This window comes from Meiothermus granaticius NBRC 107808 (assembly GCF_003574355.1).
In the GTDB taxonomy this organism is placed as follows: domain Bacteria; phylum Deinococcota; class Deinococci; order Deinococcales; family Thermaceae; genus Meiothermus; species Meiothermus granaticius.
Window position 1 is genome coordinate 1 of the sequence record NZ_QWLB01000017.1, and the last position, 55,859, is coordinate 55,859.

Below are 55,859 nucleotides of genomic sequence, written 5' to 3' on the forward strand. Positions count from 1 at the left end.
GGCTGGGGCTCTGGGGGGCCGCATGGCGCTTTGGCCGGAGAGATAGATAATGGGCTGGATGCGCACACTGGTCGTTGTTCTGTTTGCTGGGCTGGCCCTGGCCCAGCCCACGCTAAGGCTCGAGGAGGGCTGGGTGCGGCGGGTGCCAGGGAACATCACTGCGGCGTATATGGTGCTTTACAACCCCACCGACCAGCCCCTGAAGATTGTGGGGGCCAGCACCCCCATTGCCACCCGGGTCGAGTTCCACCAGACCACCCAGGCCGGTCAAGAAGACCACCTCGATCTTTCGGCCATGCGGCGGGTAGAGGCCCTGACCGTACCGGCCAGGGGCCGCCTCAAGATTCTGCCCGGTGGCTACCACCTGATGCTCTACGGTTTGCGTGAAAAGAACCCCCAACCCCTGGCCGAAGGGCAGAAGGTGCCCATTACCTTACGGCTCGAGGGCGGGGCCAGCCTGACCTTCACCCTGACCGCGCAGATGCGCTAGGGTCAGATCCCGAGGTCTCGCCGGCGGAAACGCAGCAGGCCCAGGACCAGCAGCAGGAGGATAAGGCCCAGCAGGACAGCAATATAGCCCCAATCAAAGCCGTTGCGCAGGGGCTCGTAGCCCACGGCCCAGTAGAAGGGGGAGAACTTCTGGCTTTGGGCCAGGTCCTGGCTCAGCGGCGTGAGGGCATTCCAGAGGTAGGCCGTTACGGCCAGCAGGGAGGCTAGGCCCAGGGCCAGGGCCAGCCCACCGAACAGCAGCCCCAGCAGAAAGCTGCCGCTCACGGCGGCGAGCTGATGGTCCAGGGGCAGAGGCACACCAACCGCCTTCAACCCGAGCCAGATGCTCACAAACAGCAGTAGGCTCGAGAACAGCAGCGCCGCCCCCAGTAGGCCGAGCTTTTCTAGGAAAAGCCGGGTGCGCCCTACGGGGTGAGCGGCGATCAGCTCGAGCTGCCCGCGCTCCTCCTCACCCGCCAGGGTTGCCGATCCAATCCCCACCCCCTGGATGATCAGGAGCAGCGGCACCATCAGTGCGAAGAGCCGCCCCTGCAAGAAACCCTCAGGGGTGAGCATGTCGACCTGGTCGCTGACCCCGAAGGCCGCCAGCATCCCCTTGGGCATGGACTGCAAGAGTTGCTGCAACTCCTGGCTGTTCTGCTGCATCGAGGGCAGGAACATCACCGAGATCAGGGAGAGGGCCGCCAGGCCTAAGCCGAAGCCCAGCAGATTGCCCCGGCCCATGCGCAGGTTCTGTGCGAGGATGTGCATACAAACTCCTTTTGGATGACCCTCAGGCCGCGCTGCGGGTGTCGTAGTCGGTGAGGAAGATCTCCTCGAGGCTGGGTTCTTGGGAGATGAAATCGCGCACCCGGTGTTGGGCCGCGGCTTTGATCAGGGGGTCCAGGCTGCCCTGCACGGTGGCCTCGAGCCAGTCCCCGTCAAAGCGGAGGTCCTTCAGGCCAGGCACCTGGGCCCAGTCCCCAGGGGTGACCGCCTCATCGAAGCGGATGCGCACCCGCCGCAGCGAGCGCTCGGTCAGCTCGCCAATGGTGCTCACTGCGACCAGCCTCCCTTCACGGATAATTCCCACCCGATCGCAAAGGGCCTGCACCTCGCCCATCATGTGGGAGGAGAGAAACACGCTGGCCCCCTGCTCTTGAACCTCCCGCACCAGCTTCTGGAACTCGACCTGCAGCAGCGGGTCCAGCCCCGCGGTGGGTTCGTCGAGGATCAGCAGCTCGGGACGGTGCATGAAAGCCTGCACCAGCCCGACCTTTTGCCGGCTGCCTTTGGAGAGGGTGCGCAGTTTGTGGCTGGGGTCGAGATCGAAGCGCTCGAGCAGCTGCTGGAGATACGCCGGGTCCAGGCTGCCCCGCAGCCGACCCAAATAGCGCAGCAGCTCCCACCCGGTGAGGCCCTCGTAGAAGCTGAGCTCCCCGGGTAGGTAGCCGAGGCGTCGGCGCAGCCCGACATTGCCCCATACCGCTTGCTCTAGAACCCAAACCTGGCCACTGCTGGGCCGGATCAGGTCCAGCAGCATGCGGATGGTGGTGGTCTTGCCCGCCCCGTTGGGGCCGAGGAAGCCGAACACCTCGCCCGCTTTCACCTCGAGGTCGAGCTCCACCACCCCCCTGCGCTGGCCGTAATACTTGCTGAGTTTTTCCGTGCGAATAACCCTCATGCAGCCCTCCTTTAAGCCCTCCGCTGCAGGGCCTCGAGCCGCTGGATCAGCTCGGCCAGTTCCCCCTCGAAGAAGGTGTACAGATCGCGCATCTCCTGCAAGCGCAGCCTCTGCTCGGGCGGGGCGGTCTCCATGAGCTTTAGGCCTTTGTCGGCCAGGGCCCGGAAGGCGCTCAGGCCGGCCAAGCGGGTTTTCATCAGCTCGGTCCAGGCGCCGGGGCGGATGCGGTAGAAGTCCTGTCGGCTGCCTCGCCTCGATACCCGCTCGATCAGGGAAAACTGGGCGAGCATGCGGGTCATGGTGCTGATCGAGGCTTTGCTCGCCCCCAGTTCGGTGGCCAGCTGCGCCGCGCTCTGCTCCGGTGGATCGCAGACCATCAGCCAGCCCAGGATGCGCCCAGCCGTACGGGGCAGCCCGGCGGATTCATACCTCAGGGCAAACTCCTCCACGTATTGGTGCAGGCCCTCGGACACAGCTCGAGCCTACTTTGTTCGGTAGATTCAGTCAACACTGAACAAACTAAACTTAAGATCGACAGCTTTTTGGGGTATGTGGGGGGTATCGCTGGGGCCGGTCAGGCCTGGGTTGGGGGGCTTTGCTTAAAATACCCCGTAGGGATATAATAGCCCCCGGCTATGAAGATGCCCCCACCTCGACTCATTCGCGACCGCTCCCCTTCGAGCGATCGCGCGGTTCCCCTTTGGCGGCAGAAGCTTCAAGGGTGGCTGTCTTGCCGGCTCCGCGGCTTCTCCCCGTGCACCCTGATGCCCTGGCTGGCCCTGGCGCTGCTCCTAGGGATGGTGTGGGGCCGATGAGACTGACCCCGGATGCCCTGTTGCTGGGCCCCCTGGCCCTGAGCTGGCCGAATCTGGCCCTCCTTCTGGGCTTGCTGGTATTTACCGGGTTGGCTGCGCGCCGGGGGGTGGAGGGCAAGGCCTGGTGGGTACTGCTGGTTGCGGTGCTGGCGGCTCGAGGGGGCTACGCCGTGGAACACCTGTCCACCTGGCCCAGTGCCTTGGCTGCCCTGCTCGGGGTCCTGGACCTCCGCAGCGGGGGCTGGAACTGGTGGGTGGGGTTCCCCGCCGGGGCCATAGCAGCGCTCTTCTTGCTCAAGCGGGAAGCAACGCGCCTGCTGGTTCCGGGGGTGGCCTCGCTGGCCGTGGCCTTCTTGCCGCTAGGGGTGCAGTATGGTCTTACCCGTCCGGCCCCATCGGCCAGCAAACCTGCCCTCGAGACCCAGGTGCTGCAGTACCTCGAGCCCGGCCAGACCCGCCCCAGCGAGGTGCGCTTTGCAGACCTGCCCAAGCCCATGCTGGTGAACCTCTGGGCCAGCTGGTGCCCTCCCTGCCGAGCCGAGATGCCCCTCCTGGCCGAGTACCAGCAGAAGGGCTACCCCATCGTGCTCCTGAACGCGGGGGAAGACCCCGGGACGGTGCAGGGCTTCCTGCAACAGACCGGGCTTTCGGCGCGGGTTTTTCTGGACAACGCAGGGCTCCAGCAGGCCTTTCAGGTCAGCGGGCTGCCCACCACCTTGCTGATCGGTTCGGATGGGCAGATCAAAGCCCGCCACCTGGGGCCGGTGAATCGGGCCCAGCTCGAGCAGCTTCTGGGCCAACTCCGCCAGCCCTGAGGGGCCGGGTTACGCCGTTGGCCCAGCCAGCCAGCGCTGATACCAGGCAAAGGTTCGCCTCACCCCGTCCTCGAGCGAAACCTGAGGAGCGAACCCGGTCAGGCGGCGCAGCTTGGTGATGTCCGGGCAGCGGCGGTTGACCGCTCCGGCCGGGGCTGGCTGAGGGGCCAGGGTCGGGTGAAACTCGGCTACCCGCAGCACCAGTTCGGTCAGGTCGCGGATATTGGTCTCCTGGGCGTCGTTGCCGATGTGAACGATCTGGTTGTCCGCCACGGGGCGCTCCATCAGCAGGCTCATGGCCAAGGTGGCGTCGTCGATGTAGCAGAAGGCCCGGGACTGGTCGGTGCCGTAGACCTTGAAGGGGTTCTCCCGGCGCATGGCCCGCAGGGCTAGCTCGGGGATGACGTGATCGGCGCCCATCCGCGGGCCGTAGACGTTATGAAAGCGCCCGATCACATAGCGGAAGCCTCGAGCCTTGGCGGCGTGGATGGTGGCCACCTCGCCCAGCAACTTGCTGGCCCCGTAGGTGAACCGCGGCGAGGTCACATCCTGGATGACCAAGGGCACATCCTCGGCGGTGGGGATCTGGGCGATCCCGGCCATGAAGGCCCCGGCGTAGGCTTCGCTGGTGCTGGCAAAGAAGAGCTTGGCCGTGGGGGGCATCCACTCGAGGGTGTTCATCACCACCTGGGTATTGACCCGCACCACCTTCCAGGGATCCTTCTCCACGTTGCGAACCCCGACCACCGCGGCCAGCAGGTACACCTGGTCATAGGCCTGGCCCAGCGCCTCGAAGGCCTTGGGGTCGGTCAGGTCGGCGGTATGGAAGCGAACGTTGGGCCGGGCCAGAAGGGCCTCGAGCTCGGTGTCGAGCCGACCACGGGAGAAGTCGTCCACCAACACCAGCTCATCTCCGGCCTCAGCCAGGCGATGCGAGAGGTGAAACCCGATAAACCCGGCCCCCCCGAGGATCAAGATTTTGCTCATGGCCGCCCCCTAAGCCACCAGTTCCGGCTCGGACTGGGCCACATACCCTAGCCCGGCATACCGCAGCCCGGCGGCCTGTACGGCCTTACCGTCCAGGATGCGCCAGGAGTCATAGATGAGTCCAGGGCGGCGCAGCCGGGGCAGCAAGGAGGAGAGCTCGAGCTGGGCGTAGCTGGGGTGGTTGGTGATCAGCAGCACCGCGTCCGCGCCCTCAAAGGCCTCCTCGACCGACATCGGGAGGCCGCCATACTGCTGGATGACCTCGCTGCGAACCAGGTAGTCGTGGCCCCGCACCTCGAGGCCTGCCGCCCGGAACAGCGGCATCATCTCGGCGATGGGGGTGCCGCGCATATCGTCGGTGGGGGGCCAGCCCTTGTAGGCCCAGCCCAGCACCGCCAGCCGAGCCCCCTCGGTACTCCCGCGCAGTTCGCGAATCATCGCCACCAACTGCTCGGCCACATGCACCGGTAGGTACTCGTTGAGGGCCCGGGCTTGGCCCACCAGGAAGGGCTCATACCCCACTGAACGGGCCGCGCTGATCAGGATATAGGGGTCTTTGGACAGACACCCTCCACCCACGTAGCCGGGCTTGGCCAGGTCGGGGCGGGGGTAGTCCAGGTTGGTGGCCCGGATCACCTCGAGGGGGTCGAGGTGCCAGCGCTCGGCCAGCAGGGCGATCTCGTTGCCAAACGAGTAGATCAGGTCGGTGTGGCAGTTGTTGGCCAGCTTGACCAGCTCGGCGGTCTCGAGCTGGGAGACCGGGACCAGTTGCCGGGCCAGCCGCCCGAAGAAGGCCAAGCCCAGCTCGAGGCTCCGCCGGTCCAGCCCCCCCACCACCTGAGGCAGCTCTTCCAGCTCCCGCAGGGCCTGGCCCTGAATGGTGCGCTCCGGGGCCATGATCAGCCGCACATTGCCCTGACCCCAGGCCGCCTCGAGCTCCGGCAGCACGATGGCCCGGCTGGCCCCGACCGGTACGGTGCTCCGCACCACCACCAGCGTGTCCGGGCTGCAGCGCTGCGCCACGTGCTGGGCGGCCTTGCGCAGGTTCTCCAGATAGGGGGTATGGGTATCCATCTGCACCGGGGTGGACACACAGATAATGGCTACATCCACCCCCTCAGCCGGCAGCTCAGCCCCGGCGAAGAGGGTCTGCCCGGTGAGGTTTTGGTAGACCTCGTCAATCCCCGGCTCGAAGATATGCGGCTTGCCCGCGGCCAGAGATTCCAGCACCCGGGGCTGGGTATCCACCCCGTAGACCTTGAAGCCCCGCCGGGCCAGCGCGGCGGCCAGGGTGAGCCCCACATAGCCCATCCCGATCACGCCGACCCGCTGAAATTCGCCTGAATGCTCCCCTGAGTTCATCGTTTCCCTCCTCGAGCCCGAACCGAATGGTGCTCAAAGCCTATACCCAGCAATGTCCGCCGATACCCCAGAAATTGTAGCCGCGCCCCGGGGTCAAGTCTATCCTCCCCGGAAGGGCAAAATAATGCCCTCCAGGACAGCAGCACCTGTTTGAAAGGCTGAAAGGGAACCGACAATTCGAGGCGTTATAGCCTCCAAGGCTTATGGCCAGGGTGAAAACCGCAATTTGCCTTCAAACCGTTGCCAACTCACCCCACGGTTTAACGAGTAAGTAACGGATTAGTAACGCATTAGGATCGTGTATTGGTGCTAAATTGACCCTTGGAACCGCCAGCACAATCCGCCGATTCGCCCAGATACCGCACGATTTTTTGATCTCAATCGCACCTAGCCGCAGTTGACATTGAGGAGGAAGTGATGGGTTCACTCGAGGGCAAGCGTACATTCCTGCTGGGCATCCTGGTCTTGGGGTTGGTAGGGTGTTCCGGGCTTCAGCAAACCCCCCGCTCCAACCCCAGCAACAACCAAAACACCGGGCAGGTCATCCCTGGCCAGCCCGCCCTGCCCCAGCCGCAAATTCCTGGCCCCCTGCCGCAAAAGGAGGGTCCGGTTCCGCTCAAGATGGGGGTGCGGCCCCTGGGCCTAGGCGATCAGGTACAGCTCAGGTTCTTGGTAATCGCCAACGATGCCAACGATTTCGGCCTGCCCACCTGGAAGGCCATTTTGGACCAGGTAGGGGCTCCCTACGATGTGTTGCTGGCCCGGGAAACCCCGCTCACCCCGGATCTCCTGGTAGACAGCGACGGTTCGGGGAAGTACAGCGCGGTTCTGCTCACCAACAACTCGCTGCTTTACCAGGACGACTCGGGCAACTTCCTGAGCGCTTTTGATGGAACCGAGTGGAATGTGCTGTGGGACTACGAGCGCAACTACAAGGTGCGCCAGGTCTCGCTGTATACCTCCTATGGCACCTTCCCCGAGGACTATTGCCTGCGGGCGGTGAGCGAGGGGGGGGTCAGCGGCACGCCCCTGAACGCCAGCCTGACCGCCGCGGGGGCCAAGGTGTTTGGCGAGCTCAAGGCCAACGTTCTCATCCCCATCACCTACTCCTACGTCTACCGGGACAGCCTGGCCCCGGGGTGTACCGCTACCGCGCTGCTGACCTCCGGGGGCAGCATCCTCGGGGTGCTCAGCCCCTCCAGCGATGGCCGGGAGCGGCTGGCCTTGACCTTTACCACCAACCAGTACCTGCTACAGGCCAACCTGCTGACCTACAGCCTGATCCGCTGGGCCAGCAAGGGGGTGTTTTTGGGGGAGCGCAAGCACTACCTGCACGTGGACGTGGATGACTGGTTCAACAGCGCGGACGAGCGAAACCCCGATGGAACCTACGTTCCGGATGGATTCCGCATGTCCGCCTCGGACGCCTTCAGCACCTATCAGCTCCAGCGCTCCCTGGTCACCAAGTACAAAGCGGTGCTGCCCTCGTTCATGCTCAACCTGGCCTACAACGGCGAAGGAGCGGATCTAACCGCCCCGGCCAACGGGGTTTCAGGGGCTACCGGCTGCAACCTGACCCTGGCCAGCCCCGATCCCCTCACCAGCACCAGCCGCTGCTTGCGCAACGATTTCCGCTGGATCAACCACACCTTTAGCCACCCCAAGATGCAGAATTACCCAGGGGATCCCACCTGCCCGAGCATCACCGCGGCCCAGGTCCGCACCGAGATTCGGCAGAACGTCACGGTGGCCACCTCCCTGGGGCTCAACCTCACCAACCGCACCGTGCTCAAGACCGGGGAATACTCCGGCCTGGGGGTCTACAACCCCGACTGCCACAACGACCTTGACCCCCCCACCGATTTCGGCCTCATGGCCTCGAACCCCGATTTGCTGAACGAGGCGGCCCTCTATGGGGTCAAGTATCTGCACGGGAACATGTCGTTTCGGAGCCATCAGCCCGACTGCTTCAACTGCGGGATCTACCACCCCATGAAGCCCAGCCTGCTGGTGGTTCCGGATTGGCCGACCAACATCGCTTACCTGGCCACCACCCCGGATGAGGAGACCAGCATCTACAACTGCTTCTTTGGTCCCAACGGAACCTGTGCAGGAGGGCAGTTCCGCTACTGGCCGCAGGACCTGACCTACCCCCAGATCATTGACGCCGAGACCACCCTGGCGCTGAACCATCTGGCCAGCGGCTCGGTGTACTCGCACACCTTCCACATCGCCAACCTGCGCCAGTACAGCTCGAGCCCCAGCCGGAACCTGCTGTTTGACTGGCTGGATGCGCTGGTGGGCAAGTACGCCACCTATTTCAAGGCCAGCCTGAAGGACCTGGCCTGGCCCAGCCTGGGAGCCTATGTGGCCAATCGTACCAGCCACTTCAGCACCCTCCCGGCCACCAAGGCGGTCTGGGACCGGGCCCTGGGCCGGGTCACGGTCAGCTCGACTGCGGCCGGGACGCTATACCTGAGCGGGGCTACCGCAACCGGGCCGGGGATCTCGAGCGAGACCTACAACGGCAACACCATCTCCAGGCTGTCCCTGGCTGCGGGTCAGACCGTTACCCTGACCCCGGCGGCCTATGTGGCGACCCTCAGCGGCGACCTCGGGGATGTAAACCTGCAGGCCCTGCCCGACCCCCCCGACTCGCCTCCTTCGGACGGGGAGTAGCCCAAGCCTTGCCTTTGGTATCGGCCAGGACCTCATCAAGTTAGGCCTGATCCATGAAGATCGCACTTGTCACCGAGGGAACCTACCCCTACTACACCGGAGGGGTGAGCGTGTGGTGCCATCAGCTCATCGAGGGGATGCCGGATCACCAGTTTCAGGTGGTGGCGGTGAGCGTGAATGGCCTCGAGCGGAGCATCTGGAAGCCCCCGCCCAACCTGCTGGAGGTCACCAACCTGCCCCTCTGGGGTTTTGAACCGGTGCCGCGCCCCCGCCGGGGTGAGTCTCCTCCGGCCTGGTTCGAACAGGTGCACCTGACCTTCCTGCGCAGCTTGGTTCGACCGGATCAGGTGCTGGAGCACCGCCCGGTGGGGATCTACAACCCCTTTCTAAACTCCCTGCACGCCCTGTTCCGCTATGCCCAGGAGGCCGATCTGGCCGCTGCCCTGCTTTCCAACGCCTCTGTGGAGCGGCTGATGGACCTCTGGCACAGCAGCGAGATGGACGAGGACCTCGAGGCCCCTGGGGCCAAGGCTAAGCCCATCCTGACCCTGGCCGATGCCCTGATGGTCTCGGATTTCCTCGAGCACCTGCTGCGCCCCCTGTCCCATCCCCCGCTGAGGGTGGATCTGGTCCATTCCGCCATGAGCGGGCTGAGCACCATGATCGGGATGGCGGCCAAGTGGACCTACTCCACCCCCTTTGTGCTCTCCGAGCACGGCATCTACCTGCGCGAGCGTTACCTGAGCTACCTGCACGACCCCTTGCCCTATGGGGTGAAGATGCTGCTGCTGAACTTTTTCCGCCTGCTCAACAGCGCGGCCTATCAGGTGGCGGACATCATCGCCCCTCACTCGCGCTACAACCGCCGCTGGCAGCTCCACAACGGAGCCCGGGCGGCCCAGCTTCGCACCATGTACAACGGTGTAGACCCCCAGGAGTTCCTGCCTACGGAGGAGGAGCCCCAGGATCCCACCATCGTTTTCATGGGGCGGATTGACCCCCTCAAAGACCTCCACACCCTCATCCGCAGCTTTGCCCTGGTGCGAGAGAAGCTTCCCAAGGCCCGCCTGCGGATCTTCGGCCCGGTACCGGTGGGCAATGAGGCCTATTACCAGAGCTGTTTGAACCTGATCGCGGAGCTGGGCCTGGGAGAGGCGGTGCGCTTTGAGGGCCGGGTGCAGCACCCGGCCGAGGCCTACCGGGCCGGTCAGGTGGTGGTGCTCAGCAGCATCTCCGAGGGCTTTCCCTACACCGTTATCGAGGCCATGGCCTGCGGTCGGGCTACGGTCTCGACCAATGTGGGGGGGGTATCGGAGGGGGTGGGGGAGGCCGGTATCGTGGTGCCCCCGCGGGACATTCAGGCCATCGCCACGGCTTGTGCGGAGCTGCTGGGCAATCCTGAGCTACGCCGGCAACTGGGGGCGCAGGCCCGGGAGCGGGTGCTCGAGCGGTTCACCTTGGAGCGCTCGATCGAGGCGTACCGTGAGGCCTACGAAGAGGCCTTGGTGGGCCCTGGCCTGCCCGAGGAGGATCTCCTGATCGAACCGGCCCCGGCTCGGCTCGAGGGGGTGCGGATCCCGTGAGCCAGCGCAGCGAGTTTCACCCGACCTCGCCCCCCTCTACCTCGGCCTACACGGGGCCGGAGCGCCGCGCCCAGAGCCCGCTGCAGCGCCTGGCCCGGCAGTTTGACGCAGCCTGTACCGGTGCGGTGGATTCACTGCAGGTTGCCGCCGCCCTGGAAAGCGGGGGCATTACCGATCGCATCGCCCGGGATGAGTACGGCTTCCCGGATGTATTCAGTCTGGCCGAGGAGCTCTACCGCAGGGTTCCTCGCCGACTCAAGCCCAAAATGGCCCGGGACGGCTCGAGCGGGCGCTGGCGTACCCTGCGCGAGCTGTCCCATGGGCCGCTGTTTGTGCTGCCGGCCCTGGCCTATCCGGCCCTCTCCCTCACCCTGGGGGTCTGGGGCTTGCTGGTCGGGCTGGTGCTCAGCACGGCGGTGGGCTGGGCCTGGGGGCTGGCGCTGAGCTGGCTGGCCTACCGCCAGATTGGCCGAGGGCTGCGGGAGGAAGCCGCCCGGCTGCTGGCCCGGCTATCCCTGTTGGGCGTACTGGTGGTTGCAGCGCTGGCCCTGCCCCTGGTTCACCTCCTGGGGGTGAACCCCCAGGTGGTATTCCTGGCCACCGGCCAGATGGCCTACCAGATGGCGGCCTCGGTGCTCTTGATCTACGGCCTCGAGCTCTGGCTGTTGCTGGGTCTGCTGCCTGGGGTGCTGGTGAACGGCTGGTATCTGCTGGTGGGGCTGCCCCAGGCCAGCCGCGAGCTTGCGCTTGGGGCTACGCTCAGCGCGCTCTTTTTAGTGCTGATGGCGGCGGGGTATGCCCTGGCAAAAACCCCCCGCTCGAGCCGGTACACCCCCACCCTCAAACCGGGGGATTTCCGGGCGGCCCTGCCCTTCCTGCTGTATGGCGCCCTTTCGGCTGCTCTGGTTCTCCTGGGTACCGCCCGCTACATGCTCTCCGGCCTCGACCGCAGCCTGAGCCTTTTGCCGCTGATACTGTGCATGGGGGTACTGGAGTGGCAGGCCCGGCGCTTCCGCGAGGGTTCGGTGGAGATCTTGCGCAGGACCCGCCGAATGTCGGAGTTTGTTCTGGGGGAGCGGAGGGTATTGCTGCAGACCTTAGGGACCGCCCTACTGGCGGTGGGGCTGGCCTCGGTTGCGGCAGGCTTGGGCTTGGCCTGGCTGGGTCAGCTGACTCCCGAAGGGGTGACCATGCTGATGGCCCACCTGGCCTTGGCCGGGGCCTTTTTCATCAACTTCCTCTTGTTGGCGCGGGGACGTACGGCCTGGGTGCTCCTCAGCGTGGGGGGTGGGCTGCTGCTGTACGGCTCCCTCATTTGGTTGTTTCCGCCCGCCCTCAGCTATCTCCTCAGCACCCTGGCGCTCTTTGGCGCGGTGCTGTGGGGGCTGCGGGTCAGCCTCGGTGAGGTGGCGCAGTACCGCTAGGGGGTGAGGGCATGGTTTTGGCTGGTCGCTTCCCTTTCATTCGGGGCCCTGAGGGGCTTGGGGGAAGCGTTGGCAATCGAGGTCAGCACTCAAGGAGGTTATTATGCACGCGGTAATTTTGGCGGGCGGGAAAGGGGTTCGACTGCGGCCCTATACCACTGCATTCCCCAAACCCCTGGTTCCCATTGGTAACGAATACGCCATCCTCGACATTGTGCTGCGGCAGCTGCGCCAACACGGCTTCGGTACGGTGACCCTGGCCATCGGTCACCTGGGCTCCCTAATTCGGGCCTTTGTGGGGGATGGCTCCAAGTGGGGCCTCGAGGTCACCTACGCGGAAGAGACCACCCCACTGGGCACCATCGGGCCGCTTCTAGGGTTCCTCGACTACCTCCCCGAGCATTTCCTGGTGATGAACGGCGATGTGCTCACCGATCTCAACTACGCCGACTTCATGCGCAGCCATATGCGCAGCGGGGATCCGCTGACCGTGGCCACCTATCGGCGTGATGTCAAGATTGATTTTGGGGTGCTCGAGACCCACGATCGGCACATCGTGCAGTTCACCGAGAAGCCGACCCTCTCCTACGCGGTGAGCATGGGGATCTACGCCCTCAGCCGCAAAACCCTCGAGCCCTATACCCCCGGTCAGCCCTTCGGCTTCGACCAGTTGGTGCTGGATCTGCTGGCTCAGGGCAAACAGCCTGCGGCTTTTGAGTTTGGCGGCTACTGGCTGGATATTGGACGTCCGGACGACTACGACGAGGCCAACCGGGTGTTCGACCAACTGCGCCCCCGCCTGCTGCCCGACCAGCTCATCCAGGTCGCCAGCGACTGAGCCATGGCCAGGGTGCTATTGCTGGGGGCTTCCGGGTTTCTCGGGCGCCACATCCACCAGGCCCTGCGGGGGGACCCACGGGTCGAGACGGTGATCTGTCTGGGCCGCCGAAACCGTCCGGTGGGGGCGGAGGCCTGGATTCAGCACGACCTGATCTCTGGCTCTGCCGCAGAGCTCGAGGCCATCCTGCGGGAGACCCGGCCCGATGCGGTGGTGGGTGCGGTGGGCAGCCTGGTGGGGAGCGGGCCCTACCTGGTCGAGGCGAACATACTGCTGGTGGCCAAGCTGCTGGAAGCCATGCAGGTGGCTACCCCCGGTGCCCGGCTGGTCAAGCTGGGCTCAGCCGGGGAGTACGGCTCGGTAACCCCTGGGCTGGCGGCTAATGAGGAATCCCCCCCTCGGCCGGTGAGCATCTACGGCATTACCCGTTTGGCCAGCACCCAGCTGGTGGCCCTGGCCAAAGCCGAGGGGCGGCTGGATGGGGTGGTGCTGCGGGTGTTCAACCCGATTGGGGCCGGGATGGGGGTGGAGAACATGCTGGGCCGGGCCGCGGCTCAGATGGTGGAGGCCCGGGCCTCAGGCCGGGACTATATCGAGATGGGCCCGCTGGGGGCCTACCGCGATTACGTGGATGTGCGGGATGTGGCCCGGGCGGTGGTGGATGCGGTGCTGGCCCTGCGCCCTCCCTCCGCCATCCTCAATGTGGGCAGTGGACGGGCGGTGCAAAACCGCGAGTTGATCCAGATCCTGGCGGCGGTGGCGGGGTTTCAGGGCGAGATTCGGGAGGGGAGGGCCGCTCCGGCCCGGTCGGCGGGGGTCAGCTGGATTCAAGCCGATATCACCCGCATTGCCCAGGAGCTGGGCTGGAAGCCGGTCTACAGCCTGCGGAACTCGGTGGAATACCTCTGGAGCGGGGTGGCCGCTGCCCGGGCGACCTCCTGAGGGATAAACGCCCATGGACGCTATCTCTTCAGCCCAGCCCATTGCGCTCTACTATGGGGCGGGCGAGCTTCCCAAACTGGCCCGCTATCAGCGGGTGGTGTTGCAGCCCGAGTTCTACTCGGCGGCGGAGCTGGCCTGGCTCAACCGCCAGGGCAGTTCCCCGATCGCCTATCTAAGCCTCAGCGAGGATACCGGTCCCCCGGCCCCCTGGCAGCGCCCCGAGCGCAACCCGGACTGGGGCGGGGCCTATGTCTGGGCCAGCCATCCGGGTTGGGTGAACCATGTGCTCAACCAAGCCCAGAGCGCTCTGAGCAAGGGCTTTCAGGGGTTGTTCCTGGATACTTTGGACATTGCCGAGGTGTTTCCCGAGGAGGCCCCTCACGTGCTGATGCTGGTGGCCCTGCTGCGCGAGGCCACCGCTCCGGCCTACCTGATGGCCAACCGGGGCTTCACCTTGATGCCCCGGCTGGTGGAGTTCGTGGACGGCCACCTCTTTGAGTCGTTTTCCGTGGCCTGGACCCGGGAGGGCCGCTACGAGGCCTGGCCCCCGCCGATCCTCGAGGATCACGCCCGCTTGGCCCAGGAGCTCATTCAGACCGACCTCGAGCTCTTTGCCCTGGACTACGCCGACACCCCGGCCCTGGAGGCCTTCGCCCGCCGCCGGGCCCGCCAGTTCGGGCTGCACCCCTTTGTCAGCGACAAGGCCCTCTCGAGGATCTGATCGGCCGGTGGGACCGGACCACGGCTCAATAGGCCTCGGCCATGGCCTTGATCAGGGCGTCCTGTAGGTTGCGTAGATCCCCCAGGGGGCCGGGGTAGTTGTCCATCAGCAGCGAGAAGATGAGCACCCTGCCGGAGCGGGCCCGCAGGTAGCCCGAGAGCGAGGCAATCCCGGTCATGCTGCCGGTCTTGGCCCAGACCTCCAGACCCGAGCCCACCAGGCGGTTGCGCAGGGTTCCGCCGGCATTCTGGGCCTCCGGGGTGGCCTCCCCGGTGCCAGCCAGGGGCAGGCTGCGGATCAGGGGGTTGGTCCGCTCAGCATAGGCCTCCGCCGGGCTCGAGGGGGTCCCCAGGGGGTTGAGGTAGACATAGCGCAGCAGGGTGGCGACCTGCCGCGGGGTGACCAGGTTGTAGCGCGAGAGCCCGGAGCCGTCGCGAATGCGCCAGCCTTCGGGCTCGAGCCCGGCTTTCTTGAGGAACTCCGCGAGGGCCGCGGCGGAGCGCTGGGGGGTGCTGGGGGTGCCGTCGCTCCCCAACCCCAGCCGGGCGTAGAGCTGTTCGGCGTAGATGTTGACGCTCCACTTGTTGGCCTCCGTCACGATTTCCGCGAGCGGCCGGGAGGAGACGCTGGCCAGGGGTTTATCGGTGGGTTCGGCTCTGGCCCGGATCAGGCTGGCTACCTTGATCCCGGCCCGCTCGAGCTGGGCCTTGAACAACGCCCCCACCTGGAGCGGGTAGACCTTGGGGTCGGTGATCAGGGTCGGGTTAGGCTCTTCTCCCTTGGCCAGGGCCTCTTTCTCCTTGACCATCTCGCCGTAGGGAGCCCCCTCACCGTCCAAGAAGAGCGCCCCCATGGGGTACTCGCTGTCGTCCCACATCCAGCCGTTGCCCCAGCGGGGCCAGTCGAACGCGAAGTCATCCACCCGGAGCTCGGCCACCTCCCGCAGCCCCTTGGCCGCCAGCGCCCGGGCCAGGGCCTCGAGCGAGTTGGCCGCCCCGCCCAGGGTCAGGGTGGGATCCCCTGTGCCCTTGAGGGTCAGCCGGGCCACCCTTCCGTCGGCCAGCCCGGAGGCCAGGGCCGAGGTCTCGAAGCGGAAGCTGGGCCCCAGCGTATACAGGGCTGCACTGGTGGAGAAGAGCTTCAGGTTGGAGGCGGGGACATAGGCCTCGTCGGCCCGTGATTGGAACAGCACCTGACCGCTCTGGGCCTCCATCACCAGCACCCCCACGTGGGCCGGGAACGCCGGCTTCCCTGGAGCGGGGATCGGGCCCTGCTGCAGCAGGGCCTCGAGGGGGTTGGGTCCGGCCAGGGCCATGGTCATCATCATCGCCAGAAACGCCAGCAAACGCACCGCAGACCTCCTACTTGAGTACCGGCACGGCCGGGGGCCTATCGGCCCTTCACTAGAGTACCGGCATGGCCGGGGGTCAGGGTTTGACCGCACGCATATGGAAAGACTTGGGGCGGGTTAGCTGCTCATACCCCACCACCGAGAGGGTGCATCCTTTGCCGGAATCCTTCACCCCGGTCCAGGCCAGGGCGGGGTCCAGGTAGTCGCAGCGGTTTTGGAAGCAGGTCCCGGTCTCGAGCTGCTCCCCTAAGCGCAGGGCCGCCTCGAGGTCTTGGCTCCAGATCGAAGCGGTGAGGCCGTATGCGGAGTCGTTCATCAGCTCGAGGGCCTCCGCGTCCCCGGCCACCGGCATGATTCCCACCACCGGGCCGAAGGTCTCCTCGCGCATGACCCGCATCCGGTGGTCTACCCCGGTGAGTACCTGCGGGGCGAGGTAAGCCGTACCCGGCGCATCCGCGGGGAAGTGCCGGGGGTCAATGAGGGCCTGGGCCCCCTGGCTCACCGCCTCGGCCACCTGGGCCCGGATCGCCTCGGCTGCGCTGCTCCGCACCACCGGACCCAAGGTGGTCTGGGGGTCCAGGGGGTTGCCTAGCCGATACTGCAGGGTGAGGGCCACAAACCCCTCCACGAACTCCTTGAAATGGCGCTGATGGACGTAGATGCGCTTCACCCCACAACAGCTCTGCCCGGAGTTGAACATCGCGCCGTCCACCAGGTTTTCCAGGGTGAAGTTCAGATCGGCGTCCGCCCGCACATAGGCGGGGTCCTTGCCGCCGAGCTCGAGGCCGAGCCCGATGAAGCGGTGGCTGGCGGCCTGCTGCACGGCCCGTCCCCCCTCGACCGAGCCGGTAAAGGCCACGAAGGCAATGCGCGGATCGGCGATGACCTGGGCCACCTGCGGGTGGCTCAGGTAGAGGTACTGGAACACCCCTTCGGGCAGGCCGGCTTCCGCGAAGGCCTCGGCGTAGCGCTCGGCCACCAGAGGGGTCTGGGCCGAGTGTTTGAGCACCACGCTGTTGCCGGCCATGATGGCGGGGATCACCGAGTTGACCGAGGTCAGGTAGGGGTAGTTCCAGGGGGCCAGCACCAGCACCACCCCCAGGGGCTCCCGCCGGATGAACCGCACGAAGCCCTCTTTGGGATCGGTGGGCACGTCGGCCAGGGCGGTATAGGCGGCGGCGATCATGTAGCGGGCCCGCTCAGCGAAGCCCCCCACAATCTCCTTGGGGGTGTAGCGGATGGGGCGGCCCATTTGCCAGGTGAGCTCGAGGGCCAGCTGGTCCACCCGCCGGGTCAGGGCCTCCACCATCCGGGTGCAGATCTCGGCCCGCTCGCTCAAGGAGACCGTTCGCCAGTGCCGCTGGGCCTGTACGGCGGCCTCGAGACAACGCTCGACCTCGGCTGGGGTGGCTATGGGTCGTTCCACGTACACGCTGCCATCTACGGGGGTAAGGGTGACTTGGGTTTCCGCCATGGCCTCACTCCGGGGTTACGTAGGCTGCGGTGATGCCCCCATCCACCAAGAAGGTGCTCCCGGTGACGAAGGAGGACTCGTCCGAGGCCAGATAGAGGGCTGCCCGGGCGATTTCCTTGGCCTGGCCGAACCGGCCCATGGGGATATGCACCAGGCGGCGCTGGCGTTTTTCCGGGGTGTTGAGGTATTTCATCAGCAGCTCGGTCTCTAGCGGGCCGGGGCAAAGGGCATTGACCCGGATGCCCTCTCGAGCGTGAATCACCGCCAGCTCCCGGCTCATGGCCAGCACCGCCCCTTTGCTGGCGGTATAGGCCAGCTGTGGGGTGGCGGCTCCCAGCAGGGCCACGAACGAAGCGGTGTTGATCACCGAGCCTCCCCCGGCCCGCCGCAGGGCCGGGATGCCGTATTTGCACCCCAGGAACACCCCCTTGACGTTGACCTGAAAGGTCAGGTCCCACACCTCCTCGGTGGTGTGGATGGCGTCGTCGTCCTGGGCGTGGGAGATGCCGGCATTGTTGAACAGGATGTCCAGGCGGCCAAAGCCCTCTTCGGCGGCCTTTACCATGCGCTCGGCCTCGGCCGCCCGAGAGACATCGGCCTGGACGAAGAGGGCCTGCCCTCCGGCCTGGAGGATCTCTTGTCGGGTCTTTTCCCCGGCTTCCGGATTGAGGTCTACCCCCACTACCTTGGCCCCTTCCTGGGCGAACAACAGGGCCGATTCGCGGCCAATCCCACTGCCTACCCCGGTGATCAGGGCCACCTTATCCTTCAGTCGCATAAGACTCCTTTCCTCTAGATCCGCTCGAAGTAGCGCTGGCGTTCCCAGTCGCTGACCGCCCGGTTATAGGCTTGCCACTCGCTGCGGAAAAAGTGAGCGTAGTGCTCCTGCACCTCGCTGCCCAGCACCTCGCGCACAAATGCACTCTGGGCGAAGCGCTCGCTGGCCTCTCCTAGCGTATAGGGAACCCGCGGTAGATGTTGAGCGGCGTAGATGTCCCCCCGGAAGGCGGGGGGGGGCTCGAGCCGCCGGCGGATGCCGTCCAGGCCGGAGGCCAGGGCTGCGGTGAAGGCCAGGTAGGGGTTGCAGTCGGCCCCAGGGATGCGGCACTCGATACGCAGGCTCTGCCCCTGGCCCACCACCCGGAAACCGGCCGTGCGGTTATCGTGACTCCAGGCCAGCCGGGTGGGCGCCCAGGAGCCATCCTCGTAACGCTTGTACGAGTTGACCGTGGGGGCGTAAAAGGGCATGAACTCCTCCGTGTGGGCAATCCAGCCGGCCAGAAACCAGCGGAACACCTCTGAGCCCTCGGCCCCCTCCCCGGCAAAAGCACTCCCCCCAGGGAGCCACAAGCTCAGGTGTAGGTGGCTGCTCGAGCCGGCCTGGCCGTGGGTGAACTTGGCCATGAAGGTCACCGAGACCCCCATCTGGTCGGCGATTTCCTTCATGCACTGCTTGTACAGCACATGCCGGTCGGCCATCTCCAGCACCTCGGCGTAGCGCACGTTGATCTCGTGCTGGCCCAGCCCCCACTCCCCCTTGGAGTTCTCCACCGGGATCCCCGAGCGCTTGAGGTTTCGCCGCACCGCCGCGGTGTAGTCTTCCACCCGACTGCCCTGCAGCAAGTGGTAGTCCTCGATGTACCATCCGGCGGGCTTTAGCCCCTGATATCCCTGGGCGTGGGCTTCCCGGTAGGAGGTGGTGAAGAGGTAGTACTCCAGCTCAGAGGCTGCGAGTGCCCGGTAGCCCAGCTCTGCGGCGCGCTGCACCTGCGCCTTGAGGAGAGAGCGCGGGGCGATGCTGACCCCCCCAGTCTGCTCCCGCTCCACGTCGCACAGCACGATGGCGCTGCGCTCGAGCCAACTGGCCAGGCGCAGGGTGGAGAGGTCGGGGACCAGGTGGAAATCCCCGTACCCCAGCTCCCAGCTGGCGAAGCGGTAACCCGGCACCGGGTTCATCTCCATATCGGTGGTGAGAAGGTAGTCACAGCCGTGGGTGCCGTGGCCGGCTACCTCCTGTAGGAAGTACTCGGCCTCGAAGCGTTTTCCCAGCAGGCGACCGTAGTGGTCGGGGAAGGCGGCGATCACCGTTTCGATCGCCCCTTCTTCCACCTGCTGGGCGAGGGCCTCAAGGCTGAGCAGACCTTGGGGCTGGGGGCCGGATTGCTGACTCATAGCACCTCCGCAATAGGGGCTCGTTGGGCGAGCCGGGTGGCTTGTTCCTGGATGAGCTGGGCGAGCTGCGCCACCCCTTCGCGCAGGGCCTCGCTCCCTTGGTAGCCAAAGCATAGCCGCATGTGGGTGCGGTCTTGGGTCTGGGTGAGAAAGGCCTCCCCGGGGGTGAGGGCCACCCCCCGGTGCAGGGCGGCTTGATAGAGCGCTCCTGGGGGGAAGTAGGCGGGCAGGCTGAGCCAGCAGGAGAACCCCCCCTGCGGGCGGGTCCACCGCGCCACCCGGGGCATATGGGCTCGGAGTGCATCCAGCAGGGCCCCCCGGCGCTCGCGGTAGATGGGCAGGACCTTCCGCAGGTGGCGCTCGAGGCCCCCCTGTTGGATGAACCGGGCGGTGGCCCGCTGCAAGAGCAGGGGCGGGCCACAGATATCCGAGGCGCTGTGCAGGGCCAGCAACCCCTCCAGCAGCGCGGGTGGGGCTAAGACAAAACCGATCCGCAGACCCGGCATCAGCACCTTGGAGAAACTGGAGAGGTAGAGCACATTCCCAGAGGAATCCAGGGCCCGGAGCGGGGCGGGTGGGGGGGCATCGTAAGACAGCTGGGCGTAGGTATCGTCCTCGACCAGGGTCAGGCCATGCCGGGCGGCCAGCTCCACCAGGGCCTGGCGCCGCTGGGGGGAGAAGCGAATCCCGGTGGGGTTATGGAAGTTGGGAACGGTGTAGTAAAAGCGAGGCCGATGCTTCTTCAGCAGGGCCTCGAGGTGCGGCAGGGAGGGGCCTTCCTCGTCCAGCGGTACCGGGAGGGGGCGCAGCTTCAGGGTGTGCAGGATGTTGAGAAAGCCCAAGTAGGTGGGCTGCTCGATGATGACCTCGTCCCCAGGCTGGCAGAGCACCCGGGCGATCAGGGCCAGCCCCTGCAATCCTCCCACCGTGATCAGCACCTCTTCCGCCGGGGCCTCCAGACCCCGCTGGGCCAGCAGCTCGGAGATGGCCAGGCGCAGGTGGGGATCCCCGACCAGCGGCCCATACTGAAACAGCTCGCTGCCCTGGGGGTGCAGCGCTTCCAGGCTGGCCCAGAACTCCTCGGTGGGGAAGAGATGGGGATCGGGGCTGGCCAGGGCCAGGTTGCGCACCCCACGCACCTGCTGCACCTTGTGCACATCGTGCAAAACCCCTTTGGGGGTGAGCTGTTCTCCCAGGTGCAGGTGCAGCAGGGAGGGGTGGGTTTCCGGCCCCACGAAGGTCCCTCGCCCCACCGTGGCCTCAATTAGGCCCTCCGCCTGGAGCTCGCGGTAGGCGTTTTGCACGGTCAGCCGGGTTACACCCAGCTCCGCGGCCAGGGCGCGGATGGGCGGCAGGCGGGCCCCCCCAGGCAGCTCCCCACTGGCGATGCGGGTCTTGATCTGCTCGGCAATCTGGCGGTACAGGGCCTGGCTGTGGCGCCGGTTGAGCTTCAGGTCGGGGCGGGGTTTGGGCTCGAGCATCCCCAGACCTTCAATCCGCGCTCGAGCCGGCTGGAGCGGCTTTTCCTAAGCTCTCGAGCTCGCGCTCCATGGCGGCGAGCTCGGCCGGGTTGCCCTGCACTTTGGGCCCTTTGAACCAGTGGCGGGCTGAGATCAGCCACCAGCCCCCCGAGAAGGCCAGAACCACCGCCACCGCGACGGGGGCGTAGTTGAAGCTGCTCCAGGTGATCGGGCTAACCTGTGGCAAGCAAAACAGCACCGAGATGAACGCCACCCAGATCACCGCGATCCATCCCACCGGCTGGCTCCAGCGCCCCAGGTGCCAGGGGCCGCGCTGGAAGCTGTCCCCGGCCCGGACCCGCAGGAAGACCGGGATGATGTAGGCGATGTACAGACCGATCACCGCGATGGAGGTCACCGCGGCATAGGCGGTGGCATTCCAGAGGTAGGGCAGGCCCAGGATGAAGGAGAACACCACGCAGAACCAGATGGAGTTGGTAGGGGTGCGGGTCTTGGGGTTGATCTTGTGCCACCACTGGGACCCCGGCACCGCCCCATCGCGCGAGAAGGCGTAGAGCATCCGGCTGTTGGCGGTGACGCTGGACATGCCGCAGAAGAACTGAGCCCCGATCACGATCAACAGGAGCAAAATTCCGCCGGTTTTCCCCACCGAATCAAGGAAAATCTGCACCGGGGGCACCCCGGTGGCCGTGTCCAGCACGGCCTTATAGTCCTGGATGGCGAAGTTCAACCCGATCAGCAGCACCCAGCCCGCCACCAGCGAGACCAGAATGGAGTTGACGATGCCTTTGGGCGCGGCCACCGCGGCGTTGACGGTCTCCTCGGCCATGTGGGCCGAGGCGTCGTAGCCAGTGAAGGTGTACTGGGCCAGGAGCAGCCCCAGCAAGAACACGTAGAGCCCCGCACCGAAGCCGCTAAACCCGGTATTGTTGACGAAGTGGGTGAACACCCAGCTGGGGGAGTTCAGGTGGGGGGCCCCGATCATCACCGCGGCCACGATGATGATCACCCCCAGCACATGCCACCACACGCTGACGTCGTTGAGCAAGGCCACCAGGCGAATTCCTTTGGTGTTGAGCAGGGCGTGGATGAGCAACACGATCCCGTAGATGATGATGATGACCGGTGGGGTGGGGTTGAGGCCGGTGGTCAGATAAAGCAGGGCCCCGATGGAGTAGGCCAGCCCAAAATCAATCCCCGCGGTCACCGCCACCTCGCCCAGCAGGTTGAACCAGCCGGTGAACCAGCTCCAGGCCGCGGGGTTCTTGCGGGCCAGCTTGGCCGACCAGAAGTACAGCCCCCCGGCGGTGGGATAGCTCGAGCACACCTCCGCCATGGCCAGGCCTACAAAAGTGACCAGCAGCCCCACCAGCGGCCAGCCCAGGGTCATCACCACGGGCCCCCCGGTGTTCATGCCGTAGCCAAACAGGGTCAAGCAGCCCGACAGCACCGAGATGATGGTGAAGGAGACCGCGAAGTTGGAGAACGACTTCATCTGCCGGCGCAGCACCTGGGCATAGCCCAACTCGTGCAGCCGCTTCACGTCATCGTGGTGAGCCGAAGAATCGTCCTTGCTCATCCGTCCCTCCTTGGCCGCAAGCGCGCAGCGAAATTGATGTGGAGAAGCCCCCTTCAGGCTATGGGAAGCGCTGGCTTGTGGCGTCGCCTGCAACTATATGAGACCGGGCCGGAGATTGTATAGGTACATTTTGGGGATTTGAGCTAGGACAATCGCGGATCAGCCGGCCTGGTGGATGGCCACCACCCGGGCGGGAAACCCACTGCCCCCTTTGGGTTTGGGCCAGGCCACCATCACCAGCGCTCCGGCCTCGGGCACCTGGTCCAGGTTGGTGAGCAGCTCGACCTGCCAACGGTCCTGGGCCAGGATGTACTTTTCCAGCGCCCAGGTGCTGTCCTCGCGGCTACAGGCCAGCCCGCCGTCGGTATCGGTGGTCTCGTGGCCCACCGCCGTGACCTGGCGAACCTCCAGCAAAAACCGCAGCACCTCCAGGCTCCACCCGGGGAAGTGCTGAATGCCCTGGGCGTCGCGGTTGGCCATGGCGACGGGGTCGGGCCAGCGCTTGGACCAGTCGGTGCGCATGGCCACCAGCGAGCCTGAGGGGATTGGCCCATACTGAGCCTCCCAAGCCTCGAGGTCGGCCATGCCGATGCAGTAGTCGGGGTCGCGGGCGGCTTTGTCGGCCACGTTCACCACCACCAGCGGCAGCAGGGTTTCGCGAACCTCGAGCCTATCTATGCTGCGTCCGCCCGGCACCATGTGCAGGGGCGGGTCTACATGGGTGCCCCACTGCCCCACGAAGCTGTACTGCTGGATGTCGAAGAGGGCGCCGTCCTCGAGGCGGCAGAAGTGGCCCTGCTCCTCGTCGGGCAGCGCCGGAAACTTGGGCTGCCCGGGAAAGAAGGTGTGGGTGAGGTCGGTGAAGATGGCGGGTTTGAGGTGCTGGGTATAGAGTTCCCACAGATTCATGGTTGCTCCGCTGTGGTTACGGGAAGCCCAGAGGGCTCCCCGTAGAGATTCGAGATCGGTCCAGTCTCAGGGTTTGGGGATGTAGCTTGGGGCCAGGGTGGCGGCCAGGTTGAGCTTGAGATCCTTGACCGCGACCACCGTGACCGCTTTCTGCGGTACCCGGCTACCGGTCCCGGCGAAGGTGATGCTTCCGGTCACGGTCTTGAGGCCCTTGGTCTGCATGAGGGCCGCGGTGATCTTGGCCGGGTCGGGGGCGCCGGCCCGCTTGATCGCGTCCGCCAGCAGGTAGATGGTGTCGTATCCGAGGGCCGCAAAGGCGTTCTCGGGGTCTTTGCCGTATTCCTTCTTATAGGCCGCAATGAACTTCTTGACCTCGGGGGTGCCCTTCTGGGCGTCCATTAGAGCATGGGTGGTGAAGTAGACGTTGTCCGCCGCTTTCCCCCCCACCTCCACCAGCAGCGGGGTGTCGTAGCCGTCCCCACCCACGATGGGCTGGGTCAGCCCGGCCTGCCGGAACTGCTTGACCACCGTCCCGATATCGTCGGGCATCGCGGCAATGTAGAGCACATCGGGCTTCTGGGGCAGGGCCTTGATCTTGGTGATCTGGGCCGAGAAGTTCTTGTCCCCCGACTTGTAGGTTTCCTCCCCCAGCAGCTTGCCGCCCAGCTTGGCGTAGGCGTCCTTGAAGTACTTGCCCAGCAAGGTAGTGTACTCGGTGCTCTTGTCCCAAACCAGGTAGGCGGTTTTCCCCTTGAGGTTCTTGTAGACGAACTCAGCCCCGACCGCGGCCTGGACATTGTCCCCGAAGCAGGCCAGGAACATTTCGCTGCCGATTTGCTCGGGGAGCTGCGGCGAGGTGGCCCCGGCGGTAACGAAGGGGATCCCGGCCTTCTGGGCGATGGGGCCCAGGGCCAGGGCGGAGTCCGAATCGGTGAATCCGGCGATGGCCACCACTTTGTCCGAGTTGATCATCTGGGTGGCCATGTTGGTGATGGTGGCGGGATCGGTTTTGCCGTCGTAGGAGACCAGCTCGAGCTTCATCCCCAGCACCCCACCGGCGGCGTTGATCTCCTTGACCGCCAGCTTGGCCCCGTTGGAGGCCGGGACGTCGAGCGAGCTCATGCTGCCGGTCTGATTGTAGGCGTTGCCGATCTTGATGGTTCCTTGGGCCAGCCCCAACGAGACCAGCACCAGACTGCCAAGCACTACCCCCAATTTCTTCATGTCCTTCCTCCTCCGACCGTATCTTTATACACGGGCCCGGCCCCTTTGGCCACCCGGCCCCCGGTCACCAGCGGTAACTCCCGATCCCCCAACAGCCCCTGGGGGCGGTAGACCATCACCAGGATGAAGATGAAGCCCAGGGCGATCTGGCTGGCGCCAAACACCGCCGGGACCTGCAGGCTTCCCAGGCTGAACCCGCGCTCGAGGTTGCGCAGCACCTCCGAGAGCAGGGTGATGGCGCTGACCCCCACCACCGCCCCGGTCAGGCTGGCCTGACCGCCCAACACCAGCATGGTGAGCTGCTGGACCAGCATGGCCACGTAAAAGGTGGCCGGGGAAAAGGAGACCAGGTAGTGCCCATACAAGGCCCCGCCCACCCCGGCGAAGAAAGCCCCCAGGGCGAAGGCCATCAGCCGGGCGGGCAGGATGTGGATTCCCACCGCCTGGGCCGCGATGGGGTCATCGCGGGTGGCCCGCATGGCCCGCCCCAGCGGGGAGTAAGCCACCCTCGAGAGCACCAGGAGTGTCACCACCGCCCAGCCGGCCACCCATCCGAGATCGGTGTAGGGGGGGATACCGGTAAAGGTGCGCGAGCCCCGGGTGAACTGTTCCGCGTTGACCAGCACCACATTGACGATCACCAAGAAGCCCAGGGTGGCCACCGAGACATAGTTCCCCGAGAGCCGCATCAGGGGGATGCCGATCACCACCGCCACCAGCGCGCAAAACACCCCGGCGATCAATGTGGCCGGCAAGAAGGGGAGCTGCACCCCGGCCAGAAACCCCGGCAGGTCCGGCAGGTATGCCCCTTTTTTGGTCAGCTCGAGGGTCAGGATCCCCGAAACATAAGCCCCCAGGGCCACAAACCCCGGATGTCCCAGCGAGAACACCCCGGTGAAGCCGTTGGAAAGGCCCAGGCTCGAGACCAGAATGATGTTGATCCCCAGCACGATCAACACCCGCACCCAGTACTCCGGCAGGACGTGCGGGCCCAGCCCGGCTAAAAGCCCGATCAGAGCGAGCGCCACCACCAGGCGGGCGTACTTCACAGCTTGACCTCCTGCCGAACCCCCAGGATGCCCCCAGGGCGGAACAACAAAAAGGCGATCAGCAGGGCGAAGACCAGGGCATCGCGGTAGGGCGAGAGCCCCCAGTCTCCCGGCAGGGACTGGATCAACACCTCGAGCGCCCCCAGCACAAACCCGCCCACGATGGCCCCCGGAATCGAGCCAAACCCCCCGATGATCGCGGCTACGAAGGCCTTGAGCAGAGGGGTGAAGCCCATCTGTGGCTCCACCACCCCAGCCTGAGCGGCCCATAAGACCCCGGCCACCCCAGCGAAAGCCGAGGCCAGCACGAAGGCCACCACGATGACCCGGTTCACGTCCAGGCCCACCAGATGAGCGGCGGTAAGGTCCTCGGCCGCGGCCCGCATCCCCAGCCCCACCTGGGTGCGCCGCACGAACCAGTTCAAAAACAGCAGGGCCAGCAGGGTGACCCCGAGGGTCAGCAGGTTGATGTTGTTGAAGGTGATCCGCCCGTCGGCAAAGCTGTAGAGATGGTTCATCCAGTCGGGCAGGGGGAAGTTGCGCGGGCTCGAGCTGAAGAGCAAGATCCCCAGGTTTTCCAGGATGTAGGTCAGGGCCACCGAGGTCAGCAGCATGGTCACATCCGGTGCACCCCGCACCGGACGGTAGGCCACCCGCTCGATGATCACCCCAGCCAGGGCCGAGACCAGGATGCCCACCCCCACCGCTGGCAGAAAGCCCAGCCCTGCCAGCTGGGCAAAGAGGGTGGCAAAAGCCCCCACCATCATCATGTCGCCGTGGGCGAAGTTGGTCAGGCGCAGCAGGCTGAAGATGATCGAGAGCCCCACCGCCACCAGGGCGTAGAGGCTGCCGATGGAGAGGGCATTGATGAGCTGCTGCAGCACGTATTCAAGGTCACTCATGTCCGGTTACCGGCCTCCTCACGCCGCTCCGCCCAGATAGGCCCGGGCCACCCGCTCGTCGCCCTGCAGCTCTTTGGCCTGGCCCTCCAGCGCGACCTGCCCGGTACGCAGCACGTAGGCCCGGTCGGCCAGCTCCAGGGCGAGGTTCACGTTCTGCTCCACCAGGAGAATGGTGGTCCCCGCGGCCTTGAGCGCCTTCAGGGTGCCGAAGATGCTGCGCACCACCAGGGGGGCCAGCCCCAGGCTGGGCTCGTCCAGCAGGAGCAGCTTGGGGCGGCTCATCAGGGCCCGGGCCAGGGCCAGCATCTGTTGTTCACCCCCCGACAACGTCCCCGCGGCCTGATTGCGGCGCTCGAGCAGGATCGGAAAAAGCCCGAACATCCGCTGGATGTCTTCCCCGATGCCCCTATCCCTGCGCCCGCTGGCCCCCAGCAGCAGGTTTTCGTGCACCGAGAGCCCGGCGAAGACCCGCCGCCCCTCGGGGCAGTGGGCAATGCCGCGGCGCACGATCTGAACCGGGCTCAGCCGGGTCAGGGGCTCCCCCATGAACGAGATGCTTCCTGCGCGCGGGCGTACCAGGCCGGAGATGGCCCGCAAGGTGGTGCTCTTGCCGGCGCCGTTAGCCCCCAAGAGCGTCACCACCTCGCCCGGATACACCTCCAGGCTCACCCCTTTGAGGGCCCGCACCGCCCCGTAGGCGACCTCGAGACCCTGCAGCTCGAGGGCCTTCACGCCACCCCTCCCAGATAGGCCTCCCGCACCCTGGGGTCGGCCTGCACCTCGGCGGGGGTGCCCTCGGCGATGGTCTCGCCGTAGGCCAAGACTTGGATGCGCTCGCAGAGGTTCATCACCAGATCCATATCGTGCTCGATGAGGATCACCGCCAGCTCGAACTGGTCGCGTATGCGCCGGATTAGCTGGAGCAGGGCCGCGGTTTCGTGGGAATCGAGCCCGGCTGCGGGCTCATCCATCATCAGCAGCTTGGGCCCGGTGGCCAGGGCCCGGGCGATCTCCAACCGCCGCTGGTTGCCGTAGGGCAGGCTGCCCGCGGGCTGTGCGGCCACCTCGGCCAGCCCCACCAGCTCGAGCAGCCCCCAGGCTCGCCCCTCGCTGGCGGTCTGGTGGGCGCGGGCCCGCCCCCACCCGCTCACGGCCTCGACCAGGTTCACCGGGTAGCGCAGCTGCGCCCCGGCCCGCACGTTCTCCAGCACGCTGAGGTTCTTGAACAGGCGGGTGCCCTGAAAGGTGCGGGCGATCCCCAGCCGGGCGATGGTGGCCGGGGCCAGCCGGCTGATCTCGTGCCCTTCAAACCGCACCCCGCCCTGGCTGGGCCGCAGGAAGCCGCTGATCAGGTTGAACAGGGTGCTCTTGCCCGAACCGTTGGGGCCGATCACCCCCACGATCTCGCCCGGACCCACCCGCAGGTGGTGGCGCTTGAGGGCCATCAGCCCCTTGAAGCTCTTGGTGAGGTCATGGGTCTCGAGCATAAGGATTCAAGTGAGGAAACGTTCTCTCCGAGGGGCCCAGCGGGTGAAGCCAAAGCGGGTTAAAGCGCGACCAGAAAGATATGGCCCACAATGTATCATTGCTTTTGCAAATTTCGCAATACGGGTGAATGGGGTTTACCTGAAGCCCCCTACCTGGTTGACATCCCTCTACCCAATAAGGCAGAGTAGAAACCAAACCCTATGGACGAGACTGATCGCAAGCTGCTGGGATTGCTGCAACAAAATGCACATACCTCCCGTGCTGAACTGGCTCAGGCCGTAGGGCTTTCGCCGGCAGGGGTACACAAGCGGTTGCACAAGCTTCACACTGAGGGGTATATCCGCCGCACGGTAGGGATTCTGGACCGGGGCAAACTGGGCCTGGACCTGTTGTGCTTTCTCAAGTTGACCTTCAAGGACAACCTCGAAGCAGCCAACCTCCCGGCCCTGCGCAGAGCGGTGGAGGGGCTGCCGGAGGTGCTGGAATGTTACACCCTGACCGGTTCGGATGACGCCCTGCTCAAGGTGGCCGTGCGTGACCATGTGGCCCTGCGGGACTTCCTGCGGCGCTTTTCCGAAAGCCAGCAGGTGGTCGGCCGAGTGGAGACCTGTATCGTCTTGGAGGAGTTTAAGGAGGGCACCGCTTTTCCCCTATGAGAATCCCTGCTTTGGTTATCACCCCCCACAGTTCCGCCCAGGTTCCCGCCGAGGTCTTAGCCCAGATGCTGGGGGAGCGCTTTTATGAGGCCCCCGAGCGCCAGGCCCGGCTCGAGTGGCTCTTTCGCGAGGGCGACCCCTATACCGAGGTGCTGTTTCACGCCCCCGAGGCCCATACCCTACAGGCCCCCTACAGCCGCTTTGTGGTGGACCTCAACCGCCAGCGCGATGAGGGCGGGAACAACGGGGTGATCAAGCTCACCGATTTTGAGGAGCGTCCCCTGTATCCCGCGGGGTTTACCCTGAGCGAGCCGGAGCGAGAGGAGCGGCTGCGGCGCTACTGGGACAGCTTTCACGCGGAGATCGAGCGGGTGCTGGGAACCCATGAGGTTCGGCTTCTGGTCAACGGCCACTCCATGCAGCCTACCGGCCCGGCCATCGGCCCTGACGCCGGAAAACCCCGGCCGGGGATCTGCCTGATGGCGGGTACCGACGCGGAGGGCCGCCCCCTCTCGGCCTCCCCCAGCCTGCCCCAGAAGCTGGCTCTGGAGGTGCTGGGCTTGGCCCGGAAGCATTTCTCCGCGCTGCTGCGTGGCCAGCCTGCCGAGGCCATCGCCCTGGGGGAGCCCTGGGCCAGCGACCCGCTCAGCCAGCGCTACAGCGATCCGGCTCGAGCAAAACCGGTCTGGGGGTTTGGCCTCGAGTTCAACCGGGCCCTGTACCTGCGGTATGAAGACGGCCAGGAATATCCCAACGATCCGATGATCCGGGCCCTGAATGGGGCGTTTCGGGAGTTCCTCGCCGAGGTGACCGAGCGGCTGGCCTAAAGCGGGGTGGCAGATGGAGACCCTACGTGAAAAGCTCGAGCAAGCCGGGGTTGAGTGGGTGCGCATCCTGTGGTGCGATCACGCCAACCTGATCCGGGGAAAGGCCGCGCACGTGAGCCTGCTGGCGGATGGCCTGCCGCAGGGCGTGGGCATCTCGGCGGCCCAGCAGGCCCTCCCGGTGATGTATGACGCGGTAGCCAAGAACAGCGGCCTGGGCCCGGTGGGCGAGACCCAACTGGTGCCCGACTGGACCACCCTCAAGCTGCTGCCCTACGCGCCTGGACAGGCCCAGGTCATGGGGGATATGCGGGTTGAAGGCCGGGCCTGGGAGTACTGCCCGCGCGAGTACTTGCGCGGACAGGTCGCGGCCCTGGCGGAGGCGGGCCTGAGGGCCAATGCGGCCTTCGAGAACGAGTTTTTTCTCCTGCGGCTGACCGAGGAGGGGTATCGCCCCGCCGACCGCAGCGTGTTTGCTGCAACCGGGGCCATGAACCTCCAGCAGGGGTTCCTGCGCGAGCTGACCCAGGCCCTGCTGGCTCAGGGGTTGCAGCCCGAGTTCTACTACCCAGAATCAGGCCCCGGCCAGCAGGAGCTCTCGATCCGCTACAGCGATGCCCTGGGGGCTGCGGACCAGCAGATCGTCTACCGCGAGACCGTGCGGGGGGTGGCCTCGAGGCATGGCCTGGTGGCCAGTTTTCTGCCCAAGGTGTTTGAGAATGCCGCCGGAAGCGGCTGCCACCTCAACCTGAGCCTGTGGCGAGGGGAGGAGAACGCTTTGGGGGATCCGGCCCACCCCACCGGGCTGAGCCCCACCGGTCAGCACTTCTTGGCCGGGGTGCTGGCCCACCTGCCCGGCCTGGCCGCCCTCACCATCCCCACGCCCAACTCCTTCCGGCGAATCCGTCCCCATTTTTGGGCGGGGGCCTTCCGGGCCTGGGGCTACGCCAACCGCGAGGCCGCCCTGCGGGTGACGCGGGGCCCTGCGGGCGCGACCCGCTTCGAGCTCAAGGCCTCGGATGCCAGCGCCAACCCCTACCTTGCCCTGGGGGCGGTGCTGGCCGCGGGCCTGGACGGCCTGAAGCGCGAACTCCCCCTGCCCCCGGAGGTGGCCGTAGACCCAGGCTCGCTCTCGCCCCAGGAGCAGAAGCAGCTGGGGATTGACCCGCTGCCCTCGAGCCTGGCTCAGGCCCTGGAGGCCTTGAAGGAGGATGCGGTGCTGCTGGAGTCTTTGGGGTTGGCGCGGGCCAGGGCCTATATCGCGGTGAAGGAGATGGAGTGGGAAGCCCTCAAGGACCTGAGCCTCGAGGAGGAAGTGAACTTGCTGGCCGAGCGCTACTAGGAGGAGCGGTGGAGCTATCGCATATCCCCATCTACGATCACCACGCCCACGCCCTGTTTCGCGAGGAAATCTGGCGTTCGGCCCCGCTCGAGCCCTACTTCAGCGAGGCCTATGACCCCCAGATGCTGGCCCGTTTTGTGCCGGACAACCTGTTCTTCCGCCGCAGCCTGCGGGACCTGGCCGAGTTTTACGGCTGTGAGCCCTCGGCCCAGAGCCTGCAGGAAGCCCGGCAGGGCTGGGAATACACGGAGCTCAGCCGCCGGATGTTTGCTCAGGCCAACATCACCCGCTGGCTGATCGACGATGGGGTCTGGCCGGACCGGCTGATGGGGGTGGAGGAGAGCGGGGCCTTGGCCGGGGTACCGGTGCGGCGCATCCTGCGCCTGGAGACCGAGCTGGCCCAGCTGATTCCCGCGCACGACAGCTACTTCAGCCTCGAGCGGGCCTTTGTGGACTTGCTGTACGAAGCCGCTCCGGGGCTGGCCGGGTTCAAGAGCATCATCGCCTACCGCTCGGGCCTCGAGGTGACCCCGCCGGGCCCTGAGGTGGAGCGATGCTACGCCGCGCTCAAGCGCAGCCTGAAGCCCGATGAAGTGCCCAAGCTGACCGAAAAGACCCTCCTCGACGCAGCCCTCTGGAAGGCCTTGGAGGTCGCAACCAAGACCGGGTTGCCGGTGCAGTTTCACACCGGTTACGGCGACCCCGACCTTGACCTGCGGCGGGCCAACCCGCTCCACCTGCGGGCCATTTTCGAGGAGCCCCGCTTCAGGGGGTTGAAGGTCGCACTTCTGCACACCTACCCCTTTGTGCGCCAGGCGGGGTACCTGGCCAGCGTGTACCCCGGGGTATACCTTGACCTGGGCCTGACCATTCCCTATACCAGCGTTCATGGGATGCGCACCGCCCTGCACGAAGCCCTGCACCTGGCCCCGATCAGCAAGGTGCTGTTTTCCACCGATGCCCAGCGCACCCCGGAGCTGTTCTGGCTGGCGGCCCGCTGGGGGCGTCGGGTGCTGGCGGAGGTCTTAGACCGCACCGTAGCCGATGGCGACCTGAGCCCGGCGGAAGCCGGGTGGGCTGCCGAGCGGATTCTGTACACCAACGCGGCCGAGCTGTACCCGGCTCAGTGGGCCTGACCCCCCACCCGCCAGACCTCGAGGCCCGGCTCAGCACCGCGACGCCGAATCCTCACAGAAATGACGAGTTGTCTAATATCCCATTACGAACTTCCCATATGGAGCCATGGCTTTATCCATACTTAGCAGACCCAGCCCCTCAACAATGGCCTGTGCAAGCAGGATGCGGTCAAAAGGATCGCGATGATACCAGGGCAGACTCTGTACGGCGAGGGCGTGCACCTCTGTAATGGGCAGATGGCTGAACCCCTGTTCCACCACTACCTCCAGAAAACCCTCCGGCATTCGTAACCTTCCAAGCGAAGTCTTCACCGCGAGCTCCCAGGTGGTTGCGGCACTTACAAAGACTTCGTCAGCCTGCTCGATCAACCGGCGGGCATTGGGAGTTAGCCTTTCATCGTTGGAAAACCACCACAACACGATGTGGCTATCGAGCAACAGGTTCAATCGAACCTTCCTCCATCATCCGGGATATCTCGGCGTTGGGCTCGTCAAAGTCCGACGCCATCCAGATCTGCCCCTTCCAGACCCCCGGCACCCGTCGGGGTCTGGGAGCGGCTTCGGGTGGTACCAGCTTGGCCACTACTCGACCATACCGTCCGATAAAGACGACCTCCCCCCGCTCGACCCGCTCCACTAACCTTGAAAGCTGGGCCTTAGCCTCGGCAATATTGACGAGCTTTTTGTTCCAATCAGCAGTTTTGGGCATCTTGAATTCCTCTAGCTACCTCCGATAATAAATGTTATGACCATTGTTGGTCAACTAATTTGACCCCGGTGCGCGACAAGCCCCGCCGTTGGGAGGGAAGGATAGTGCGGACGGCGCAGCCGTCCTTGGGTTTTGGTTTTAGTGCGGGGTCTGCTGCTGTTCGATGTACTGGCACACGATGGAAATCGGCGCACCGCCGCAGGAATACGGAGCAGACCTCGACAAGCTGCGGACCTATTCGCTCAGCGTACTGCTGTGGTGCTTTGGGGTGCAGGAGAATCCGCGCTTACTCCCGCCCCCCTGCCCACCCGAAGCCCAGCGGTTGGGGCTGTGTTTTCCCTACGAAAAGGTGCTAAACTACCGGCACTCGGGGTAACTATGTATCACGAATACCTCATCGCCCGCGACCCCCGCACCGGGGAAAAGCTCGAGGTGCGTGAGATTACCGATCTGGGCGAAGAGGCCCTGACCGATGTATTGCTCGAGGTGTATGAGCAGTACGAGGGAAAGGTGGATCTCGAGACCCTGGGGCAGCACTTTCCCTGGGGGGAATCGCCGTTTCTGCACGACCAAGCTCCTGCCTTAAAGAAATGACCTCCGGATGTACCGGTTCTTGCCTCGCCGCAGCGAGGCGACGGGAAAGATGTCAGAAACGCGACTTGCCCCCTTCATGAAACGTCTGCATTATAGTGGCATGACCCAGCTCCGGGGAAACCTACAAAAAGCCGTGCTGGTGGTTGAGGATGAGCCCAAGCTGGCCGAGACCCTCGAGCTCTACCTGCGCCACGAGGGTTACCGCACCGAACGAGCGGGGGACGGAAGGCGGGCGCTGGAGCTTTACCGGGCGCTCAAGCCCGATCTGGTGCTCTTAGACCTCATGCTGCCGGAGCTGGATGGGCTCGAGGTGCTGCGCCGCATCCGCAGCGAGGGCAACACCCCGGTCATCCTGGTCACGGCCCGGGCCGAAGATCTGGACAAGCTGCTGGGGCTGGAGCTGGGGGCCGATGACTACGTGACCAAGCCCTTCAGCCCGCGCGAGGTGGTGGCCCGGGTCAAGGCGGTGCTGCGGCGGAGCGGCGGGGGGGAGTCGGCCCGGGCCATCCTGCGCTGTGGGCCGCTCGAGGTGGACCCCGAGGAGGTGATGGTCAGGGTGCAGGGGGCACGCCTGGACCTGACCCTGGCCGAGTTCCGCCTCTTGGAGGCCATGGCCTCAGCCCCCCGACGGGCTTTCACCCGGGAGGAGCTGCTGGCGGTGGCCCTTCCCGAGTCTGATGCGCTGGGGCGCACCATTGATGTGCACATGAAGAACCTGCGCCGAAAGCTCGAGGAGGCCGGGGCGCCTGGGCTCCTGGAAACGGTGCGGGGGGTGGGTTATCGCCTATGGATCGAGCCCTGAACTGGGTCCGGCGGCTCGAGGTGCAGCTGGCCCTGCTGATCCTGCTGGCCGTGGGGCTGACCAGCCTGCTGACCTTTAGCATCAACGCCTACGGGAGCTGGCGGCACTTTCGCGATCTGCCCGAGGAGGTGCGGGCCCTCCTGCAAGACGGGGGCACCGGGCCGCTGCCCCGCAAGGTCTCCCAGTTGGTGAACCAGGAAGTTCAGGCCCAGGGGGAGGTGCGGGTGGTGCTCGAGCCCACCGCGAAGGGCGAGCTGCGCACCTACCGAGTTTTGCCGGCGGCCTCGGCCCCGGCCTCCTCGGCTTCGACCCTCCCCCCTCAGGGGGTGGAGGTCTCGGCGGAATCCGAGGGGGACCGGCGCGAAGGGGGCTTTATTGGCCAGCTCCTGACCACCCAGGCCGAGGCCGGTGGGGTGGCCTTGTTGTTGGGCCTGGGCCTGGCCCTGGCCTTTGCCCGGCGGCTGGCCCGCCCGATCCACGCGGTTTCTGAGGCCACCGACCAGATGGCTTCGGGGCACCGGGGGGTGCGCATTGGAAACCTCGGGAGCAGCCAGGAGACCGCCCAGATGGCCCACAACTTCAACCGCATGGCGGAGGAGCTGGAGCGGCTCGAGGGGGAACGCCGGGCCATGATCGCCGATATCGCCCATGAGCTGCGCACCCCCATCGCCGTGATGCAAAGCCGCCTCGAGGCCATTCAGGATGACCTGATCCCCTGCAGCCCCGAGGAGGTCAACAGCCTGCACGACACCGCGCAGCTGATGGCCCGACTGGTCGAGGACCTGCGCACCCTTTCCCTGAGCGAGGCCGGGCGGCTGACCCTGCACAAAGAACGCCTCGACCTGCGGCCCCTGCTCGAGCGGGTAGTCGCCGGTTTCCGCCCTGCGGCAGAGGCCCAGGGGGTGCAGCTGACGCTCGAGCTGCCCGCGCGGCCACTCAGCATTAGAGGGGACCCGGATCGCCTGCACCAGGTGCTGGGCAACCTCCTGGCCAACGCCCTGACCTATACCCCCAGGGGGGGCAGGGTGCAGGTGGTCGTGGAGGGAGACCCCAACCATGCCTTCATCCGGGTGGGCGACACCGGACCCGGCATCCCACCGGCAGCCCTGAGCAAGGTATTTGACCGCTTCTACCGAGCCGAAGGCTCGCGCTCGAGGGCCACCGGGGGCAGCGGGCTGGGTCTGGCCATCGTCAAGGCCCTGGTAGAGCTGCATGGTGGGCGGGTTTCTGCGGCCAATCGCCCAGAGGGCGGGGCGGAGTTCCGGCTGGTCTTACCCTTGGTGGAATGACCCTGGTAGTCCCAACCCCCCTCCTTGAGGAGGGGTGGGGCGGCGCTGGGTAGAGGGATCTGCCTGGGCTTCACACGCGCTTCACAATGGCTAAATGTGGACATAACCGTGTCGGGCCAGACTGTATTGCAGAGGAGGACGCCCGTGAGCGCGCAGAGAAGACTGAAAATCCAAATCCTGGTGGACAGCGTACTGGGGGTGGCCTTTTTGTTGGCCTTCCAGCCCCGTTTTACCGGCCAGGCCGTGCATGAGTGGATGGGGCTGGGTTTGGGAGCGGTGGTGCTGGTGCACCTGCTGCTGGGCTGGAAATGGATGGTTAGCGTTGGCCAAAAGCTCCTGGGCGGGCTGCCGGGCCGGACTCGAGTACTCTACGCGGTCAACCTGGCCCTGCTGGCGGCGTTTATCGGGGCTGGGGTGACGGGGGTATTGGTCTCTAAGGTGGTGTTTGCCCATGCTGAAGGGAACCGCATCCTGATGGGGCTTCACAAGCTTTTCGGCAACGGCCTCCTGGTGCTGATGGGCCTGCACCTGGCCCTCAACTGGCAGTGGGTGGTGAACCTCTGGAACAAGTACCTTGGGGCCTCCCAGGGTGCGACCAGGACGGCGATCTATGCCAACTCGAGGGAAGCCCAGTAGGGGGGCCGTATGGGGCGCAAGTGGATTCCCACCCTGCTGTTCATCGGGGTTTTGATCGTGGCCGGGGCCGGGCTGTATCACGCAGGGGGGCTCCCGTTGGTGGGGGGGCGGCACGATCCGGCCCTCCGGACGCTGCAGGCCCCCTTGGGCGGGCGTGGCACCGCCCATCCTTGGCAAGCCTTGCCTCGGCTCCTGGGTGATCTCTGGGTGATCGCCAGCATCATCACTGCGGTGCGGGTAGGGCAAGGCTTGGGGCGCCTCAGGGCCTCTCTCTTAACCCGGCCATAACCCTGGGTGTGTACCTTGTCCCCGAGTCTGGAGAGCGCTTGATGCTTAGATCCTTCCCCGGCTTTTTATCCCAGAATCGCTTCCGCTGGCGGCGCATCCGCTATGAGGGGGTGCTGGGAACAGCCCTCGAGCTGCACTTTCTGGCTGAGCCCCAGGCGGCGCGCGAAGCCGAGCGGCGTGCCCTGGCAGAGATAGAACGGCTTGAGGGCCTCTACAGCCGCTACCGCCCGGACAGTGAGCTCAACCGCTGGCAGGAGGGCCTTACCGAGGCCGTTTCCCCGGACCTGGCCGAGTTGCTGCGGGAGGCTGAGCGTTGGCAGGAGCACACCGCTGGGGCGTTTAACCCCGGCGTTGAGGCGGTGCAGAGGCTTTACCGCCAGAACCCTGACCCCCCTGAAGAGCAGCGAGAAGCCCTCTTAAAGGCCCTTGGTGCCCCGCTGTGGACCTGGAAAGGGGAGACCCCTCACAAGCGCACCCCCCTCGAGCTGAACTTCAACGCCCTGGCCAAGGGGCGCATCGCCGATCTGGCCTGCGCTGCCGCAATGGGGGTAGAGGGGGTGCAGGGGGCTTGTGTGAACCTCGGGGGAGACCTCAGCCACCGTGGGCCGCAGGGGATGCCGGTGGCCATCACCTCCCCCTTCTCGAGCGCCGACAACGCCCCGGCCCTGGCCCAGATTCGCATCCGCAACCAGGGGGTGGCGACCAGCGGTCATACCCAGCGTGGGCCGCACCTCTTTGATCCGCGCAGGGCGCAGCCGGTGCAGGGGGTGGCCCAGGCCACTGTAGTGGCCGGGGATGCCGCCACAGCGGATGTTCTGGCCACGGTGTTTTGTGTGCTCGATCCCCAGGAAAGCCTGCGGTTAGCCGAGCAGCTAGGGGTGGCCGGTTTGATCGTGAGCCGCTCGGGAGCCCTGCACTCCAACCCTCAGTTCCAAGCCCTGGAGGAAGCCTTATGAAGCAAACCCGTATCAGCCGTAGAGCCTTCATCTATCGGGTGTCCGGCCTGGCCCTGACCCTCTGGGCTGGGCGCAGCCTGGCCCAAGCCCCTAAGCTCCCTGCCGGGATGAAGCTGGACATCAGCTTTGAGATCGTAGCCCCACCCGGAGGGCGTTACCGCCCGCCCTATGTGGCGGTGTGGATCGAGAACGCCCAGGGCTTACCCGTGCGCCAGCTGGCCCTGTGGTTTGAGGAGTCCAGACCGCGCTACCTGCGTGAGTTGGTGCGCTGGGCCGGGGAAAACACCAGCATCCCCGTTGCGGTCTCGGGCCCTACCCGGTTCCCTGGGCGCTATACCCTGAGCTGGGACCTCAAGGACGAAAAGGGCAACACGGTGGGCCAGGGCGATTACTACGTGTGTATCGAGATGGCCCGTGAACATGGGCCTTACGAGCTGTTCCGGGAAAAGCTGTCCCTGGGTACGGCCCCCCTGAGCAAGACCTACCCCGAGGACGGGGAGCTGAAGGGGGTGACCCTCACCTATGGTAAATAAGGCCAGGCCCCGCACCCAGAGGGGCTGGGGTGAGACCCGTGCCCGGTTATATACCCTGGCGAGGGGGGTGCACCTCTACGCCTCGATGGTAAGCCTGCTGGTGGTGCTCTTTTTTGCGGCCACCGGTATCGCCCTCAACCACCCGGAGTGGACCTTCGGCAGCGCGGAGACCCAGCAAACCTATACCGGTACCCTGCCGGCGGGCTGGCAGAGCGATGGGCGGGTGGACTGGCTGCGCACCGCCGAGACCCTGCGGGCCAAGTACGGCCTCAAGGGCAGTGTGAGCGAGCACCGCAGCGATGCCCAACAGGCCTCGCTGAGCTTCCGGGCCCCCGCTTATGCCGCGGATGCCTCCATCCAGATGAAAGACGGTAGCTATGTGCTGCGGGTGGTGCGCCAGGGCCCGGTGGCGGTGCTGGACGACCTGCACCGGGGGCGTGACTCGGGAGCGGCCTGGGCGTGGGTCATTGATCTGTCGGGAGGGTTCTTGCTCCTGATCGCGCTCACGGGGTTTGCCCTTTCGCTTTTCCTGCGCAAGACCCGCCGGGCGGCGGTGCTGACCGCGCTGGTGGGTGCGGTTTTGGTCGGAATCCTGATGCTGCGCGCGGGCTAGGGCGAAGGGGGTGAGCTACTCCGCCCAGTCCAGGAACACGGCCGCGGTCCAGGAGAACGCCCCCCCACCCAGCCCGGCCCCGGTCCGGGGGTGGTAGTACTCGCTAAACCCGGAAGCCCGGACCAGGGCCAGCGTGTCCTGCCGGAGGCGTTCCGCCAGCTCGGTCTGGCCATACTCCTCCAGCCCCCAGGCGATCAGGCGGTTCAGCACGGCCCATACCGGCCCGCGCCAGTAGCGCTGAGGCTCGAAGCGGGGGCTCGAGGGGTCGGTGCTGGGGACCAGGTAGCGCACCTGCTGGGCCCAGGACCTCAGGGTTTGGGCCAGGCGTTCAGCCCGTTGGGGGCTGCTGCTTCCGGCGTACAGCGGCAGAAAAGAGGCCGAGACCCCAACTCGGATGGGCCCGTTTTGAATGAGGTCGCGGTTGAAGTAAAGGCCGGCCTGCTCGTCCCAGAGGGCTTCTATGGCCGGTGCACTGCGGGATAACCAGCCGGTGATCTCGGCCTCATGGCCAAAGCCGAACCGCTGGGAAAGCGCCCGCAAATCCCGGTTGGCCCGGTGCAACACACAGTCAATCAGCAAGCTGGCCACCCGGAAGGGGCACTGGGTGTACAGACGCAGCGGGTCATAGCCATCGCGCTTGTAGACCTCGAGCAGCGACAGGTAGCGGTCGTACTCCTCTTGGCGCGGGCGCTGGCTGGGGTCTACATGGCCGGTATCGCGCCGGGTATAGGGCGGTAGGTCGGGGTCTACGGGCACCTGAGCCAGGGCTTCGTCCCAGGCCGGGCTGTTGTCAGCCCCGGTCTCCCAGGGGTGATAGCAGGCCATTAGGCCGGTGTCTTCGGGGTCCCGCGCGCGCTTGAACCAGCGGTGATAGGCCAGAAGCTTGGGATAGAGGGCTCGAGCCTTTTCCTCTGCCAGCGCCCTATCCCTGGCCCCTTCCAGCATGCGCCGCACGAAGCTGGCCAGCACCGGGGGCTGGGTGATGCCGGAGGTCGGGGGGGAGGCCTGAGGGGTTCCCCAGCGCTCTGGCCCGGGGAAATAGCTGGCTTCGGGCCGATGGAAAACGATGTGCGGGAGCATCCCATTCGGCCACTGGCCCTGGAAGAGGGTCTCGAGCTCCCTCCAGGCCCGCTGCTCATCAAAGCGCATCCAGCCGAGCGCGGTGAACCCGGCGTCCCACAACCACTGAAACGGGTACAGACCTGCGGTGGGGACGGTGAACCCACCCCGGTCATTGGCCTGCAAAATTTCCTGGGCTTGTTGGCGTAAGTGGTTCAAAAGCTCCCTCCTTGGGGGGATATCAGGGGCATGTATCCCACGAGGCGATGAAGCGAGGGTGAGGTCTCGAGGAGGGCGGCCGGCCCTCTCAGGTTGCAGCAGGGAGAGTCTTATGCTAAAATCATAAGAATGAAGATAAATATGTATTAGATAAATTAAGCCCCCGATGGAGCCAGTGACCCCCAGAAGCCCCAAGCCTGCAGGGAGAAGAACCCCCAACGGCCTTCCCCTGCAATGTGCCCCCTGTAGCCCCCAGAGGATATCGCATGCCTGCCCCCTCTAACCTCCAAGCGTACGTACTCCCCGGACGTGACCGGGGCATCATTTTGGTCCTGCTGTTTGCCGCATTTGTGGTTATCCTCAACGAGACCCTTCTGAATGTGGCCCTGCCCCGATTGATGCAGGAGCTCAACCTTCAGGCCACCACGGTGCAATGGCTGGCTACGGCTTTCATGCTGACCATGGCGGTGGTCATCCCCACCACCGGGTTTATCCTCCAACGCTTCAGCACCCGAACGGTGTTCATTGCTGCCATGGGGTTATTTGTGCTGGGCACCCTGATGGCCGGACTGGCCCAGGGCTTCGGGCCCCTCCTGTTCGGGCGGGTAGTGCAGGCCAGCGGTACCGCGCTGATGCTGCCGCTGCTGATCACCACCATCCTGGCCCTGGTTCCTGCTGCTCACCGAGGGGGAGTTTTGGGCATGGTCAGCATCGTGATCTCGGTGGCTCCGGCCACCGGCCCGACCCTCTCGGGGCTGATCCTCGAGGTGCTGCCCTGGCGCTACCTGTTTCTCTTTGTGGTACCGGTGGCCCTGGTGGTGCTGGCCTACGGGGTGCGGCGACTGGTCAATGTGGGGGAGGTTAGACCGGCTTATCTGGACCTACCCTCGGTGGGGCTCTCCGTGCTTGGGTTTGGGAGTCTGGTGTATGGCTTCAGCAGCGTGGGGAATTTGGGGGGCTGGAGCAGCCCCCAGGTATGGGCTGCACTGCTGGGGGGTGGGGTCGGTCTGCTGGTGTTTGTCCTGCGACAGAATGGCCTCGCGCAGCGGGGTGCGGCGCTCCTCGAGCTGCGGCCCTTTCGCTATCCCATGTTCAGCTTGGGGCTAGGGGTGATCCTGATCGCCATGATGGCGCTGTTTGGTGGGGCCATCCTGCTGCCGATCTACCTGCAGAGCATTCGCGGCCTGGGCTCGCTTCAAACCGGGCTTCTGCTCCTTCCCGGCGGCCTTCTGATGGGGTTGGCGGCCCCTACCGTAGGGAAGCTGTTTGACCGCTACGGCCCCTTGCCGCTGGCGGTGCCAGGGGCCATGCTGCTGGTGGGTACGCTATGGGGCTTCAGTACCGTAGGGGAGGGCACGGGCATCGGGACATTGCTGCTCCTGCACCTGATCCTAAGCCTGGGTTTGGCCTTGCTCTTCACCCCGGTCATGACCACCGCCCTCAACCCGCTCCCTGGCCCACTCTATCCCCATGGCAGCGCGATCCTGAGCACCCTGCAAATGGTGGCTGGAGCGGTGGGGACCGCCCTGTTGATAACGGTGTGGACGGTTCGCTCTGCCGCGTTGCGCGGGGTAGCTCCGCCCGAAGTGGCCCAGACTGCGGGGCTACAGGCCGCCTTTGGACTGGCGACCTGCGTAGCGGTGGTCGCCTTGTTCCTGACCTTTTTCCTGCGCCGCCCCCAGCCTGAACCCAGCGCTCCAGAAGGAGCCCAGGCACAGCAGGTCTCCTCGGTAGGGGATTGAGATCGCGGAGATTCAGGACAGCTCGAGCTGCCCAGCCAGCACCCGGCCCACCGGTTTCCCCCCTTCCCACAGGGTGAGGTCTGCGGGGGCTCCCGGTCGGATCCAGCCTTGTTGGTTCCAGCCCGCTGCCAGAGCGGCTCCGCGGGTATGGGCCCAGAGGGCCTGCTCGAGGCTCAGGGCCTGCCCATTGCCCAGGGGAGGGTGCAGTGCGGCCTGCAGATTGTCCAGAACCTCGGGCTTGGCTACCGGCGCGTCTGAACCAAACGCAAGGGGTAAGCCCGTGGCCCACAGGTCGCGCAGCCGGAAGGCCTCGTGCTCCCGCCCAGGGAGGTGGTGGCGCACCAGGGCTGCATCCTCCAAGGCGTGCATGGGTTGCAAGGAGAGGGCCAGGGGCAACCCCCTGAAGCGGGGCAGATCCTCATCCCGGACGTGCTGAACGTGTTCCATCCGCAGGGGCCGCCCGGTGGCCAGCGGAGCCAACCCGCTGAACACGTCTAGCAGCCCGCGCACCGCCTGGGTGCCGATGGCGTGCACCACCACCCCAAAGCCCTGTCGCAGGGCCTCTGCCCCCTCGCGGTGAATGAACTCCAGGGGATCCAGCGGCATCCCGTGGCTACCATCGGGGTAGGGCTCGACCATCCAGGCCGTGCGCGATCCCAGGGCCCCGTCCACAAAAAACTTAACCGCCGCAACCTCCAGCCGCTCTCCCCGCCACCCCGGCTCTACCCCCCGCCAGGCTTCTTTGTCCAGGGCCCACCACAGCCGCAGGGGGAGCTGATCGCTGCGGGCCAGGCGCTCGGCCAGCTCGAGCGGGCAGGAGCCCATGTGGTGGGTGGCGGTATAGCCTCGAGCCGCCAGGTCGCGCAGGCCGCGCTCGAGCTCCGCCAGCCCCGGTTTGGGCGTCGCCCCCAGCAGCAAATCCTGGGCGTGCTCGAGCAGGTATCCGCTGGGGTTTCCGCCGGAATCCCGCACCAGAGCCCCCCCAGGGGGGTCAGGGGTCCGGGCGCTGAGGCCTGCTGCTTCCATGGCCTGCCGGTTGGCCCAGCCCGAGTGCAGGTCCCGGCTGCGCAGGAACACCGGGTGGTGGGGGGCAGCCTGGTCCAGCAGCTCCGAGCTGGGGTAGCCCTCGAAGAGGTATCCCACCCCACGAATCCACGCCCCCGGTGGGATTTCCCGGACTTGGGCCGCGACCCGTTGGGCCGCTTCACGAGGATCGTTGACCCCCGCCAGGTCCAGCAGCCCCAGGGCCTCCCCCCATTGCAGCGGATGGGTGTGGGCATCATGCAGCCCTGGGGTAATGCGCTCCAACCGGACGGATCTGGTCCCGGGGTATCGTGTGCGGAGGTCTTCCAAGCCGCCTACCGCAGCGATACGGTTTCCCTCGAGGTAGACCGCCTCGGCCTGGCCCAACTCGGTCATGGTCCATACGTTTCCGCTGAGAAGCATGCTGGAGCATTCTACCCTGCTCCCCTGGCCCAGGGTGAGGCCCAGCCCCGGCTTGACTGAAGCGCGGCCTCAGACTAAACTGGCCTTTGCGGGTTGAAGCGAACCCGAAAAACGCGATGTTTATCGCAAACTGTGGGCCGTTAGCTCAGCCCGGTAGAGCACTCGTCTCCAAAACGAGGTGTCGGAGGTTCGAATCCTTCACGGCCCGCCAAGAAAGGCCCTGTGCAGCACACAAAACCCTCCCGACCGTGGTCGGGAGGGTTTCTCGACATCCTCCGATGGGGGACATCGCTACCCATCAAGCTGTGGACATTCTCCAGGCGGCCCTTCGGTTCCTCCATTAGCCGATCACCCGGGTGAGCGATAGCTCGAGCCTCAGCCCGAGCTGGAGGAAGGCCCCTCGGGGATCGTGGTCCGCACCAGGTCCATCAGCTCGGTAAAGTTCGAGGTTTTACCGGAGATCTTGATTAACTCCTGACCCAAAGCCAGCGAAAGCCGCTCGGCCTCGGCCCGGAGCTCAGGGTTGGGGATGGACTCGAGGTCGTAGACGTGCGCAAACCCCACGGTGCGACGGACCATCTCGCAGCCGGCATATCCACAGGCATCCTGGAGGGTCTCGAGCAGGAAGCGGTCTTGAAAGGCTTTTGAGGACCAGGAAATGTCCTGCACGTTTGCAAACTGCTGCCGCATCTCCACTTCAAACGTTTCCCAGCACCGCTCGGCCTGGGTGTACAGGTATTTTCGGTAGGCACCGCGTTCTTCGGGGTCGGGGGCATGGGCTTGCTGGGCTGCAGCGTTCAAAAAGAGGTTGGCCACAAACATCCCCAGGTCGAACCCCATCGGTCCGTAAAAGGCGAACTCGGGGTCAATGACCCGAATCTCTGCCTTCCCCCCGGCATCGGGTGGGGTGGCCATGATCGAGCCTGTGTGTAGATCGCCGTGCAGCATGGCCTGGGCACTGCTCATGAAGCGGTGCTTGAGCCTTGCCACCTCGAGGCGCAGCTCGGTGTCGGCCTGCAGCCGCTCGAGGTCGTCGGCAATCAGGGGGTTGAAACGATTGCGGTTGGTCTTACCGCCCAGTAGCTTTGGCTCAAACGGCTCGGTCAGGACAAGGTCCTCGGTAATTTCGCATAGCTCAGCGTTGACAAACCGCCCTGAGAGCGCCTTCTTGGCCTTGGGCTCCATCCCGAAGTCGGAGGTTCCGAACAGGGTGAGCGCCAAAAATCGCCCGATGGTCTCCCCCAGGTTCGCGTAGCGCGTTCGCTCCACCATCGGTCGGCGCAGCACCTGATGCCGCCACAGGTCTTGCATTGCGTTGAGGGCTAGCTCGGGGTCGAACCAGTAAGGTTTGGGCACCAGATCGCCCACCAGCCGGTACTGCTGCTCCAGGGCCTGGGCCTCCATCCGCGCGCGCTCAGGGCTGAGGGGCCAGGACTCTCCGGCGACCCGCAGATAGGGGATGCCTTGCTTCAAGAGCAAACTCCGGTCCCGGTTGCCCTTTTCAAAAACCCGAAACACCCGGTTCAGGTTGCCGTCCCCGATCTCCTCACCCACCAGCTCGGCCTGTAGGTTGAGGTGCTCCGGGGCCTGGGGGTGGGAGCGAATATACTCCAGGGCACTGTGCTGATCGAGAATTCGGTAGCTCATAGCGTATTAGCAAATAGGGCGCTCCAGGTTTAGCTCAAGGTTTCCTGAAGCGCAGGTCTTCCCAGGGCCCACCTTTTGCAAAGCGCTCCGGCTCGAGCACCTTGGGCCGTGGGTCCTCGGCTTGATCGAGCTGAAGCACCATCCACTTGGGATAAGGGGTACCGGGATCGCTGGCCCGCTGGAGCAGGCGGAGATCGGCCTCCGAGAGCTTGAGGTGGATGGCCTGTAGGTTGTCCTCGAGGTGCTCGAGCTTGCGCGCAGCCACGATCACACTGCTCACCATGGGCTGGCGAACGGTCCAGGCATAGGCCACCCTGGCCATCGAAACCCCGTGGCGCTCGGCCACCTTGCGCAGGGCCCGCAGCACCGGCTGGCTGCGCCGCCAGTCGAAGGGCACGAACTGTCCGGCCTCGGCAAAGCGGGTGCCTGGGCTGGCTTTGCCGGGCTGGGTATACTTGCCGCTCAGAAACCCACCGGCCAGGGCGCTCCAGACCAGGATGCCGAGGTTGTGGTACTGGGCAAAGGAGATGAATTCGTGCTCCAGGTCTCGCCCCACCAGGCTGTAGTACATCTGCGCGGTGACAAAGGGCTCGAGACCTCGCTGGCGCTGAATCCCTAGCGCGGTGGCGGCCTGCCAGGCCATATAGTTGGAGAAGCCGATGTAGCGCACCATTCCTCGCCGAACGAGGTCATCCAGGGTGGTGAGGGTCTCCTCCAGCGGGGTGTTGGAGTCCCAGCCGTGAACCTGGTAGAGGTCAAGGTAATCGGTTTGGAGCCGACGCAGGCTGGACTCGAGCCCCCGCAGGATGTTGACGCGGGTGCTGCCAGAGCGGTTGAAATTGGTATCGCTCATGGGCAGCCGAACCTTGGTGGCCAGCACAATTTCCTCGCGGATGCCTTTCAGTGCGTTCCCAAGCAGGGTCTCGGACTCGCCCCGGGAGTACACATCGGCGGTGTCAAAAAAGTTCACCCCCCGCTCCAGGGCGAATTTAACCATCTCGCTGGTGGCCTTCTGGTCCAGCGAGCCCATGTTCATGCCTTTACCAAACTGCATGCTGCCCAGCGAGAGCGCGCTGACGATGAGTCCGGAATTGCCAAGTCTGCGGTATTCCATGGGCTACCTCAAACGGTGCTGGTTCAGGGTTGCTTGAAGGTTAAGACGCGGGCTGCTCAGGCCAGCTTACGCCTCGAGAAGACCCCGCTGGCCAGGAGGATGATGGCGCCGATCACCACCTTCTGCCAGGTGCTGGGTACGCCGATCAGGATCAGGCTGTTGTTGATCATGACCACCAGAACCACTCCCAGGAGGGTTCCGATCACCGTCCCGGTGCCGCCGGTCACCCGGGCCCCGCCCAACACCACCGCTGCAATCACATCCAGCTCGGTGCCCACCAGGTCAAAGGGGTTGGCCAGCTGGTTGAGCGAGGCGTGAACCAGCCCGCCCAGCCCGGCCAGCAGCCCGGCGTACCCGAAGACAAACAGGTATACGCTGCGGACAGGAATGCCGAGGCGCTCCGCGATGGGCACGCTACCCCCTACGGCGTAGATGGCCCGGCCCAGCAAGGTGCGGCTTAAGATCCACCAAGTCAGGAGGGCCACCGCCACCAGCAGCAAAAATGCCACCGGAAGCGAGGCCCGAGCCCCTTCGGCGGTGGTGAACTGGAATAGGCTCCAGCGGCCAAAGCGGTCCATGCCCTCAGGGATGTTCATGATGTGTTTGGTACCGATAAAGGCCAGCAGAAACCCACGGATCATGTACTGGGTTCCAATGGTCACGATCAGCGAAGGGGCCCGGAATCGGTGGACGATCAGGCCGTTCAGCAACCCCAGCAACAGCCCAAAGCCGATCGAGATCAACAGCGGCAGGGCGAAGGGTGCATCGGGCGCGACATTCAGCACCAGGAGCGTGGTGGTGTACAGACAAAATGCGGCGATCGCCGTAAACGACACATCGATGCCCCCAGCAGCCAGAACCAGCAATACCCCCAGGGCGAAGATTCCAGTCACGGTGGAGGCCCGCAGAAGGTCGAAGAGGCTCTGCGGGGTGAAAAACACGGGGTTGATCAGCCCGATAACCAGGGCCAGGAGCAGCACCAGCGTCAGGGTGAGGAGTTCTGGTCGCTGGACCAGCGCCTGCCAGACCGAGAAAGGGGATCGAGTCTGAGGTGGGGACGTCAGGGCCACGGGGAACCTCGGTGTATAGGCATATTCATAAGGTGCTTGTCTCGGATAACAGCTCCTTGGTCAAGGTTTCCTCGCTTAGGTCTGGAACCATAAACTCCCGGGCCAACCGCCCCCTGCGCATCACCAGGATGCGGTCGCAGTTCTGCAGCAGCTCCGGCAGGTCGTCGCCCACGATGATCACGCCCAGGCCCTGGCTCGAGAGGTTCTGGATGATGCGGTAGAGGGCGTCTTTTGAGCCCACATCCACCCCCATGGTGGGTCCGTTCAGTATCAGTACCTTGGGCTCGGTGGCCAGCCAGCGGGCCACCATCACCCGCTGCTGGTTGCCGCCTGAGAGGGACTGCACCGGGATCATCACGTTGGGGGTGGCGATGTGCAGGTTTTTCACCATCTCCCAGGCCTTTTCATTGCTGGCCGCAAAGTCAAGCTGGTAGCCCCGGAGCAGCTCATCCAGGATGGAGACCATGATGTTTTCACGGATCGGCTTTTGTAGAAATAGCCCTTCTGTGAGGCGGTCTTCCGGGACATACGCCAGGCCCAGCCGGAGGGCATCGCTGGGGTTTTTGATCTGGATGCTGCGGCCCTCCAGGCGAATCTCACCCCGCTCTGCTGGGCGCACCCCAGCCAGAGCCAGGGCCAGCTCGTTGCGGCCTGAGTCGAGCAGGCCGGTGATGCCCAGCACCTCCCCCTTCTGCAGGGCAAACGAAACCCCTTCGAACCCCCCTTTTCGACCGAGCTCGCGTACCTCTAGCAACCCCTCCTTTTGCGGAGCGCTGGAGCGGTATCGGGTCTGGTCCAGGGCTTTGCCGGTCATCAGGTAGGCCACCTGGGACTTGGTGTAGTCCTTGAGCTCACCCTCGGCCACTTTTTGCCCATCGCGCAGGATGAGCAGATTCCCGCCGATGCTGAACACCTCGTCGAGCTTGTGGCTCACAAACAACACGCTGACCCCGTCTTTGCGCAGGTCAGAAACGATCCCGATGAGGTTCTCCACCTCTTTTTGGGTGAGGGCTGCGGTGGGTTCGTCCATGATCACCAGGGTGGCTTTGGTGGCAATTCCCCGGGCAATGGCCACGAGTTGGCGCACCGCGATGGGCAGGTCGGCCACCGGAGTCTCCAGGAAAACCGAATCATCCCGCAGCCCCACCCGCCTGAGCGCCGCTTCAGCCGTCTGGCGCAGGGCTTTCCAGTTCAGGGGCCGGGCCAGGCGTCCTCCTTGCTGTACCAGCTGGGCGCTCAGGGCCACGTTCTCGGCCACGCTCAGATTGGGAAACAGCGAGAGGTCTTGATACACGGTCTCGATGCCGACCTCGAGGGACTGCAGGGCGGTTAGCCGGGAATAGGGCACTCCCCGCACATACAGGGTTCCACCATCGGGGGGCTGGGCTCCGGAGATGATCTTGATCAGGGTGCTTTTCCCCGAGCCGTTTTCCCCCAGCAGATGATAAATCTCCCCGGCCCGCACGCTGAGGCTCACCCCCTGCAGGGCTTTGACCCCACCGAAGGCCTTGGTGATCCCTTCCAGCCGCAGAAACTCCGTACCGGGCTTGAGGGGCTGATGGTCGTTTTGCGGGCTAGCGGTCATAAAGTGTAGCGGCCCCTATGGGTCGGGGGGCAAGGCCGGGGCTAGGGCCCCGGCCTTGCCAAAAAGGCTAGAAGTTATAGTCCTTGAGGTTGCTCTTGTCCACGTCTACGAAAGCGTTTCCGCGGATGATGAATCCCTGGCCCGGGCCTTTGGTCACGCTGACCTTCTCGTAACCTTTGACCCCCAGGTTCATTCCATCGGTGATCTTTTTGCCCTCCAGAACCATCTGGGCCACCTTGTTCATCACGATTCCGGCATCCTTGGGATCCCAGAACCCGATCCCGTCCACCGCGCCGGTCTCGATGTATTTGCCGGCGATGCTGGGCAGGCTGGTCCCGAAGACGCATACCTTATCGTTCAACCCTGCCTCCTCGATGGCCCGCCCGATCCCGGCCACATCGGTGGAGGCGCTGCCCTGGAAGCCTTTGATGTCGGGGTATTTCTTGAGGATTTCCTTGGCCTTTTGGTAGGCCTTCTCGGCATCGTCGGCGGTCTCCTGCTTGGCGTCTACGAGCTGCATCCCGCTGTACTTCTTGGCGTTGGCAATGCCCCCATCAGCCCACTGGTTGTGGGTTTTCGAACCCAAGGAGCCCACGAACACCGTCCACTTCCCGCTGTAGCCCATGCACTTGGCCAGGCGCTCGTTGAGCCGGGCCCCGAAGGCTACGTTGTCGAAGGCCTCGATGTCATAGAGGGTGTTGACCTGGTTGTCGGCTTCGTGGGTGATGACCTTGATGCCCCGCTCGAGGGCCTGCTTGAGCACCGGCTCGAGCACCGCCGGGTCAAAGGGAACTACCGCGATCGCATCGGGCTTTTTGGCCACCAGATCCTGGATCAGTTTGAGCTGCTGGGCCGCATCGGCCTGGGCCGGGCCGGTTTGGTAGGCGTTGTTGCCGGTCTCCTTGGCGTACTCTTTCACGCCCTCTTCCATGCGATTAAACCAGTTGATCCCGGTGATTTTCACCACCGTGACGATGGTGTACTTCTTTTGCGCCAGTACGAGGCCCGTAACCCCCACTGCCAGCGCGGCCAAACCTGCTGCAATCCAGAGTGTTTTACGCTTCATGCTTCCCTCCATTTGAATCACTCGAGATCAGGCTCGAGGGGATTCCAGAAACCGCTATGACCCCCTAAGAAGGGCCTTTTCGCCCAGGCGAAAAGCTAAATCGTGTCCAGCTGCTGGTAAAGATGATGCTGAGGATCAGCAGCAATCCCCAGGTGAAATCCTTGAGGAAGTTGGACAGCCCGAGCAGGTTCAGCGCCGAGGAGAGCATCTGGAGCGCTACCGCAGCGAGGACCAGACCCAGCATCTTGCCGCTCCCCCCCTCGGGGTTGATCCCCCCCATCACCGCGATCAGGATGGCGATGAGCAGATAGGAGCTGCCGTAGTCCCATTTGGCGCTGCTGGCGCCGCTGGCGATGAGGATACCGGCAATAGAGGCCAGAATGCCGCCCAGGGTGTAGGTGGAGATCAGTATGGTCGGGGTTTTGATGCCGGTGAAGTAGGCAGCCTTGGCGTTGGTGCCGGTGAGGTAGAGCCGGAAACCAAAGCGGGTACGGGTCAGGATCCAAGACACCAAACCGACCACCCCGGCGAAGATTAGAAAGGGCACCGGGAGGCCCAGCAGTGAACCATTCCCGAGCTCCACGAAGGGTTCGACATAGCCCAGCGAGACCGCCGGACCCCCCGAGAGGGCCACCCCCAGCCCCACGAACACCAGCTGGGTCCCCAGGGTAGCGAGGATGGGGGCAAAACCGGCCCGGGCGATCAGCAAGCCGTTGATCAGGCCGCACAGGGTGCCCACCAGGAGGGCCGTGGCCACAAAAACCAGGGTGAACTCGAGCCCCTGACCCTGACCCGCCGCCACCGACTTGGCCACGATTCCAGCAGTGATGGCCGAGAGGTTGGCAATCCCCACCACCGAGAGGTCAATCCCCCCGCCTCCGGAGATCATGGCCAGCATCACCGCCATGGCCAGCAGGGCAATCTCGGGGAGTTGCTTGGCCATGCTCTGGAAGTTGTAGGGATCCAGAAACTGCCCCCTCGAGACCAGCGCCGCCCCCCCCAGGATGATGAGGTTGGCAACCCACAGAAAACGGATGTGTTTATCGGTCAGCCAGCTACCCACAGGTCTCCTCAAAGAGCACGCAGGACTTCTTTAAATCGTTTAACTCAGATACTATAAGGGCGTCGGTTAAATGGCAAGAGGCAAGGGGCACGAATTGCCAAAAGAAAGGATTGGCGCCTAGGTGAGCCACAGCGGCAACAGCGGAGCCTAGGTTCCCATGAGGAGGCCTGATGAAAAAGATCCTGAACGACCCCAAGCGCTTCGTAGACGAGATGCTCGAGGGCCTCTACGCAGCCCACCCTGGGATGCTGGGCTATACGGGAGGTGACCTGCGCTGTCTGGTGCGGGCGGACGCCCCGGTACAGGGGAAGGTGGCCCTGGCCACCGGGGGCGGCTCGGGGCATCTGCCGGTCTTCTTGGGCTATGTGGGCCGGGGCATGCTCGATGGCTGCGCCATTGGCGACGTGTTCCAAAGCCCCAGCGCCGATCAGATGCTAGCGGTTACCCGTCAGATTCACGGCGGCAAGGGGGTGCTCTACATCTACGGCAACTACGGTGGGGACATCATGAACTTTGACATGGCCACCGAGATGGCCTCCATGGAGGACATAGAGGTGCGCACGGTTCTGGTCAAAGATGACGTGGCCAGCGCCCCAGCCGAGCGGGCTGAGACCCGGCGCGGGGTGGCGGGCATGGTATTCGCCTTCAAAACCGCCGGGGCCAAGGCCGACCAGGGGGGCTCGCTGGACGAGGTGGAGGCGGTAGCCCAGAGGACCCTGGCCAATACCCGCACCATGGGGGTGGCGCTGGGGCCGTGCATCCTGCCCACGGTGGGCAAACCCGGATTCACCCTGGGCGAGGATGAGATGGAGCTGGGCATGGGGATTCATGGGGAACCGGGGGTTCGGCGGGGGAAGCTCGAGACCGCCGACCAGATTGCCGAGCAAATCCTGGCCACCATCACCGCGGATATGCCCCTGAACTCCGGGGATCGGGTTGCGGTAATGGTCAACGGGCTGGGCGCCACCCCCCTGGAGGAGCTATACATCCTCTACCGGCGGGTGCACCAGCTGCTGGCCGATCAGGGTGTCTCGATCCATCGCCCTTTTATCGGCGAGTTTGCCACCAGCATGGAGATGCCCGGGGCCAGCATTACCCTCTTCAAACTCGACGATGAGCTGATTCCGCTGCTCGATCACCCTGCCCACACCCCTTTCTTCAGGGTTTAGCCAGGAGGTAGGACCGCCGATATGGACTTTACCGGTACAGCAATCGCAGATGCCCTGACCCGCGCGGCCCATCGGTTGGTCGCCCTGCGCGACCGGCTCAACGCCCTGGATGCGGCGATGGGCGACGGGGATTCCGGGCTTACCGCAGAGAAGGGTGCGACGGGGCTATTGGAGTTCCTGGCGGCCAATCCACCCCCGGCCGACCTGGGCAAGTGGCTGGCTCAGGCCGGGATGGCCTACAACCGAGCCGCGCCCTCTACCATGGGCGCCCTGGTTGCGACCGCCTTCATGCGGGCGGGCAAAGAGGTGCAGGGTAAAGCCCTGCTGGATGCCCCCGACCTGGCCCGGATGTTGCTGGCAGCCAGCCAGGGCATTCAGGAGCGGGGCAAGGCCCAGCCCGGGGACAAGACCATCCTGGATGCGCTGCACCCTGCTGCGGAGGCCTTCAGCGCGGCCATTGCGGCCGGGGAGGGGCCGGAGGTTGCCGGCCAGAAAGCCCTCGAGGCCGCCCGCCGAGGCCGCGACGCAGCCATTCCCCTGCGCTCGCGGGTGGGCCGGGCCAACTGGGTGGGAGAGCGCACCGAGGGCCAGCCCGATCCCGGTACGGTGTTGTTTGTGGCCGCCCTGGAGGCGGTGCTGGGTGCGGAGCCCAGCGAGCCGGGCTCGACTCGAGCCTGATCCTTTGAGGTAGGTGCGATGGGCCAGTACTTCATCGGCATAGACGGAGGAACCGAAAGCCTGCGGGCTGGGGTGTTTGATCCCAAGGGTAACCCCCTAGCCTTCGCGGCGAGGGCCTACAAGACCGAGTTTCCCCGGCCCTCCTGGGCCGAGCAAAACCCCCAGGACTGGTGGGAGGCCCTGGGCCAGAGCGTGCGTGGGGCGGTGTCCGAGGCTCGGGTACGCCCGGAGGAGATTGCTGCGATCGCCCTGGACACCACCTGTTGCAGCGTGGTGGCACTGGACGCCAAGGGATATCCCCTGCGGCCGGCGTTGATCTGGATGGATGTGCGCAGCGGGGATCAGGCCGCCCGCATCGCGGCCAGCGGGGATGCTGCGCTAAGGGTCAATGGCTACGGCCCGGTCAGTGCGGAGTGGATGGCGCCGAAAGCGCTCTGGTTGCTCGAGCGTGAACCGCACCACTTCCGGGCCGCTACCTACATCTGCGAATACCAGGACTACCTCAACCACAAGCTCACGGGCCGGATGGTGGGTAGCCTCAACAACACCTCGATTCGTTGGTACTACGACCGCTCCCGGGGAGGGTTCCAGCGCTCCTTGTATGAAAAGATCGGCCTGGAAGAGGTTCTAGAGAAGTTTCCGGGGGAAGTCTTGCCCATGGGGCAGAGGATTGGACCCCTCACCCGCGAGGCCGCTGAACACCTCGGCCTGCCCCAAGGCACCCCGGTGGTTCAGGGGGGGGCGGATGCCTTCGTTGCGATGGTGGGGCTGGGGGTGGTGCGGCCCGGCAGGCTGGCCCTGATCACTGGCTCGAGCCATCTCCATCTGGGCCTGTCCGACCAACCCCTCCACACCCGGGGGCTCTGGGGCAGCTACCCAGACGCCGTGGTGCAGGGCTTGCACACCGTAGAGGGCGGCCAGACCAGCACCGGGAGCGTGATCGCATGGTTGCGCCGCCTGCTGGGAGAGCCCGATTATGCCCCGCTCAACGAGAAGGCCGCCGCCCTTCCGCCGGGCGCTGAAGGGCTGGTGGTGCTGGAGCATTTCCAGGGCAACCGCACCCCCCACACCGACCCGGATAGCCGGGGGGTGATCTCGGGTCTAACTCTAAAACACGGCCCCGAACATCTGTTCCGTGCGGTCATCGAGGGGGTGGCCTACGGCACCGAGGAGATCCTGGCCACCATGCGCCAGGCGGGCTACTCCCCGAGCGAGTTCATTCTGGGGGGTGGAGCCACCCGAAGCGAGCTCTGGATGCAGATCCACGCCGATGTGAGCGGGATTCCCATCCAGTTAACCCGGGTTCCCGATGTGGCCGCGCTGGGCAGCGCGATTCTGGCGGCGGTAGGGGTGGGGGTGTATCCCACCATTCCCGAGGCCGCCGAGCAGATGGTGAGCTTTACCCGGATCGTCGAGCCCGATTGGCGCAAGCACGAGGCCTATCAACCGCTGCTTTCGGCCTATCGGGCAACCTACCAGGGCTTGAAGGATACCCTGCACCAGCAGGCCCGGCTGGCCGCAGAACTTTAGGCCTGCCGGAGTGTTTTGATCTCGAGGTGCATCCATGAGTGAAACCATTCCAGTGGCCACACGTCTGGAGTTATTGCGTACCATGATCCGGATCCGGGCTTTTGAGGAGAGGGTGGGGGAGCTGTTTCTAAGGGGCGAGACGGCGGGCTCTATGCTTCACCTCTCGGTTGGAGAGGAGGGGGCTGCGGCCGGAATTGCCCTGGCCATGCAGCCGGGGGATACCTTCACCACCCACCACCGGGGCCATGGAATTTTTGTGGCCCGAGGGGGCGATACCCAGCGGATGATGGCCGAGATCGCGGGCAAGATCACCGGCTACTGTCGCGGCAAGGGGGGCAGCATGCACATCGCCGATATGAGCCTGGGTCACCTTGGGGCCAATGCCATCGTGGGAGGGGGAATTCCGGCGGTGGTAGGGGCGGGACTGGCCAGCAAAACCCTCGGGCAGGGTTCGGTGAGCGTGGCCTTTTTTGGCGATGGCGCGATGCAGCAGGGCATTTGTTTTGAGAGCATGAACCTGGCTGCCCTGTGGAAGCTGCCGGTGGTCTTTGCCGCGATCAACAACCAGTACGGGATGGGTACCCGCATAGACCGGGCCAGTGCCACGCTGGACTTTGCCGGGAGGGCTCGAGGCTTTGGTCTGGAGGCCGTGGAGGTGGACGCAACCCAGCCCGAACGGGTATGGATCGCGGCGAGCGCCCTTATCGAGCGGGCCCGGGCCGGCCAGGGGGCTGGGTTCATCGTGGCTAACGGCTACCGATTCTACGGCCACGCCCGCAAGGACAAATCCCCCTACCGCGATCCCGCCGAAGAAGCCGAGGGCCGCAAGCGCGACCCAATTCTCAACCAGAAGAACCTCCTGATCGGGGAGGGATTATTGACCGAGACCGAGTATGAAGCCTTTTGGCAGGCCGCCAACCTCGAGATGGACGCAGCGGAGTCCTTTGCCAAACAATCGGAATGGCCCGGCCTTTCCACCATGTTCGAAGACGTTTATGACCCCTCCTCACCCCCGCCCGTCCCTGTGGAGGAGCGGCTGAACCGGGTGCTGGGAGGTGCTCTGTGACCTCACCGGTACCAGAGCCCCAATCGGTTGCCTTCGGCCAGGAGATCGAGTACCGAGCGGCCTTGCGGGAGGCCATCCGGCAGGAGATGCGCGCAGACCCCAGGGTGATCTTGATCGGGGAGGAGGTGGGGCGCTATGGGGGGGCTTATGGGGTTTCGAAGGGGTTGCTCGAGGAGTTTGGCGAGGCCCGGGTGCTCGATACCCCCATCAGCGAGGCGGCCATTGTGGGAACCGCCATCGGGGCGGCCATGACCGGGTTGCGGCCCATCGCCGAACTGATGTATGTGGACTTTGCCTACCTGGCCATGGATCAGATCGCCAACCAGGCCGCCAAGATCCGCTACATGTTCGGTGGGCAGATCGGTGTCCCCATGGTGCTGCGGGCGACCATGGGAACCGGGCGAAGCAGCGGCGCCCAGCACAGCCAGAGCCTCGAGGCCCTGTTCTGGCATACCCCTGGGCTGCGCGTGGCCCTGCCCGCTACCGTCAGCGATGCCTACTTCCTGCTGCGCCAGGCCATCCACTCCCCCGACCCGGTGGTTTTTCTAGAACACAAAGCCCTCTATGCCAGCAAGGGGGTTCTGCAGGATCAGGCCCCTCCGATGGGCGTGGCCGTATCTCGCCGACCTGGCCAGCACCTGACCCTGGTCACCTACTCCCGGCAGCTCCACCACTGCCTTCAGGCAGCCGATGAACTCGCCGCCGAGGGCATCGAAGCGGAGGTCCTGGACCTGCGCACCCTCAACCCCCTCGACCTCGAGACCCTTGCCCAGTCGGTTCGGCGAACCGGGCGGGCCCTCATCGTCACCGAAGACACCCTCACGGCGGGGGCCAGCGCCGAGCTGTCGGCCCTGATCCAAGAGGCCTGCTTCGATTACCTCGAGGAGCCCATCCTGCGCCTGAGTGGGGAGGATATCCCCATCCCGGTCTCGCCTCCCCTCGAGGCGGGCAGCGTGCCCAGCCCCGACCGCATCGCACGCGCTGCTCGCAGGCTGCTTCGGAGGCGGGGGTAAGGGTATGGAGGAGGTTGCGCTGAAACTCCTGGCACTGCCCCGGCTG

55 protein-coding genes, 1 tRNA gene and 1 pseudogene (1 of these 57 running past the window's edge) are annotated in these 55,859 nt (G+C 65.3%); 29 read left to right on the forward strand and 28 right to left on the reverse strand.

Annotation, left to right across the window (positions count from 1 at the left end; genetic code table 11):
- Positions 1-58 precede the first annotated feature (58 nt).
- Positions 59-490, forward strand: coding sequence for a copper chaperone PCu(A)C (locus Mgrana_RS07325; protein WP_170146423.1), 432 nt, complete (start codon positions 59-61; stop codon positions 488-490).
- A gap of 2 nt (positions 491-492) precedes the next feature.
- Here Mgrana_RS07325 and Mgrana_RS07330 read toward each other — a convergent pair whose 3' ends face one another.
- Genes Mgrana_RS07330 through Mgrana_RS07340 form a run of 3 tightly spaced genes read right to left on the reverse strand, consistent with a single transcriptional unit; the run spans position 493 to position 2,646 of the window.
- Complete coding sequence (locus tag Mgrana_RS07330) at positions 493-1,260, reverse strand: ABC transporter permease subunit (protein ID WP_119356961.1); 768 nt, start codon at positions 1,258-1,260, stop codon at positions 493-495.
- A gap of 22 nt (positions 1,261-1,282) precedes the next feature.
- Positions 1,283-2,173, reverse strand: a complete 891-nt coding sequence (locus Mgrana_RS07335; protein WP_119356962.1) for an ABC transporter ATP-binding protein — start codon at positions 2,171-2,173, stop codon at positions 1,283-1,285.
- A gap of 11 nt (positions 2,174-2,184) precedes the next feature.
- Entirely contained in the window at positions 2,185-2,646 is a 462-nt protein-coding gene (locus Mgrana_RS07340; RefSeq protein ID WP_119356963.1) for a GbsR/MarR family transcriptional regulator, read from the reverse strand.
- A gap of 338 nt (positions 2,647-2,984) precedes the next feature.
- Here Mgrana_RS07340 and Mgrana_RS07345 point away from each other — a divergent pair, with 338 nt between their 5' ends.
- Positions 2,985-3,803: a TlpA disulfide reductase family protein gene (locus tag Mgrana_RS07345; protein WP_119356964.1), complete on the forward strand. Its 819-nt coding sequence runs from the start codon at positions 2,985-2,987 to the stop codon at positions 3,801-3,803.
- A gap of 9 nt (positions 3,804-3,812) precedes the next feature.
- Here the strand turns inward: Mgrana_RS07345 and Mgrana_RS07350 are convergent, their stop codons facing one another.
- Together Mgrana_RS07350 and Mgrana_RS07355 are read right to left on the reverse strand one after the other, a co-directional pair.
- Complete coding sequence (locus Mgrana_RS07350) at positions 3,813-4,790, reverse strand: NAD-dependent epimerase/dehydratase family protein (protein WP_119356965.1); 978 nt, start codon at positions 4,788-4,790, stop codon at positions 3,813-3,815.
- A 9-nt stretch (positions 4,791-4,799) separates the two neighbouring features.
- Positions 4,800-6,152 (reverse strand): nucleotide sugar dehydrogenase, encoded by a 1,353-nt coding sequence (locus Mgrana_RS07355; RefSeq protein ID WP_119356966.1) that lies wholly within the window; start codon positions 6,150-6,152, stop codon positions 4,800-4,802.
- Between the two features lie 417 nt (positions 6,153-6,569).
- Between Mgrana_RS07355 and Mgrana_RS07360 the strand changes: the two genes are divergently transcribed.
- The 6 genes from Mgrana_RS07360 to Mgrana_RS07385 all read left to right on the forward strand — a co-directional run bounded on the left by Mgrana_RS07360 (position 6,570) and on the right by Mgrana_RS07385 (position 14,339).
- A complete protein-coding gene (locus Mgrana_RS07360; protein ID WP_186813135.1) occupies positions 6,570-8,831 on the forward strand; it encodes an Agd3-related carbohydrate-binding protein in 2,262 nt (753 codons plus the stop codon).
- Between the two features lie 53 nt (positions 8,832-8,884).
- The gene (gene pelF / locus Mgrana_RS07365) at positions 8,885-10,414 is read left to right on the forward strand and encodes a GT4 family glycosyltransferase PelF (protein ID WP_119356967.1); all 1,530 of its coding nucleotides are present in this window, start codon (positions 8,885-8,887) and stop codon (positions 10,412-10,414) included.
- Positions 10,411-11,838, forward strand: coding sequence for a hypothetical protein (locus Mgrana_RS07370; protein ID WP_119356968.1), 1,428 nt, complete (start codon positions 10,411-10,413; stop codon positions 11,836-11,838). The genes pelF and Mgrana_RS07370 overlap by 4 nt, the downstream gene beginning before the upstream one ends.
- A 103-nt stretch (positions 11,839-11,941) precedes the next feature.
- A complete protein-coding gene (locus Mgrana_RS07375) occupies positions 11,942-12,676 on the forward strand; it encodes a nucleotidyltransferase family protein (RefSeq protein ID WP_119356969.1) in 735 nt (244 codons plus the stop codon).
- Between the two features lie 3 nt (positions 12,677-12,679).
- A complete protein-coding gene (locus Mgrana_RS07380) occupies positions 12,680-13,618 on the forward strand; it encodes an NAD-dependent epimerase/dehydratase family protein (RefSeq protein ID WP_119356970.1) in 939 nt (312 codons plus the stop codon).
- A 13-nt stretch (positions 13,619-13,631) separates the two neighbouring features.
- Positions 13,632-14,339, forward strand: a complete 708-nt coding sequence (locus Mgrana_RS07385; RefSeq protein ID WP_119356971.1) for an endo alpha-1,4 polygalactosaminidase — start codon at positions 13,632-13,634, stop codon at positions 14,337-14,339.
- A 25-nt stretch (positions 14,340-14,364) separates the two neighbouring features.
- Here the strand turns inward: Mgrana_RS07385 and dacB are convergent, their stop codons facing one another.
- From dacB to Mgrana_RS07445, 12 genes are all read right to left on the reverse strand, one after another.
- Positions 14,365-15,690 carry a D-alanyl-D-alanine carboxypeptidase/D-alanyl-D-alanine endopeptidase gene (gene dacB, locus Mgrana_RS07390; protein ID WP_119356972.1) on the reverse strand — a complete coding sequence of 442 codons (1,326 nt, stop codon included), beginning with the start codon at positions 15,688-15,690 and terminating at the stop codon, positions 14,365-14,367.
- A 76-nt stretch (positions 15,691-15,766) separates the two neighbouring features.
- Positions 15,767-17,164, reverse strand: coding sequence for an aldehyde dehydrogenase family protein (locus Mgrana_RS07395; protein WP_119356973.1), 1,398 nt, complete (start codon positions 17,162-17,164; stop codon positions 15,767-15,769).
- Positions 17,165-17,168: 4 nt separating this feature from the next.
- Positions 17,169-17,942, reverse strand: a complete 774-nt coding sequence (locus Mgrana_RS07400; RefSeq protein WP_119356974.1) for a glucose 1-dehydrogenase — start codon at positions 17,940-17,942, stop codon at positions 17,169-17,171.
- 14 nt (positions 17,943-17,956) lie between these two features.
- Positions 17,957-19,336 (reverse strand): glutamine synthetase family protein, encoded by a 1,380-nt coding sequence (locus tag Mgrana_RS07405; protein ID WP_119356975.1) that lies wholly within the window; start codon positions 19,334-19,336, stop codon positions 17,957-17,959.
- A complete protein-coding gene (pdxR, locus tag Mgrana_RS07410; protein WP_119356976.1) occupies positions 19,333-20,817 on the reverse strand; it encodes a MocR-like pyridoxine biosynthesis transcription factor PdxR in 1,485 nt (494 codons plus the stop codon). The genes Mgrana_RS07405 and pdxR overlap by 4 nt, the downstream gene beginning before the upstream one ends.
- A 10-nt stretch (positions 20,818-20,827) precedes the next feature.
- The gene (locus tag Mgrana_RS07415) at positions 20,828-22,396 is read right to left on the reverse strand and encodes an amino acid permease (protein ID WP_119356977.1); all 1,569 of its coding nucleotides are present in this window, start codon (positions 22,394-22,396) and stop codon (positions 20,828-20,830) included.
- Positions 22,397-22,555: 159 nt separating this feature from the next.
- Positions 22,556-23,305, reverse strand: a complete 750-nt coding sequence (locus tag Mgrana_RS07420; protein WP_119356978.1) for a cyclase family protein — start codon at positions 23,303-23,305, stop codon at positions 22,556-22,558.
- A gap of 66 nt (positions 23,306-23,371) precedes the next feature.
- Entirely contained in the window at positions 23,372-24,529 is a 1,158-nt protein-coding gene (locus Mgrana_RS07425) for an ABC transporter substrate-binding protein (RefSeq protein ID WP_119356979.1), read from the reverse strand.
- Positions 24,526-25,578, reverse strand: a complete 1,053-nt coding sequence (locus Mgrana_RS07430) for a branched-chain amino acid ABC transporter permease (protein WP_170146424.1) — start codon at positions 25,576-25,578, stop codon at positions 24,526-24,528. Before Mgrana_RS07430 ends, Mgrana_RS07425 begins: the two co-directional genes overlap by 4 nt.
- Entirely contained in the window at positions 25,575-26,480 is a 906-nt protein-coding gene (locus Mgrana_RS07435; protein ID WP_119356980.1) for a branched-chain amino acid ABC transporter permease, read from the reverse strand. The genes Mgrana_RS07430 and Mgrana_RS07435 overlap by 4 nt, the downstream gene beginning before the upstream one ends.
- 18 nt (positions 26,481-26,498) lie before the next feature.
- Positions 26,499-27,212, reverse strand: coding sequence for an ABC transporter ATP-binding protein (locus Mgrana_RS07440; protein WP_119356981.1), 714 nt, complete (start codon positions 27,210-27,212; stop codon positions 26,499-26,501).
- Positions 27,209-27,967 (reverse strand): ABC transporter ATP-binding protein, encoded by a 759-nt coding sequence (locus tag Mgrana_RS07445; protein WP_119356982.1) that lies wholly within the window; start codon positions 27,965-27,967, stop codon positions 27,209-27,211. Before Mgrana_RS07445 ends, Mgrana_RS07440 begins: the two co-directional genes overlap by 4 nt.
- Before the next feature lie 201 nt (positions 27,968-28,168).
- On the opposite strand from Mgrana_RS07445, the gene Mgrana_RS07450 reads away from it, so the two are divergent.
- From Mgrana_RS07450 to Mgrana_RS07465, 4 genes are read left to right on the forward strand one after another with little or no spacing between them, the layout of a single operon-like run.
- Positions 28,169-28,624 (forward strand): Lrp/AsnC family transcriptional regulator, encoded by a 456-nt coding sequence (locus tag Mgrana_RS07450; RefSeq protein WP_119356983.1) that lies wholly within the window; start codon positions 28,169-28,171, stop codon positions 28,622-28,624.
- Positions 28,625-28,635: 11 nt separating this feature from the next.
- Positions 28,636-29,451 carry an N-formylglutamate amidohydrolase gene (locus Mgrana_RS07455; RefSeq protein ID WP_240631283.1) on the forward strand — a complete coding sequence of 272 codons (816 nt, stop codon included), beginning with the start codon at positions 28,636-28,638 and terminating at the stop codon, positions 29,449-29,451.
- A 13-nt stretch (positions 29,452-29,464) separates the two neighbouring features.
- Positions 29,465-30,790 carry a glutamine synthetase family protein gene (locus Mgrana_RS07460; RefSeq protein WP_119356985.1) on the forward strand — a complete coding sequence of 442 codons (1,326 nt, stop codon included), beginning with the start codon at positions 29,465-29,467 and terminating at the stop codon, positions 30,788-30,790.
- An 8-nt stretch (positions 30,791-30,798) separates the two neighbouring features.
- Positions 30,799-31,926: an amidohydrolase family protein gene (locus tag Mgrana_RS07465; RefSeq protein ID WP_119356986.1), complete on the forward strand. Its 1,128-nt coding sequence runs from the start codon at positions 30,799-30,801 to the stop codon at positions 31,924-31,926.
- 72 nt (positions 31,927-31,998) lie between these two features.
- On the opposite strand, the gene Mgrana_RS07470 is transcribed toward Mgrana_RS07465, so the two are convergent.
- The 3 genes and pseudogenes from Mgrana_RS07470 to Mgrana_RS07480 form a co-directional block, all read right to left on the reverse strand.
- Positions 31,999-32,373, reverse strand: coding sequence for a type II toxin-antitoxin system VapC family toxin (locus Mgrana_RS07470; protein ID WP_119356987.1), 375 nt, complete (start codon positions 32,371-32,373; stop codon positions 31,999-32,001).
- Complete coding sequence (locus tag Mgrana_RS07475) at positions 32,354-32,635, reverse strand: type II toxin-antitoxin system Phd/YefM family antitoxin (protein WP_119356988.1); 282 nt, start codon at positions 32,633-32,635, stop codon at positions 32,354-32,356. The genes Mgrana_RS07470 and Mgrana_RS07475 overlap by 20 nt, the downstream gene beginning before the upstream one ends.
- Positions 32,636-32,773: 138 nt before the next feature.
- Positions 32,774-32,839: pseudogene (locus tag Mgrana_RS07480) on the reverse strand (IS200/IS605 family transposase); the annotation flags it as partial.
- Between Mgrana_RS07480 and Mgrana_RS16700 the strand changes: the two are divergent.
- From Mgrana_RS16700 to Mgrana_RS07520, 9 genes are all read left to right on the forward strand, one after another.
- Positions 32,814-33,011 (forward strand): hypothetical protein, encoded by a 198-nt coding sequence (locus tag Mgrana_RS16700; RefSeq protein WP_147021207.1) that lies wholly within the window; start codon positions 32,814-32,816, stop codon positions 33,009-33,011. The pseudogene Mgrana_RS07480 and the gene Mgrana_RS16700 overlap by 26 nt on opposite strands.
- A gap of 2 nt (positions 33,012-33,013) precedes the next feature.
- Positions 33,014-33,229 carry a hypothetical protein gene (locus Mgrana_RS07485; RefSeq protein ID WP_119356989.1) on the forward strand — a complete coding sequence of 72 codons (216 nt, stop codon included), beginning with the start codon at positions 33,014-33,016 and terminating at the stop codon, positions 33,227-33,229.
- Between the two features lie 100 nt (positions 33,230-33,329).
- A complete protein-coding gene (locus Mgrana_RS07490) occupies positions 33,330-34,031 on the forward strand; it encodes a response regulator transcription factor (RefSeq protein WP_119356990.1) in 702 nt (233 codons plus the stop codon).
- Complete coding sequence (locus Mgrana_RS07495) at positions 34,016-35,320, forward strand: HAMP domain-containing sensor histidine kinase (RefSeq protein ID WP_240631284.1); 1,305 nt, start codon at positions 34,016-34,018, stop codon at positions 35,318-35,320. The genes Mgrana_RS07490 and Mgrana_RS07495 overlap by 16 nt, the downstream gene beginning before the upstream one ends.
- Positions 35,321-35,464: 144 nt before the next feature.
- A complete protein-coding gene (locus Mgrana_RS07500) occupies positions 35,465-35,956 on the forward strand; it encodes a DUF4405 domain-containing protein (protein ID WP_119356991.1) in 492 nt (163 codons plus the stop codon).
- 9 nt (positions 35,957-35,965) lie between these two features.
- Positions 35,966-36,244 carry a hypothetical protein gene (locus tag Mgrana_RS07505; RefSeq protein ID WP_119356992.1) on the forward strand — a complete coding sequence of 93 codons (279 nt, stop codon included), beginning with the start codon at positions 35,966-35,968 and terminating at the stop codon, positions 36,242-36,244.
- 41 nt (positions 36,245-36,285) lie between these two features.
- Positions 36,286-37,200, forward strand: a complete 915-nt coding sequence (locus tag Mgrana_RS07510) for an FAD:protein FMN transferase (RefSeq protein ID WP_119356993.1) — start codon at positions 36,286-36,288, stop codon at positions 37,198-37,200.
- Complete coding sequence (locus tag Mgrana_RS07515; RefSeq protein WP_119356994.1) at positions 37,197-37,733, forward strand: DUF2271 domain-containing protein; 537 nt, start codon at positions 37,197-37,199, stop codon at positions 37,731-37,733. The genes Mgrana_RS07510 and Mgrana_RS07515 overlap by 4 nt, the downstream gene beginning before the upstream one ends.
- 67 nt (positions 37,734-37,800) lie before the next feature.
- A complete protein-coding gene (locus Mgrana_RS07520; RefSeq protein WP_240631285.1) occupies positions 37,801-38,346 on the forward strand; it encodes a PepSY-associated TM helix domain-containing protein in 546 nt (181 codons plus the stop codon).
- Positions 38,347-38,361: 15 nt separating this feature from the next.
- Here Mgrana_RS07520 and Mgrana_RS07525 read toward each other — a convergent pair whose 3' ends face one another.
- On the reverse strand, positions 38,362-39,624 hold the full coding sequence (locus Mgrana_RS07525) for an MGH1-like glycoside hydrolase domain-containing protein (RefSeq protein ID WP_119356996.1): 1,263 nt from the start codon (positions 39,622-39,624) through the stop codon (positions 38,362-38,364).
- 266 nt (positions 39,625-39,890) lie between these two features.
- Here Mgrana_RS07525 and Mgrana_RS07530 point away from each other — a divergent pair, with 266 nt between their 5' ends.
- Positions 39,891-41,366: a DHA2 family efflux MFS transporter permease subunit gene (locus Mgrana_RS07530; protein ID WP_119356997.1), complete on the forward strand. Its 1,476-nt coding sequence runs from the start codon at positions 39,891-39,893 to the stop codon at positions 41,364-41,366.
- A 12-nt stretch (positions 41,367-41,378) separates the two neighbouring features.
- Here the strand turns inward: Mgrana_RS07530 and Mgrana_RS07535 are convergent, their stop codons facing one another.
- Positions 41,379-42,812, reverse strand: a complete 1,434-nt coding sequence (locus tag Mgrana_RS07535; RefSeq protein ID WP_119356998.1) for an amidohydrolase — start codon at positions 42,810-42,812, stop codon at positions 41,379-41,381.
- 134 nt (positions 42,813-42,946) lie between these two features.
- On the opposite strand from Mgrana_RS07535, the gene Mgrana_RS07540 reads away from it, so the two are divergent.
- Positions 42,947-43,023, forward strand: a tRNA-Trp gene (locus Mgrana_RS07540).
- 164 nt (positions 43,024-43,187) lie between these two features.
- Here Mgrana_RS07540 and mtnK read toward each other — a convergent pair.
- The 6 genes from mtnK to Mgrana_RS07570 form a co-directional block, all read right to left on the reverse strand.
- On the reverse strand, positions 43,188-44,459 hold the full coding sequence (gene mtnK / locus Mgrana_RS07545) for an S-methyl-5-thioribose kinase (protein WP_119356999.1): 1,272 nt from the start codon (positions 44,457-44,459) through the stop codon (positions 43,188-43,190).
- A gap of 34 nt (positions 44,460-44,493) precedes the next feature.
- Entirely contained in the window at positions 44,494-45,573 is a 1,080-nt protein-coding gene (locus tag Mgrana_RS07550; RefSeq protein WP_119357000.1) for an aldo/keto reductase, read from the reverse strand.
- A gap of 56 nt (positions 45,574-45,629) precedes the next feature.
- Positions 45,630-46,643: an ABC transporter permease gene (locus Mgrana_RS07555; RefSeq protein ID WP_119357001.1), complete on the reverse strand. Its 1,014-nt coding sequence runs from the start codon at positions 46,641-46,643 to the stop codon at positions 45,630-45,632.
- A 25-nt stretch (positions 46,644-46,668) separates the two neighbouring features.
- Positions 46,669-48,228: a sugar ABC transporter ATP-binding protein gene (locus Mgrana_RS07560; RefSeq protein WP_119357002.1), complete on the reverse strand. Its 1,560-nt coding sequence runs from the start codon at positions 48,226-48,228 to the stop codon at positions 46,669-46,671.
- Between the two features lie 67 nt (positions 48,229-48,295).
- The gene (locus Mgrana_RS07565; RefSeq protein WP_119357003.1) at positions 48,296-49,294 is read right to left on the reverse strand and encodes an autoinducer 2 ABC transporter substrate-binding protein; all 999 of its coding nucleotides are present in this window, start codon (positions 49,292-49,294) and stop codon (positions 48,296-48,298) included.
- 64 nt (positions 49,295-49,358) lie between these two features.
- A complete protein-coding gene (locus Mgrana_RS07570; protein WP_119357004.1) occupies positions 49,359-50,357 on the reverse strand; it encodes an ABC transporter permease in 999 nt (332 codons plus the stop codon).
- A 170-nt stretch (positions 50,358-50,527) separates the two neighbouring features.
- Between Mgrana_RS07570 and dhaK the strand changes: the two genes are divergently transcribed.
- The 6 genes in view from dhaK to Mgrana_RS07600 are tightly spaced (at most 34 nt apart) and all read left to right on the forward strand, a layout consistent with a single transcriptional unit that may run on beyond the window.
- Entirely contained in the window at positions 50,528-51,526 is a 999-nt protein-coding gene (gene dhaK, locus Mgrana_RS07575) for a dihydroxyacetone kinase subunit DhaK (protein WP_119357005.1), read from the forward strand.
- Between the two features lie 21 nt (positions 51,527-51,547).
- Positions 51,548-52,204 (forward strand): DAK2 domain-containing protein, encoded by a 657-nt coding sequence (locus Mgrana_RS07580; RefSeq protein ID WP_119357006.1) that lies wholly within the window; start codon positions 51,548-51,550, stop codon positions 52,202-52,204.
- Between the two features lie 18 nt (positions 52,205-52,222).
- Complete coding sequence (locus Mgrana_RS07585; protein WP_119357007.1) at positions 52,223-53,734, forward strand: FGGY-family carbohydrate kinase; 1,512 nt, start codon at positions 52,223-52,225, stop codon at positions 53,732-53,734.
- 34 nt (positions 53,735-53,768) lie between these two features.
- Positions 53,769-54,800 carry a thiamine pyrophosphate-dependent dehydrogenase E1 component subunit alpha gene (locus Mgrana_RS07590; RefSeq protein ID WP_206075063.1) on the forward strand — a complete coding sequence of 344 codons (1,032 nt, stop codon included), beginning with the start codon at positions 53,769-53,771 and terminating at the stop codon, positions 54,798-54,800.
- On the forward strand, positions 54,797-55,813 hold the full coding sequence (locus Mgrana_RS07595; protein ID WP_206075064.1) for an alpha-ketoacid dehydrogenase subunit beta: 1,017 nt from the start codon (positions 54,797-54,799) through the stop codon (positions 55,811-55,813). Before Mgrana_RS07590 ends, Mgrana_RS07595 begins: the two co-directional genes overlap by 4 nt.
- Positions 55,814-55,817: 4 nt before the next feature.
- A protein-coding gene (locus Mgrana_RS07600) for a dihydrolipoamide acetyltransferase family protein (protein WP_119357008.1) crosses the window boundary here: on the forward strand, positions 55,818-55,859 show its 5' end (the start). It continues 1,200 nt past the right edge of the window; 42 of the gene's 1,242 nt are visible here — the first part of the coding sequence; its start codon is at positions 55,818-55,820; its stop codon lies beyond the right edge, outside the window.

Bases quoted from the DNA above. Each gene is read 5' to 3' on its own strand.
- Mgrana_RS07325 (WP_170146423.1), top strand. From the start codon at position 59: ATGCGCACACTGGTCGTTGTTCTGTTTGCTGGGCTGGCCCTGGCCCAG.
- Mgrana_RS07330 (WP_119356961.1), bottom strand. From the start codon at position 1,260: ATGCACATCCTCGCACAGAACCTGCGCATGGGCCGGGGCAATCTGCTG.
- Mgrana_RS07335 (WP_119356962.1), bottom strand. From the start codon at position 2,173: ATGAGGGTTATTCGCACGGAAAAACTCAGCAAGTATTACGGCCAGCGC.
- Mgrana_RS07345 (WP_119356964.1), top strand. From the start codon at position 2,985: ATGAGACTGACCCCGGATGCCCTGTTGCTGGGCCCCCTGGCCCTGAGC.
- Mgrana_RS07350 (WP_119356965.1), bottom strand. From the start codon at position 4,790: ATGAGCAAAATCTTGATCCTCGGGGGGGCCGGGTTTATCGGGTTTCAC.
- Mgrana_RS07355 (WP_119356966.1), bottom strand. From the start codon at position 6,152: ATGAACTCAGGGGAGCATTCAGGCGAATTTCAGCGGGTCGGCGTGATC.
- Mgrana_RS07360 (WP_186813135.1), top strand. From the start codon at position 6,570: ATGGGTTCACTCGAGGGCAAGCGTACATTCCTGCTGGGCATCCTGGTC.
- pelF (WP_119356967.1), top strand. From the start codon at position 8,885: ATGAAGATCGCACTTGTCACCGAGGGAACCTACCCCTACTACACCGGA.
- Mgrana_RS07375 (WP_119356969.1), top strand. From the start codon at position 11,942: ATGCACGCGGTAATTTTGGCGGGCGGGAAAGGGGTTCGACTGCGGCCC.
- Mgrana_RS07380 (WP_119356970.1), top strand. From the start codon at position 12,680: ATGGCCAGGGTGCTATTGCTGGGGGCTTCCGGGTTTCTCGGGCGCCAC.
- Mgrana_RS07385 (WP_119356971.1), top strand. From the start codon at position 13,632: ATGGACGCTATCTCTTCAGCCCAGCCCATTGCGCTCTACTATGGGGCG.
- Mgrana_RS07395 (WP_119356973.1), bottom strand. From the start codon at position 17,164: ATGGCGGAAACCCAAGTCACCCTTACCCCCGTAGATGGCAGCGTGTAC.
- Mgrana_RS07400 (WP_119356974.1), bottom strand. From the start codon at position 17,942: ATGCGACTGAAGGATAAGGTGGCCCTGATCACCGGGGTAGGCAGTGGG.
- Mgrana_RS07405 (WP_119356975.1), bottom strand. From the start codon at position 19,336: ATGAGTCAGCAATCCGGCCCCCAGCCCCAAGGTCTGCTCAGCCTTGAG.
- pdxR (WP_119356976.1), bottom strand. From the start codon at position 20,817: ATGCTCGAGCCCAAACCCCGCCCCGACCTGAAGCTCAACCGGCGCCAC.
- Mgrana_RS07415 (WP_119356977.1), bottom strand. From the start codon at position 22,396: ATGAGCAAGGACGATTCTTCGGCTCACCACGATGACGTGAAGCGGCTG.
- Mgrana_RS07420 (WP_119356978.1), bottom strand. From the start codon at position 23,305: ATGAATCTGTGGGAACTCTATACCCAGCACCTCAAACCCGCCATCTTC.
- Mgrana_RS07425 (WP_119356979.1), bottom strand. From the start codon at position 24,529: ATGAAGAAATTGGGGGTAGTGCTTGGCAGTCTGGTGCTGGTCTCGTTG.
- Mgrana_RS07435 (WP_119356980.1), bottom strand. From the start codon at position 26,480: ATGAGTGACCTTGAATACGTGCTGCAGCAGCTCATCAATGCCCTCTCC.
- Mgrana_RS07445 (WP_119356982.1), bottom strand. From the start codon at position 27,967: ATGCTCGAGACCCATGACCTCACCAAGAGCTTCAAGGGGCTGATGGCC.
- Mgrana_RS07450 (WP_119356983.1), top strand. From the start codon at position 28,169: ATGGACGAGACTGATCGCAAGCTGCTGGGATTGCTGCAACAAAATGCA.
- Mgrana_RS07460 (WP_119356985.1), top strand. From the start codon at position 29,465: ATGGAGACCCTACGTGAAAAGCTCGAGCAAGCCGGGGTTGAGTGGGTG.
- Mgrana_RS07475 (WP_119356988.1), bottom strand. From the start codon at position 32,635: ATGCCCAAAACTGCTGATTGGAACAAAAAGCTCGTCAATATTGCCGAG.
- Mgrana_RS16700 (WP_147021207.1), top strand. From the start codon at position 32,814: ATGGAAATCGGCGCACCGCCGCAGGAATACGGAGCAGACCTCGACAAG.
- Mgrana_RS07485 (WP_119356989.1), top strand. From the start codon at position 33,014: ATGTATCACGAATACCTCATCGCCCGCGACCCCCGCACCGGGGAAAAG.
- Mgrana_RS07490 (WP_119356990.1), top strand. From the start codon at position 33,330: ATGACCCAGCTCCGGGGAAACCTACAAAAAGCCGTGCTGGTGGTTGAG.
- Mgrana_RS07495 (WP_240631284.1), top strand. From the start codon at position 34,016: ATGGATCGAGCCCTGAACTGGGTCCGGCGGCTCGAGGTGCAGCTGGCC.
- Mgrana_RS07505 (WP_119356992.1), top strand. From the start codon at position 35,966: ATGGGGCGCAAGTGGATTCCCACCCTGCTGTTCATCGGGGTTTTGATC.
- Mgrana_RS07510 (WP_119356993.1), top strand. From the start codon at position 36,286: ATGCTTAGATCCTTCCCCGGCTTTTTATCCCAGAATCGCTTCCGCTGG.
- Mgrana_RS07515 (WP_119356994.1), top strand. From the start codon at position 37,197: ATGAAGCAAACCCGTATCAGCCGTAGAGCCTTCATCTATCGGGTGTCC.
- Mgrana_RS07530 (WP_119356997.1), top strand. From the start codon at position 39,891: ATGCCTGCCCCCTCTAACCTCCAAGCGTACGTACTCCCCGGACGTGAC.
- Mgrana_RS07535 (WP_119356998.1), bottom strand. From the start codon at position 42,812: ATGCTTCTCAGCGGAAACGTATGGACCATGACCGAGTTGGGCCAGGCC.
- mtnK (WP_119356999.1), bottom strand. From the start codon at position 44,459: ATGAGCTACCGAATTCTCGATCAGCACAGTGCCCTGGAGTATATTCGC.
- Mgrana_RS07550 (WP_119357000.1), bottom strand. From the start codon at position 45,573: ATGGAATACCGCAGACTTGGCAATTCCGGACTCATCGTCAGCGCGCTC.
- Mgrana_RS07560 (WP_119357002.1), bottom strand. From the start codon at position 48,228: ATGACCGCTAGCCCGCAAAACGACCATCAGCCCCTCAAGCCCGGTACG.
- Mgrana_RS07565 (WP_119357003.1), bottom strand. From the start codon at position 49,294: ATGAAGCGTAAAACACTCTGGATTGCAGCAGGTTTGGCCGCGCTGGCA.
- dhaK (WP_119357005.1), top strand. From the start codon at position 50,528: ATGAAAAAGATCCTGAACGACCCCAAGCGCTTCGTAGACGAGATGCTC.
- Mgrana_RS07580 (WP_119357006.1), top strand. From the start codon at position 51,548: ATGGACTTTACCGGTACAGCAATCGCAGATGCCCTGACCCGCGCGGCC.
- Mgrana_RS07585 (WP_119357007.1), top strand. From the start codon at position 52,223: ATGGGCCAGTACTTCATCGGCATAGACGGAGGAACCGAAAGCCTGCGG.
- Mgrana_RS07590 (WP_206075063.1), top strand. From the start codon at position 53,769: ATGAGTGAAACCATTCCAGTGGCCACACGTCTGGAGTTATTGCGTACC.